At 62.5% G+C, this 57,671-nt stretch carries 43 protein-coding genes, 2 tRNA genes and 1 pseudogene (1 of these 46 running past the window's edge); 14 read left to right on the top strand and 32 right to left on the bottom strand.

Annotated features, from left to right (window positions below; all coding sequences use genetic code 11):
• Positions 1-320: 320 nt before the first annotated feature.
• Entirely contained in the window at positions 321-791 is a 471-nt protein-coding gene (locus BWR02_RS16430; protein WP_236102336.1) for a tyrosine-type recombinase/integrase, read from the top strand.
• Positions 792-1,215: 424 nt separating this feature from the next.
• On the opposite strand, the gene BWR02_RS16435 is transcribed toward BWR02_RS16430, so the two are convergent.
• The 4 genes from BWR02_RS16435 to BWR02_RS16450 form a co-directional block, all read right to left on the bottom strand.
• Positions 1,216-3,030: a hydrogenase maturation protein gene (locus tag BWR02_RS16435; RefSeq protein ID WP_139559009.1), complete on the bottom strand. Its 1,815-nt coding sequence runs from the start codon at positions 3,028-3,030 to the stop codon at positions 1,216-1,218.
• Positions 3,031-3,084: 54 nt separating this feature from the next.
• Entirely contained in the window at positions 3,085-4,047 is a 963-nt protein-coding gene (locus BWR02_RS16440) for a bifunctional 5,10-methylenetetrahydrofolate dehydrogenase/5,10-methenyltetrahydrofolate cyclohydrolase (protein WP_139559010.1), read from the bottom strand.
• A 30-nt stretch (positions 4,048-4,077) separates the two neighbouring features.
• Positions 4,078-4,620: an SRPBCC family protein gene (locus tag BWR02_RS16445; protein ID WP_139559011.1), complete on the bottom strand. Its 543-nt coding sequence runs from the start codon at positions 4,618-4,620 to the stop codon at positions 4,078-4,080.
• Between the two features lie 176 nt (positions 4,621-4,796).
• Positions 4,797-5,885, bottom strand: coding sequence for a GlxA family transcriptional regulator (locus BWR02_RS16450; RefSeq protein ID WP_236102338.1), 1,089 nt, complete (start codon positions 5,883-5,885; stop codon positions 4,797-4,799).
• A 1,052-nt stretch (positions 5,886-6,937) separates the two neighbouring features.
• Between BWR02_RS16450 and dinB the strand changes: the two genes are divergently transcribed.
• The 7 genes from dinB (at position 6,938) to BWR02_RS16485 (ending at position 14,034) form a co-directional block, all read left to right on the top strand.
• Complete coding sequence (gene dinB, locus BWR02_RS16455) at positions 6,938-8,089, top strand: DNA polymerase IV (RefSeq protein ID WP_139559013.1); 1,152 nt, start codon at positions 6,938-6,940, stop codon at positions 8,087-8,089.
• Positions 8,090-8,629: 540 nt separating this feature from the next.
• Entirely contained in the window at positions 8,630-9,331 is a 702-nt protein-coding gene (gene creB / locus BWR02_RS16460) for a two-component system response regulator CreB (RefSeq protein WP_139559014.1), read from the top strand.
• Positions 9,316-10,647, top strand: a complete 1,332-nt coding sequence (locus BWR02_RS16465; protein ID WP_139559015.1) for an ATP-binding protein — start codon at positions 9,316-9,318, stop codon at positions 10,645-10,647. Before creB ends, BWR02_RS16465 begins: the two co-directional genes overlap by 16 nt.
• Positions 10,648-10,987: 340 nt before the next feature.
• Positions 10,988-11,302, top strand: a complete 315-nt coding sequence (locus BWR02_RS16470; protein ID WP_139559016.1) for a flagellar transcriptional regulator FlhD — start codon at positions 10,988-10,990, stop codon at positions 11,300-11,302.
• Positions 11,283-11,849 carry a FlhC family transcriptional regulator gene (locus tag BWR02_RS16475; RefSeq protein WP_162560198.1) on the top strand — a complete coding sequence of 189 codons (567 nt, stop codon included), beginning with the start codon at positions 11,283-11,285 and terminating at the stop codon, positions 11,847-11,849. Before BWR02_RS16470 ends, BWR02_RS16475 begins: the two co-directional genes overlap by 20 nt.
• A gap of 148 nt (positions 11,850-11,997) precedes the next feature.
• The gene (locus tag BWR02_RS20955) at positions 11,998-12,735 is read left to right on the top strand and encodes a phage antirepressor KilAC domain-containing protein (protein WP_162560199.1); all 738 of its coding nucleotides are present in this window, start codon (positions 11,998-12,000) and stop codon (positions 12,733-12,735) included.
• 225 nt (positions 12,736-12,960) lie between these two features.
• Positions 12,961-14,034: a tyrosine-type recombinase/integrase gene (locus BWR02_RS16485; protein WP_139559018.1), complete on the top strand. Its 1,074-nt coding sequence runs from the start codon at positions 12,961-12,963 to the stop codon at positions 14,032-14,034.
• Between the two features lie 32 nt (positions 14,035-14,066).
• Here BWR02_RS16485 and BWR02_RS16490 read toward each other — a convergent pair.
• Positions 14,067-14,141: transfer RNA gene (locus BWR02_RS16490), tRNA-Val, on the bottom strand.
• Positions 14,142-14,343: 202 nt separating this feature from the next.
• A complete protein-coding gene (locus BWR02_RS16495) occupies positions 14,344-14,589 on the bottom strand; it encodes a hypothetical protein (RefSeq protein WP_129883959.1) in 246 nt (81 codons plus the stop codon).
• A gap of 240 nt (positions 14,590-14,829) precedes the next feature.
• Between BWR02_RS16495 and BWR02_RS16500 the strand changes: the two genes are divergently transcribed.
• From BWR02_RS16500 to BWR02_RS16515, 4 genes are all read left to right on the top strand, one after another.
• A complete protein-coding gene (locus tag BWR02_RS16500) occupies positions 14,830-15,120 on the top strand; it encodes an OadG family protein (RefSeq protein WP_162560200.1) in 291 nt (96 codons plus the stop codon).
• Between the two features lie 5 nt (positions 15,121-15,125).
• Positions 15,126-16,907: a sodium-extruding oxaloacetate decarboxylase subunit alpha gene (gene oadA, locus BWR02_RS16505; RefSeq protein ID WP_139559020.1), complete on the top strand. Its 1,782-nt coding sequence runs from the start codon at positions 15,126-15,128 to the stop codon at positions 16,905-16,907.
• A 16-nt stretch (positions 16,908-16,923) separates the two neighbouring features.
• A complete protein-coding gene (locus BWR02_RS16510) occupies positions 16,924-18,051 on the top strand; it encodes a sodium ion-translocating decarboxylase subunit beta (RefSeq protein WP_139559021.1) in 1,128 nt (375 codons plus the stop codon).
• A gap of 66 nt (positions 18,052-18,117) precedes the next feature.
• Positions 18,118-18,208, top strand: a tRNA-Ser gene (locus BWR02_RS16515).
• Positions 18,209-18,488: 280 nt separating this feature from the next.
• Here the strand turns inward: BWR02_RS16515 and BWR02_RS16520 are convergent.
• From BWR02_RS16520 to BWR02_RS16610, 20 genes and pseudogenes are all read right to left on the bottom strand, one after another.
• A complete protein-coding gene (locus BWR02_RS16520) occupies positions 18,489-22,250 on the bottom strand; it encodes an SNF2-related protein (RefSeq protein ID WP_139559022.1) in 3,762 nt (1,253 codons plus the stop codon).
• 18 nt (positions 22,251-22,268) lie between these two features.
• The gene (locus tag BWR02_RS16525) at positions 22,269-24,026 is read right to left on the bottom strand and encodes an EH signature domain-containing protein (RefSeq protein WP_139559023.1); all 1,758 of its coding nucleotides are present in this window, start codon (positions 24,024-24,026) and stop codon (positions 22,269-22,271) included.
• The gene (locus BWR02_RS16530; RefSeq protein ID WP_139559024.1) at positions 24,023-24,733 is read right to left on the bottom strand and encodes an OmpA/MotB family protein; all 711 of its coding nucleotides are present in this window, start codon (positions 24,731-24,733) and stop codon (positions 24,023-24,025) included. The genes BWR02_RS16525 and BWR02_RS16530 overlap by 4 nt, the downstream gene beginning before the upstream one ends.
• 3 nt (positions 24,734-24,736) lie before the next feature.
• Positions 24,737-26,773, bottom strand: a complete 2,037-nt coding sequence (gene zorA, locus BWR02_RS16535; RefSeq protein ID WP_139559025.1) for an anti-phage ZorAB system protein ZorA — start codon at positions 26,771-26,773, stop codon at positions 24,737-24,739.
• 614 nt (positions 26,774-27,387) lie between these two features.
• Positions 27,388-28,602, bottom strand: a complete 1,215-nt coding sequence (locus tag BWR02_RS16540; protein ID WP_139559026.1) for a cation:proton antiporter — start codon at positions 28,600-28,602, stop codon at positions 27,388-27,390.
• A 163-nt stretch (positions 28,603-28,765) separates the two neighbouring features.
• On the bottom strand, positions 28,766-29,641 hold the full coding sequence (locus tag BWR02_RS16545) for a GGDEF domain-containing protein (RefSeq protein ID WP_139559027.1): 876 nt from the start codon (positions 29,639-29,641) through the stop codon (positions 28,766-28,768).
• 81 nt (positions 29,642-29,722) lie between these two features.
• Positions 29,723-30,706 carry a TIGR00341 family protein gene (locus tag BWR02_RS16550; RefSeq protein WP_139559028.1) on the bottom strand — a complete coding sequence of 328 codons (984 nt, stop codon included), beginning with the start codon at positions 30,704-30,706 and terminating at the stop codon, positions 29,723-29,725.
• A 121-nt stretch (positions 30,707-30,827) separates the two neighbouring features.
• On the bottom strand, positions 30,828-30,974 hold the full coding sequence (locus BWR02_RS21355) for a hypothetical protein (protein ID WP_236102354.1): 147 nt from the start codon (positions 30,972-30,974) through the stop codon (positions 30,828-30,830).
• 133 nt (positions 30,975-31,107) lie between these two features.
• Positions 31,108-31,323, bottom strand: a pseudogene (locus tag BWR02_RS21360) (cation:proton antiporter domain-containing protein); the annotation flags it as partial.
• 255 nt (positions 31,324-31,578) lie between these two features.
• Positions 31,579-32,757 carry an ABC transporter ATP-binding protein gene (locus BWR02_RS16560; RefSeq protein ID WP_139559029.1) on the bottom strand — a complete coding sequence of 393 codons (1,179 nt, stop codon included), beginning with the start codon at positions 32,755-32,757 and terminating at the stop codon, positions 31,579-31,581.
• A 6-nt stretch (positions 32,758-32,763) separates the two neighbouring features.
• Positions 32,764-33,606, bottom strand: a complete 843-nt coding sequence (locus BWR02_RS16565) for a carbohydrate ABC transporter permease (protein WP_328591530.1) — start codon at positions 33,604-33,606, stop codon at positions 32,764-32,766.
• Positions 33,603-34,472, bottom strand: coding sequence for a carbohydrate ABC transporter permease (locus BWR02_RS16570; protein ID WP_139559031.1), 870 nt, complete (start codon positions 34,470-34,472; stop codon positions 33,603-33,605). Before BWR02_RS16570 ends, BWR02_RS16565 begins: the two co-directional genes overlap by 4 nt.
• Positions 34,469-35,821: an ABC transporter substrate-binding protein gene (locus tag BWR02_RS16575; RefSeq protein ID WP_236102340.1), complete on the bottom strand. Its 1,353-nt coding sequence runs from the start codon at positions 35,819-35,821 to the stop codon at positions 34,469-34,471. Before BWR02_RS16575 ends, BWR02_RS16570 begins: the two co-directional genes overlap by 4 nt.
• Before the next feature lie 19 nt (positions 35,822-35,840).
• Positions 35,841-39,023: a cation-transporting P-type ATPase gene (locus tag BWR02_RS16580; protein WP_139559032.1), complete on the bottom strand. Its 3,183-nt coding sequence runs from the start codon at positions 39,021-39,023 to the stop codon at positions 35,841-35,843.
• Positions 39,024-39,174: 151 nt separating this feature from the next.
• On the bottom strand, positions 39,175-40,095 hold the full coding sequence (locus tag BWR02_RS16585) for a universal stress protein (RefSeq protein ID WP_139559033.1): 921 nt from the start codon (positions 40,093-40,095) through the stop codon (positions 39,175-39,177).
• Between the two features lie 151 nt (positions 40,096-40,246).
• A complete protein-coding gene (locus BWR02_RS16590; RefSeq protein WP_236102342.1) occupies positions 40,247-42,229 on the bottom strand; it encodes a monovalent cation:proton antiporter family protein in 1,983 nt (660 codons plus the stop codon).
• Positions 42,230-42,370: 141 nt separating this feature from the next.
• Positions 42,371-43,912, bottom strand: coding sequence for a SulP family inorganic anion transporter (locus BWR02_RS16595; RefSeq protein WP_139559034.1), 1,542 nt, complete (start codon positions 43,910-43,912; stop codon positions 42,371-42,373).
• Between the two features lie 712 nt (positions 43,913-44,624).
• Positions 44,625-46,004: an OpgC family protein gene (locus BWR02_RS16600; protein ID WP_139559035.1), complete on the bottom strand. Its 1,380-nt coding sequence runs from the start codon at positions 46,002-46,004 to the stop codon at positions 44,625-44,627.
• Between the two features lie 258 nt (positions 46,005-46,262).
• Positions 46,263-46,589, bottom strand: coding sequence for a P-II family nitrogen regulator (locus tag BWR02_RS16605; protein ID WP_139559036.1), 327 nt, complete (start codon positions 46,587-46,589; stop codon positions 46,263-46,265).
• 9 nt (positions 46,590-46,598) lie between these two features.
• Positions 46,599-49,700, bottom strand: coding sequence for an efflux RND transporter permease subunit (locus BWR02_RS16610; protein ID WP_139559037.1), 3,102 nt, complete (start codon positions 49,698-49,700; stop codon positions 46,599-46,601).
• A gap of 196 nt (positions 49,701-49,896) precedes the next feature.
• On the opposite strand from BWR02_RS16610, the gene BWR02_RS16615 reads away from it, so the two are divergent.
• Together BWR02_RS16615 and BWR02_RS16620 are read left to right on the top strand one after the other, a co-directional pair.
• Positions 49,897-50,571 (top strand): response regulator, encoded by a 675-nt coding sequence (locus tag BWR02_RS16615; RefSeq protein ID WP_139559038.1) that lies wholly within the window; start codon positions 49,897-49,899, stop codon positions 50,569-50,571.
• Positions 50,564-51,937 carry a sensor histidine kinase gene (locus tag BWR02_RS16620; protein WP_139559039.1) on the top strand — a complete coding sequence of 458 codons (1,374 nt, stop codon included), beginning with the start codon at positions 50,564-50,566 and terminating at the stop codon, positions 51,935-51,937. The genes BWR02_RS16615 and BWR02_RS16620 overlap by 8 nt, the downstream gene beginning before the upstream one ends.
• Positions 51,938-52,195: 258 nt before the next feature.
• Here the strand turns inward: BWR02_RS16620 and amoB are convergent, their stop codons facing one another.
• The 6 genes from amoB to BWR02_RS16650 form a co-directional block, all read right to left on the bottom strand.
• Complete coding sequence (amoB, locus tag BWR02_RS16625) at positions 52,196-53,440, bottom strand: bacterial ammonia monooxygenase, subunit AmoB (RefSeq protein WP_129884071.1); 1,245 nt, start codon at positions 53,438-53,440, stop codon at positions 52,196-52,198.
• Between the two features lie 104 nt (positions 53,441-53,544).
• Positions 53,545-54,288 (bottom strand): ammonia monooxygenase, bacterial type, subunit AmoA, encoded by a 744-nt coding sequence (gene amoA, locus BWR02_RS16630; RefSeq protein ID WP_139559040.1) that lies wholly within the window; start codon positions 54,286-54,288, stop codon positions 53,545-53,547.
• A 141-nt stretch (positions 54,289-54,429) separates the two neighbouring features.
• Positions 54,430-55,209 (bottom strand): bacterial ammonia monooxygenase, subunit AmoC, encoded by a 780-nt coding sequence (gene amoC / locus BWR02_RS16635; protein ID WP_139559041.1) that lies wholly within the window; start codon positions 55,207-55,209, stop codon positions 54,430-54,432.
• A gap of 370 nt (positions 55,210-55,579) precedes the next feature.
• Positions 55,580-56,389 (bottom strand): formylmethanofuran dehydrogenase subunit C, encoded by an 810-nt coding sequence (locus BWR02_RS16640; protein WP_139559042.1) that lies wholly within the window; start codon positions 56,387-56,389, stop codon positions 55,580-55,582.
• A 45-nt stretch (positions 56,390-56,434) separates the two neighbouring features.
• A complete protein-coding gene (fhcD, locus tag BWR02_RS16645) occupies positions 56,435-57,331 on the bottom strand; it encodes a formylmethanofuran--tetrahydromethanopterin N-formyltransferase (RefSeq protein ID WP_139559043.1) in 897 nt (298 codons plus the stop codon).
• On the bottom strand, positions 57,328-57,671 hold the end of the coding sequence (locus BWR02_RS16650; RefSeq protein WP_139559044.1) for a formylmethanofuran dehydrogenase subunit A. The gene runs 1,324 nt beyond the window's last position; the window shows 344 of its 1,668 coding nt (coding positions 1,325-1,668); the start codon falls outside the window, past its right edge; it ends in the stop codon at positions 57,328-57,330. Before BWR02_RS16650 ends, fhcD begins: the two co-directional genes overlap by 4 nt.

The raw sequence follows: 57,671 nt of genomic DNA on the forward strand, positions 1-57,671 counted from the left end.
AATCCGGGCGGAAATCGCCCTCTCAAACGCGGAATTTGCGTCACTAAAGTCCATTTTCGACGCCTGATTCTCCGCGGGATGCGTCCTTGCGCGTCAACTCGGAATTGTTCAGAGGTTCCCTAAAGGGATGGAAATGCTTGGCGACGGGAATATTTCGATCGACAGCTTTGTCGGGTGCTCCGGTCACTCGACGGGTTGAGGGGCGCAAAAGGCAGATGCCCGCTTATGGCCGACAGCACGCATACGGCATCGTGCCCGAAAGCTGCCTTCCCAGAATTCGCCGAACATCCTGACTCCGTTCAACAACCACTGAGTCTGTCATGGAAACCATTACCAAGCGCGAAGCATGGAACAAGGGCAAACTCGTCGGCCAAAAGCCGCCTCTTAAGCCGAAGGACATCTGGGCCATCCGCATCCACCTGCAGAACCGGCATGCGGTTCGGGACCTTGCGATGTTCAACTTAGCGATCGACAGCAAGTTGCGCGGCTGCGATCTGGTTAGCGTACGGGTGCGGGACATTTCCCACGGAAGCCAGATTCTTCCACGGGCGATGGTGATCCAGAAGAAGACGCAACGGCCGGTTCAGTTTGAACTAACGGAGCCGACCCGGTCGGCGGTGGCGGCCTGGTTGGAGAAGGCCCATCTACGGGGAGACCAGTACCTGTTTCCGAGCCGGGTTGGGACCTCGCCGCATGTCTCGACGCGCCAATATGCGCGCATCGTGCATCAGTGGGTTGAGGCTGCAGGTCTGGATTCATCGGCCTACGGCACCCATTCGATGCGGCGCTGATTTACAAGCGAACGAAGAACCTCAGAGCCGTTCAGTTGTTGCTCGGCCACAGCAAACTTTAAAGCACAGTGCGCTACCTCGGCATCGAAGTCGATGACGCATTGGAAATCTCCGAGCAGACCGAGATTTAGGCGTGTATTACGCGGCCACGAGGTCGATCCCCTGTGGCCGCTTTCCGGCATCACGGGCGATGCGTGCTGCCGGCCAGGTCCGGTCGTTCGGCCAAAGAGGACGCGGGTCATTCAAACGACCGCAGCACCCCATTAGTCGCCTCACACGTGCACGTTCTGAGCTAACGTTTCTCGGCCTCAGCGATCGACGCCGCACTTCACCCAAGGGTTTGAGAGCGTGTTACGGCGATTCGTCGCGAGTGGCTTGGCGCCGATGGCCGGAGGCAGATGGCAAACCCGCGCTTGTCGGGAGGTCAGGCCGCCGGCCGATGCTGAGCCCAACCGCGAGACGCAACCGCGCAGCGATTGGTGGCCCGCCGCTTGGCTTCGTCGCAATGGGGATTCCCGCAAACGGTTTCGAGGGCGACGGCGCATTTCAGGTGCCCAGGACGCGGCTGCTTGCGGACGAAGGCAGACCGCGCCAGATGGTAGCTCGGGTCCGGACCCCAGAAGTTGCGGTTCATTTCCGCCAGTTCCTCGAGCCGGTATTGTTCCAGCGGCTTGACCGACTCATCGGCCTCGCGCTCTGCTCGCTTCCGGCTGAGATGGGCCTCCACATCTGTGCTGCATGCCAGGTTTTCGGCAATGCGGACGATTTGATCCTGGAAACGGCCAAAACTGCCGTTCCCGAGATCGTCCTGAATGACAATGTCGTCGATCAGCCCGATCGACTTGGCCTCGTGCACGCTGATGGGCAGACACTGCTCCGTCAATTGTTCCGCAACGGCGACGCCGACCCGCTTCGGCAGCGAATAGGTCCAGTATTCCGAGCCATACAAACCGCCCATGCCCCGGTAATGTGGGTTCAAGACGATCCCTTCACGCGCCAAGACCCGGTCCGCGCCCAGGGCCATCATGACCCCACCGGCACCGGCACTGCCGTACATCGCCGCGATCGTAAGATGATCCGTTGTGGTCAGCAGACTCAGTACGAAGTCGTCCATCGCCTGGATGTTCGCCCATGACTCTTCTGCGGGGTCGTGCGCGGCTTCGATCAGGTTCAGATGAACCCCATTGGACCAGAAATCCTGACCGCCAAATAGCACGATGACTTTGGTGGGGCGTTGCCGCGCGTACCGCACGGCCTCGTCCAGACGCCGACAGTGGTCGGTCCCCATCGCACCATTGTAGAAACGGAAGTTGACGTAGCCGACCTCGTTGCGCTCTTCGTACCAGATGTCGCGGAAGGTCGCGCTGCGGGTTTCGGCGTGGATAGGCACCGGAATTTCAGGAACTTCCGTCAACTGTTTGGCCAAGACCATCGCAGCGGGTAACTTGAAATACTCGTCCGGACGTGCGCCCTTTTGCTTCAGGTGTGAGATCCAGACCGCTCCGTCGACCGCCGCCCGACAGACGGCGCCGTGGCGCTGTGCGATGATCTCACCCGGCTTTCCGACCAGCGTGCCTTCTTCGTGCGCGCCATACAGATAGACCGGAAGGCCGCCGATTTCATCCAGTACGCCCGGTGCACCGTCGCCGGAGCGGATCTTCCGCAGAATGGTTTCGACCGGATCGCTGGTCCAGTCGATCTGCCGTGCCCCGGCTTTCACTAACGGACGATAGCGGCCCCGCACATTCGGGCGGGAGTAGTCCAGCGGTGCCGGCACGAACAGTCCACTTTCGAAGCGCCGGACCGCGACCAGCATGGCCTTGACCGCCGCGCGCGTCACCTCGTCCCGGTACAGGCTACTCTTGCTGGCCGCCCGCATTTTGAATTCGTAGGTGGCCCAGATAGGGCCTGAATCGACGTGCTCGGCCGCCTGGACCGCGGTGACACCCCATTCCTGCTCTTCGTTCAGGATCGCCCAGTCGAGCGAGTTGGCGCCACGATCCCCGACGATCCCGGGATGCAGGATAATGCAGGTGTGCTGTTCCCAGATGTCACGGGGAATCACTTGGGCCAGCATCGGGCAGAGCACCAACTCGGGCTGAAACTGACGTACGGCGTCCCGCATGGCATCGCCGGTCGTGCCGACCGCCACCCCCAGTGTATGCCCCAGGGCCTTCAGTTCGATATGGGCATGTTGCGTCAGGCTGTTGTAGGCGCTCGAGAGTAATAGGATGCGCATGATCTGAACTCCTTGTGAATTTATTGTTGTGGTGTTGAGGCCGGGGGCGATGAACTAAGCCACGACGACGGCAGCAACCCCTGGAATGGGTAACGCGAGAGGCGGACTGGCTGGTCGCGTGGGCCATGGGCCGGCTTCAGTCCAGGAAGCAAGGGCTGGCTCCGAACCGCTGGATTGCCGATTCGCCCAGGCCAGGAAGGTGTTGTGTAGCAACATCGCGACGGTAACGGCCCCCACGCCGCCCGGTACCGGGGTAATGAACGAAGCGCGTTTGGCGGCTTCCTCAAACTCCACATCACCGACCAGTTTGCCGTCGATACGGTGGATGCCGACATCGATCACCACGGCCCCGTGTTTGATCCACGCCCCCTTAATGGCGCGTGGCACCCCGACAGCCGCTACGACCAGATCGGCTTGGCTGACGGCTGCGGGCACATCGCTCCGGCGATGGCAGATCGTCGCGGTCGCATGGGCAGCCAGCAGCAACATCGCCATGGGCTTGCCGACGATGTTGCTGCGGCCGACGATCACCGCTCGCTTGCCGGCCAGTTCGAAGCCAATGTCGTCAAGTAGCCGCATGACCCCCAGTGGCGTGCAGGGGCGCAGGCCGGCGAGGCCCTGGAACAGCCGTCCCGCATTCACCGGATGGCGGCCCTCGACGTCTTTGTCCGGATCGATCACTGCGGCCAATGCATCGGCATTCAAATGGGCCGCGAGCGGCAACTGCAACAAAATCCCGTGGATGGCCGGATCCCGGTTCAACTCAGTGATCCGTTCGCGCAATTCGCGTTCGGACACGCGGGACTCGAACAGATGTTCGCGATAGGCAAAGCCCACGCTGTGTGCTGCACGCTCCTTCTGGCGCGCGTAGGCGACGCAGGCCGGGTCATCGCCCACACGAATGACCGCCAGCCCCGGGACCCCTTGTTTCCATTCCTTCAGTCTGGCCACGTCGCGTTCGATCTGCTGCAGCATCTTGGCTCGAATGCGACTCCCGTCGATTAGTTGTGCGCTCATTACGATTCCCCCGTTGTGATGCCGAGTCCGCTATGCCTGCATGACCGGCCCGGCTTTCCCAATGGCAGTGGCGGCCGGCGCCCTCATCCGTTGAGGAGGATCGTCCTCCGCCTCGACCAAAAACTTCAACGTGCCCACAGTGCGCCCAACACCATCCAGGATCGCGCGGTGAATCAAACCGGCAAAGGGTCTCAGGTACAGCTCCAGCTGCTTTAGCTCGAAGGTGAAAGAGAGCAGGGTCGCCGACCCGTACGAGGCAGCCTCTTCGATCAGGTAGTCGCAGCGGTAGGGGCTCGACACACCCTCGAAACCGATGCGGCGACCGGGTTCGAACACCGTGACCGCAAAAACCGATTCGGAGCGGTGACCCAGATCGATGCGGACCTGCCGTGCGCGCGTCCCCACCCGCACGGGGCCCGGGCTGATCTGCTTTAGTTCCTGGACTTCCGACGACCAGCGCGGATAGTTTGCGAAGAACTGTTCTCCAATGAAGCGGAATACCGCTTGAGGGCGCCGATGGACCACGACACTTGCGTGCTCGACCACCCGTACGTCTTCGTTAAATGGAAACATGGCAAACCCCCTGCTGTGCTGTGAGCTAACGGTGGTCCGCGCCCGATGCGGACCCCCTGAACCGGCGCAGTGTCCTGTGGACTGTTGCGCCGGGGGCGTCGATTGCCCTCCTGTCGCTGACCGGTGTGAACGCTTCGCCGCATCTTCCTGGATGCTGCGGCGCACGGGCCAGGCCTTCAAAATGAATTGACAGAGGCCTTGAGCGTCGCGGCGTGCCTGCCTGTCACCGTCGGTGTCGCTTCCGCCTCATTCCGGCCGAATCGTGCGCGATAGTCCTGGGGACTGATGCCCAGGTTGCGGATGAATGACCTCCGCATCCGTTCGGCATCGCCGAAGCCTGCCATGACGGCAACGGTTTCGATTCGATCGTTGGTCATACCGAGAAAATGGCGTGCCGCGTCGATCCGGGCCTTTTCGACGAACTTGGCCGGCGTCAGACCAGTTTCGGTCTGGAAGATGCGCGCAAAGTTGCGGGGACTCATCGCCATCCGTTCGGCAAGCAGGTCGTTGCAGAGATCTTCGGCGGGATGCTCCATGATCCACATTTGCAGTGCCCGCACGTCGCCATGAGCCGTCGCATCGCTGACCAGGTAGCCGCTGAACTGCGACTGGCCACCCGGTCGTTGGAGGAAGACGACCATGTAACGCGCCAGCAGCAAAGCCTGCTCTCGGCCCCAATCTTCCTCGACCAGGGCCAACGTCAGATCAATGCCTGACGTGATGCCGCCCGAAGTGGAGATCGGACCGTCCCGCAAAAAAATGCGATCGGGTTCGACCGCGACCCTGGGATAATCGGCGGCCAAGCGCTCGCAATAAGCCCAATGGGTGGTCGCTCGCCGCCCGTCAAGGAGACCGGCTTCGGCCAACAGGAAGGCGCCGGTGCAAACTGAGACCAGTCGCCTCACGCGGCCGGACATGCTGCAAACCCATGCCCGCAACGACGGGTCGGACAGCACATATGCCACATCCGGGGCGCCTGGGATCAACAAGGTGTCGATCTCATCCGTGAACTCATCGTAGGCGCAGTCGGCATAAATTCGAAGGCCACACGACGCCGTGACCGGCCCCGTCCTTTTGGCGATGATTCTGATCGGATAGACGGCCTCATTGGCGATGCCGGAGCGTTGAAAACCGAAGTTGGTCAGGGCGAATCCTTCCATCGGTCCGGCCAGATCGAGGATTTCCACGCCGTCGAACGCGACGATGCCGATGGGTCTAATCGTTGGTTTCGACGCTTGATCTGGTGGGATGGCATGTTGGCTCACGGCGTAGTCCTCACACGGCATGGTCATTTTCGTCAGTACGCCGAGCGAGTCTGGCTTGGCTCCCGCAGACCCGGCGTATTGGGCTGGATCCCAGGTTGTGCCTTCCCGAGTCTTTCCACAATGACAGAGTGCCCTCGATTTCCGCCAACGGTTCCTTTGACTTCACCGCTGCGCGGCTAGACATCGCCAGGGAGCCCGCTCACGCTCTACGGGCCCTTAAAGCCATAAGCGGTAAGTGGCGGAGCCCTGTTGGAGGTCGCGGTTGGCCATCACGATCAGGGAAGCGAGGCCGGACTAAATGCGAACGTCAACCATGGCGTTGATTTATGATTTCAATGAAAGCAAAAGCTTCGGAAGGGACGTTACGTTACGTTAAAGGGGGGCGTTGACGGTTGTGACAGGTTTTTTCGGGGAAACCGAGTTAGCGCGGCTCAGCCTAGTCCCATGAGTTTGCGGTTGAGGACCGAGTCCGGTGCTACGATGGCATACTCCCTACGGACATTGGACCCGATCCATTAAGCGGCTGCACGGCCGCAGTTGACTAGCGAGCGTAAACGGCCCTTTTGGCCGCGGAATGGGCGGCTAGCTTGTGATTCCGTGTGGCCGGTTCAGTCTGAAACGGGTCATCCGATGTTAGTCTTGGCGACGGACCGCTTTGGGTCGCAAGCCACCGTCGCTAGATCAGAAAAGCTGCCGTTCTACCGTCCCGACGCCCGTACGGCAGCAAAGCGGCACATTGCCGACTCGCACGGACCGGAAGCCGAACGTCAGTACTGGCCGAGGACCTGCCGGCTAGCTTGCGAAACCGCATGACGGCTTCAAGCCGATTTGCTGCCCCGCAGGATCTGCCAGCCGGCCGTGGGCGACAGGCGATGAAGGGATGGGCAGAGAGGTGGTGCACGTCACGGCGCTGGTATCCCACTCCAGAAGCCGACCGCAGGCATCACATTCTCTTTCAGCTACCCCTCTATCAACCGATTCAGTGGCGTTACTTTCCTCCGAACCGGGGCTCGGCATAGGCCAATCCGAGCGAGGTTGCTACCCTACCCGTTATGTCACGCCGCATTGCCCACCTGGACATGGACGCGTTCTACGCCTCGGTGGAGCTGCTGCGCTATCCTCAGCTCAGAGGCTCACCGGTGGTGGTCGGGGGACGGCGACCCGCGCTACCGCCCGACACCGCATTGGCCGATTTCCCCCGGCTGCGCGCCTATGTCGGCCGTGGCGTGGCTACGACGGCCAACTACGAGGCACGGGCCTTGGGTGTCCGCTCCGCCATGGGGCTCATGAAGGCGGCAGTCCTGGCGCCCGATGCAATCCTCCTCCCGGCCGATTTTGAGGAGTACCGGCGTTACTCACACCTCTTCAAGGCTGCCGTCGCGGCCATCGCGCCGCACCTCGAAAACCGCAGTATCGACGAGATCTATATCGACTTGACCGCCGTGCCCGGCGAGACGGTATGGGTGGCACAGCGCCTCAAGGACCAGGTGCGTGCGGCCACTGGACTGTCCTGTTCCATTGGCGTGGCCCCGAACAAACTCTTGGCCAAGATCGCTTCGGAGTTGGATAAGCCCGATGGCTTGACCGTCCTGACACGGGAGGACCTGCCCATCCGCATCTGGCCCCTGCCCCCGCGGGCCATCCCCGGGATCGGTCCGAAGGCCAGCGACAAGCTCGAACAACTGGGCCTGCGAACCATTGGCGACCTGGCCCAAGCCGCCGTGCCGTGGCTGATGCAACAGTTCGGCCCGCGCTATGGCCTGTGGCTCAGCCAAGCAGCCCAGGGCGTGGATGAACGGCCGGTCGTGCAGGTCAGTGAACCCAAGTCGATCAGCCGTGAGACGACCTTTGCGCGGGATTTGGATCCGCGCGCCGATCGACCGGCACTGACGCAGATCCTGACGGCGCTCTGTGACGGGGTCAGTCGGGATCTGATCCGGAAAGGCTACCGGGGAAAGACGATCGGCATCAAGCTGCGTTACCAGGACTTCCGTACCATTACGCGCGCCCACACCCTGGCGGCGGCGACCGATGATCCCGGCGTGATTCTCAGCACCGCCCGGGCGTGCCTCAAACGCGTGCCGCTGGGTCATCCTTTGCGACTCCTCGGGATTCGGGCGTCGGCCCTAAACCGCATCGCGGCTGCGAGCGAATCGAACGCTGCCGCAGGCGGTTTATTTGCCGATGACCGGGACGATGGCTGAGCCCTGGGCTTCACGCAATGGGCCTCATCAGCAGCCCCTTTGGGCTGTTCGAAGGGTTTGCGGCGAGGGTGTGTACCAGGAAAGGCAGTCGCCCCTGTGGATAACTTTTTTCACACTTAAATGATTAGAAAAGGATTAAAGAAAGATTAGCAAGGCGAAAACGGCTGCCGGCAAACGGGCTGGAGGCCACGGCTGGCGCGGCTTTGCGCATGGTTGGCCAATCCTTCCCGCGTCGGTCGTATGCCGTGGTTGGCGTCGGTCGTATGCCGTGTCGGCGTCGGTCGTATGCCGTGCTCGGGCCGTTTCCGTCGGTCGTATGCCGTGCCCGCGTCGGTCGTATGCCGTGCCTGTCTGTGGATAACTTTTTACCCCAAGGGTCATGCCGCACCGGCGTGGCGGACGCGCCTCACTAGGCCGTTGTCGCTACTGCTCAGCCCGCCTCCGTCGCAACACCCCCCACTCGGGTTGCGCTGTGTGTTCTATGCTCCGAGTAACCACCTTGTTGTCCCTGATCACACCACGCGGCGAGGGAGCGCTCCGATGTCTACCCGGATACTGATCGTCGAAGACGAATTGGCGCTGGCCGAGGCCATTGCGTATCGCCTCGCCGAGGACGGCTTCCAACCCGAGATCCGCACCACCGGGGCCGAGGCGCTGGCGGCGCTCCGAGCATCCCCGTTCGATCTGCTCCTGTTGGATATCGGGTTGCCCGATACCAACGGCTTCGATCTGTTACACACACTGCGGGGCTTCTGCAACGTGCCGAACATCTTCCTGACCGCCCGCGCGCAGGAAGTCGATCGGATTGCCGGCCTGGAGCTCGGCGCCGACGATTACATCACCAAGCCCTTCAGCCTGCGGGAACTCATCGCGCGGGTGCGCTCGGTGCTGCGGCGTGCCCGCCGCGAACCGAGCGGGCTCCCCGACCCGCCCAGCGCGTTCAGCGTCGACGCCGAACGGCGGCGGATTCGTTATCACGGCCATACGCTGTCCCTGACCCGGTTCGAGTACGACCTCCTCGCCGCACTCCTGAAACGTCCCGGCCGCATCTTCAACCGGGAAGAGTTGCTGCAGCAGGTCTGGGACCATCCCGAAGCGCGCTGTGATCGCGCGGTGGATGCACACATCAAGGCCCTGCGGGCCAAGCTGCAGGCGGTATGGCCCGGGCCTGACGTGATCCGCACCCATCGCGGGCTGGGTTATGCCCTAGAAGAGGACTCCACGGTATGCGCCGCCGCGTGAGCCTGGGCCTGCTGCTGGCCTGTGAAGTCCTGCTGGCCGTCTTGATCAGCCACGAGGCCAGTGATCTGGAGCAGCGTTACCGCCGCTCGGCGGAAGCGCTCCTGACCGACACCGCGCGCTGGATCGCCGCGGTGTTGGCGCCGGATCTGCAGACCGGCACGGTCAGCGCCGAGCGCCTACAGCAACTGCTCGCGCCCGGGCAGCACGCGGGTGCCCCTCTGCCCGATCTGCGCATCCGGCTGACCGACCAGACCGGCCGCGCCCTGTTCGATTCGCTCAGTCGCGGCCGCCGGGCGGCTCCGGACCCAGCGGACGCGCCGACCGCCTTGCTGGTCGTGGCGACCCCGATTGTCTGGCACCAAGCCGTGATTGGCGAAGTCCGCGTCGGCACGCCCTTGGCCGGGCTTGCGTTGGCCCAGGACAGCGCGCGGCGCCATTTCTTCCTCGGCGGGCTGTACATCGGCTTGGCCCTGATCGCCATCGCCGTGGCGTTCACCCTCTGGTGGCTGCGCCCGTTGGATCTGATCCTTGAATACCTGGCCGCCGTGCGGCGGCACCAATTCCGCGCCTTGCCGAACCTCAGCCGCAGTACCCTGGGCTGGTGCGGGGCGGTGTTGGACGCGATGCGCGATGCGCTGGCGGGACGCGACTACGTCGAGGAGTATGTGCAGGCGTTGACCCATGAACTGCGAACCCCCTTGGCGACGATTCGGGCCCACGCCGAGCTGCTGGAAGGGCCGCTCCCTGCCCGGCAGCAGCGCCGTTGCCTGACCCATATCGACGCGGCGACGGGCCGGATCCAGTCTGTGGTCGATCGCTTGCTGGAGCTGACCGCGTTGGAGAAGCGGCGCCGGTTGTCGGACCGGCAACGGGTCAGTCTGGCCCAGGTGCTGGCCGAGGCGGCCGACACGTTGACGGTGGAATTACGGACCAAACACCTAACGCTGACCCGGGTCGTATCGGCCACGGCGAGCGTGCGCGGTCAGCAGGCCCTGTTGGTCTGTGCGGTGGTCAATCTGCTGCAGAACGCGATCGCGTTTTCACCGGAGTCGGGGGCGATCGAGGTGGCCCTGACCGACGCCGGCGACGCGGTCGAACTGACGCTGCACGATCACGGGCCGGGTATCCCGGACTATGCCCACGAGCGGCTGTTCGAGCATTTCTACTCGTTACCCCGACCCGACGGTCAGCCCCGCAGCACCGGCTTGGGGCTGACCCTGGTGCGGGAGATTGCCGAGTTGCATCACGGTCAGGTCGAGGTCACCAATCACCCCGACGGCGGCGCCATCGCGCGCCTGCGCTTGCCGAAGGTGTAACCGGCACGCGGGCAACCGCGCCGTTTCTTCACACGGTCTTCACACTTCCGCGCGGAATTTGCGCGGATTTCGCATCCGGCGTTCACACAGCGGGTGGATGCTGTCGGCCTCGTCAACCGAATCGAGGCCATTCCGATGTATCACGCTGTCTCCGTCTACCCGCCTTCCGACCAGGCGCCGGGCCTCTGGTCTGGGCTCGGCACCTGCTTCATTTCGCCTCCGAAAACAGAAATCCCGGGAAAGCGGTCGATTCTGGTGAGCTTTCGCCCGCACAAGGGCGCGACGCACCGGTACAGTCGGAACCCGCTAGCCAACCGACCTGACCGCTGAGGCCTGCTTGATGGATGCCGATATTTACGACCTCAACATGCTGTTTCTGCAGAAGGCCCGCGAATGGCTGGTCTCCGGTCAGGAGCACAAGGCGCGGTTGCTCCTGGGCGTGACCCCGGACGCGGCCGCGGCGCTAAGCCGCCTCCCGCTTTCGGCACTGCGGGATCTCGCGGCCTCGCATGTGCTGTGCTACACCCTGCGCTTACCGCCGCAGCTGTGGCGGGAACTGGCGCGGCAAGAATCGGCGCAGCGCTGTGCCGACCACTTGCGCTGGCAGGTATTGGCAGCAGCCACCCGGAGCAACGATGACCCCATCGCTCCATAGACACCGGCAGCGGACGCTCGCCTTGCAGTTGTTGCAGCGGCGATTGCGGTCGACGCCAGTGCAGCACCTCACAGGACTGCCGATCAACGAAGTCCGAGCGCTGCACCGAGCGGTGCATGGGGTCTCAGCGGCCTCCGGCCCACTGCATCACGCCGCCAGCCTGATGGTCAATCGGCGGGTTCAAGCGCAACTGTCGGTCTACGCGCTGCTGTATCGCCGCCTGGCTGACGCCAACGCGCTGCAGACCATCGATACCGACGCGTTGATCCGCAGCTACGACCTGTTTGTGGAACTAGGCGGTCAGCGGCCAGAGACGAGCGCCGGGCGGGAGTTCCATTTCACGGCGGCCTATGTGCTGGTTCGCGATCTCTGCGCCGGAGCGGTCCACCTCCTGCCGTGTGGTTCCTGCGGGATTAGCTATCTCGTCGCCGCGGAGGCACCGGTCCCGCCGACCTGCCCGTTCTGTCCGCGGCGGGCACCACGACCGCGCGCACGCGGTCTCGACACGAGCCACTACAGGCCGCAGGAACGGGGGGAAAACTCATGACCTCGTGCCTAATGAGTCCCAAGTGTGTGCGGTCTTCGTGGCCACCGTCTGAGATTGAACCCAGCGACCGGCCATTCTGCCCCCTGAGGGCCACACCAAATCCGCAAAGAAAGAGACGCCATCAGAACTCATCCCACCGACACTATCCATGACTGCCCTGAGCATTTCGAACATCGCCGTGCGGCAGGACGCCGCTGGCCGCTATTGTCTGAACGATCTCCACCGAGCCGCTGGCGCTGAGCGCCGGCACCAGCCAGCCAAATGGCTGATCACCCAGCAAGCGCTGGAGTTGATCGCTGAAATCGAGAAAACCGGAATTCTGGTTATCCACGCAAAACAAGGTGTTGGCACCTTCGTCGGGAAAGAGTTGGTGTATGCCTATGCGATGTGGATCAGCCCGATCTTTCACCTGAAGGTCATTCGCGCCTACGACGCGCTGGTGACGCAGCCGCCAAGCACGAGGGATCCGATCCAGTGGTTGAGCGATCCCGCGACGATGCGGCGCCTGCTCCTGAACTACTGCGACCAAGTGCTGGACCTGGAACAAAGAGTCCAGAGTCTCGCCCCGAGGGCGAACGCCCTCGGCCGTCTGGCGGAGGCCCAGGGTTCGTGCTGTCTCACCGACGCGGCGAAAGCCTTGCAGATACGACCCAAAGATTTGATCCAGTGGCTGTTGGCGCAGCGCTGGATCTATCGCCGGAGCGGCGGTGCCGCCTACCTCGCCCACCAACCCCGGATTCAAGCGGGCTTGGTCACGATGAAGATCGTCGCGGTGCCACGGAGTGACGGCACTGCTCGGATCGTGGAGCAGGTCCGCATTACCGCCAAAGGCCTGGCCCGGCTGGGTGAGTTGGTGCCGACCCAGCCGCAACGGGTCGCACAATGATGGCAGACACCCCATGAGCACCCCGCCCCGCATTCTCCGCATGCGCGACGCCCCGGGCTATCTCGGGATGTCGCCACGAACATTCAACACGGTCGTGCGGCCCTATCTCACGGAGTTGCCCGTCGGCGACGGCGGTATTGGTTGGGACCGGCTTGACCTCGACGCTTGGGTGGATGAGCATAAACGCCGCAACGGGCGTCCAGCCACCCACTTGGAGGACACCCCATGTCAAAGAAGAGAACGACGCGCGGACTCAGAAAGCGCGGTGAAACGTGGCATATCCAGAAAACCATCTGCGGACAGCTCGTTTGCGAAAGCACTGGAACGAGTGACCTCACGGAAGCGGAACGCTACCTCGCGTTGAGGATGGAGGAAATTCGGAGAACCACGCTCTATGGTGAACGGAAAGGGCACTCCCTGGAGGAGGCGGCCGCGCGCTACCTCATGGAGAATGCCGAGCAGCGCGGCATCGCCCGACAGGGTTATGCGCTGCGCCCGGTGGTCGATTGGTTTGGCGGAGAGGTACGCCTCTCGCAGCTCAACGGCGAGACCCTGCAGCCCTATGTGCAGGCGCGGTTGGCTCAGGTCAGTACCGGCACCGTCGTACGCGAACTGGGTGCCCTGAAGGCAGTCCTGCGTAAGGCGGCCAGCGTCTGGCGGGATACCAATGGCGTGACTTGGCTCGAGCGAGCGCCCGACATGCCCTCCGTCAAGGTGATTGCACGGAAACCTCGACCGATCACCTGGCAAGAGCAGGAGGTCCTGTTCAAGCAGTTGCCCGACTACCTGGCCTGCATGGCCTTGTTTGCCGTCAACACTGGCTGCCGAGATCAGGAGATCTGCGGGCTACGCTGGGAATGGGAACATGCCATGGACGACCGTTCGGTGTTCATCCTGCCGGAGACGATCACCAAGAACGGGGAGGAAAAAATGGTGCCGCTGAACCGCATCGCACAATCGGTGGTTGATGCCGAACGCGGAAAGTCCAACGAGTGGGTGTTCACCTATCGGGGACACCGGATCGATCGGATGAACAACCGGGCCTGGAAAATAGAACGCGCGGGCGTGGAGTTATCGGATGTTCGCGTCCACGATCTGCGCCACACCTTCGCGGTGCGGTTGCGGGATGCGGGCCTTCCCATGGAGGACATCCAAGACCTGCTTGGGCACAAACGGCGAACCGTGACGCACCATTATTCACGGGCCACGTTGGAACGCTTGTTTCACTGTGTGGACCTACTGACGAACGTGTCGAATCGTCCGTCTGCAGTCCTGCGCCGCGTGTACCAAGCCGCCTAAACGGGGCAAAATCGGGGCAAGGCTTTTGAAAATGGTGGGCGGTGTAGGGTTCGAACCTACGACCCCTGCCGTGTGAAGGCAGTGCTCTCCCGCTGAGCTAACCGCCCGCATGTGCGGCCGTAGAGGTTCGCAAATTCCAGCGGTCCATGTCAAGACATTACATCAACGAATGCTGCTGCCTGCATTTGGTCGCGGAAGCAGAAATCGGATCGAAACGGCCGACCGGAGATTCGCGTTCCTGCCGGGGCCTGGTCTCTTCCATGAGGCCCCTTCACACCACGCTGGTAGCCTAGGTGGCACAGCGCCACCTCACTGTCGGTCCAACTTCAACTGGTTGACGTCCTCGGAAGATCGGTGCTCGGCCACGCGCTCCTTGGGCTTCAAGGTCAGTTTGGCAATCCCGGTCCACGAAGCCATGAACAGCACCATGGCCAGCGAGGTGACGGTCAATCGATCGGGATATTTCATGAAAAACAAAACCCACTTCGGTTTGATCAACCCGACGATCAGGATGACGACCGACGCCACAGCGCATATTTTCAGAAATAACAACATATTCCGTAATCCTCATTGAATCTGAGATGCTTCCGCAGCGTGCTTGATGCCACCACGCGTCCAGTACGCACGTCGCACTGCACTTCTACCCTCGCACCGACCGCGATATGACCCCTGGCAACCACCAAAAATTCCCTTGGAGTTCCGTCACCAAACCGCGCATCGTCTAATCGCCCGTCCGGCGCGAGGCCGGGCCCGGTTCGACATTGCGCCGGCGGCGCCGTATTATTCCACGGTTTTTTGGCTGGCAAAAAGACGATCATCATGGAAGCACCGTTAGCGGAACTGCTGCTCTCAGGCGTGAACCTGATGCTGATTGGAATGGGGATCGTCTTCTCGTTCCTGCTGCTGCTGGTCTGGATCATTCAACGCACCCATGGCCTGCTTGTGCGCTGGGAAGCAAAGGCTGCGGCCCCTGCCGAGGAGCCGCAACTGCTCGCCAATAGCGGCGGCCCTGACAATCAGGCCGTGGTCGCCGCCATCATAGCTGCGGTCCATCAGCACGAACACCGCACCAACGGGGAGAACTGAACGCAATGCAGCCATTAGGTATCACCGATGTCGTCCTAAGGGATGCTCATCAGTCGTTGTTGGCGACTCGGTTGCGCACCGACGACATGCTGCCGATCTGCGAGAAACTGGATGCAGTGGGCTTCTGGTCGCTCGAGGCCTGGGGTGGCGCAACCTTTGACGCCTGCATCCGCTATCTCGGTGAGGATCCCTGGGAACGACTGCGCCGTCTGAAGGCGAGCCTGCCCAAGACGCGCCTGCAAATGTTGCTGCGCGGCCAGAACCTGCTTGGCTATCGCCATTACGCCGACGACGTCGTCGAGAAGTTCGTCGAGCGGGCCGCGGTCAACGGCGTGGATGTGTTCCGGATCTTCGACGCGCTCAACGACGAGCGGAATTTTCAACGCGCGATCCAGGCGACCGTTGCCGTCGAACGGCACGCACAAGCCGCGATCTCCTACACCGTGAGCCCGATCCATACCGTGGACATGTGGGTCGACCTTGCGCGCCGCCTGCAGGACATGGGCGCGCATTCCATCTGCATCAAGGACATGGCCGGCCTGCTGAAACCCTATGTGGCCGAAGAACTGGTCGGGAAACTCAAGGCCGTCCTGATGATTCCGGTGCACATGCAGTGCCACGCGACCACCGGCCTGAGCACCGCGACGATCCTCAAGGCCGTCGAAGCCGGTATCGACAATGTCGACACCGCCATCTCGTCGATGAGCATGACGTATGGCCACAGTCCCACCGAGGCCGTTGTCGCCACTTTTGAGGACCACCCCCGCGCAACGGGGCTCGACCTGAAGCTGCTCGAAGAGATCGCACTGTATTTTCGCGGCGTTCGCAGGAAGTACGCCGCCTTCGAGGGCTCGCTGAAAGGGGTGGATAGCCGCATCCTCGTCGCGCAGATTCCCGGCGGCATGCTCACCAACCTGGAAAGCCAGCTCAAGGAACAGGGCGCGCTGTCCCGCCTCGACGAGGTCATGGCGGAGATTCCCGTCGTCCGGCGCGAACTCGGCTATATCCCGCTGGTCACCCCCACCTCACAGATCGTCGGCACACAAGCCGTGATCAACGTGATGTCCGGCGAACGCTACAAGACGATCACCAAGGAGACCGTCGGCGTGCTGCGCGGCGAATATGGCACGACGCCCGCGCCCGTCGACCCCGAATTGCAGCAACGAGCGCTCGGAACGACCGACCCCATCACCGTCAGGCCAGCGGACCTGCTGGCGCCGGAGTTCGACAGGATGTCGGAAGAGTTGACGCAGCTGGCCCAGGAGCACGGTGTGCAACTGGCCAGTTCGCCGGTCGATGACGTCCTGACCTACGCCATGTTTCCGCAGGTGGGCTGGCGCTTCCTGCAACACCGCAACGATCCGAGCGCATTCGAACCCATGCCCGGCGCCGCGCCGGCAGCGACCGAAGCGCCGCAGCCCGCAGCATCAACCCCGGCCGCCGAAGGTATCCGCTCCTATGCGGTCCGGGTGAACGGCAATCCATATCATGTGGAAATCGGGCCGGGCGATGCGGTCCGGTCGGTTACCCCGCAAGCGCTCCCGGTCGCACCGGCCAGTGCCTCGACTGCGGGCGCCGAGACCGTGCGGGCGCCGATGGCGGGCCTCGTGCTCCGCCTCGCGGTACGCGAGGGCCAGACCGTGGCCGCGGGTGATGTGGTCGTGGTTATTGAAGCCATGAAAATGGAAACGGAGATCCGGGCGCGCACTGGCGGCCAGGTAACCCACATCAACGTCAAGGCGGGTGACAGCGTCGGTCCGAACGACGCCCTCGTAACCTTGGCCTGAAGCGGAACACACGCCGATGGAAGGACTATCGCAACTCTGGCTGAGCACGGGAATCTCGAATTTCCAGTGGGGCCAGGCCGTGATGATGAGCGTCGGCTTCCTGCTGATCTTCCTGGCCGTACGGAAGGGGTTCGAGCCTTTACTCCTGCTGCCGATCGGCTTCGGGGCCGTGCTGAGCAACATCCCTGTGGCGGGCATCGCCGAGGAGGGCGGGCTGCTTTCCTACCTGTATCTCGGGATCAAGTCCGGCGTATTCCCGCTGCTGATCTTCATGGGTGTTGGAGCGATGACCGATTTCGGTCCGATGCTCGCAAACCCGAAGACGCTGCTGTTGGGAGCGGCAGCGCAGTTCGGCATCTTCGGCACGCTGTTCGGTGCGCTGGCCCTCAACCTCATTCCCGGACTGCACTTCACGTTCAAGGACGCCGCTGCGATCGCGATCATCGGCGGAGCCGATGGCCCGACGGCAATCTACGTCGCATCGAAACTGGCGCCCGAACTGCTCGGCGCCATCGCCGTCGCCGCATACTCCTACATGGCGCTGGTACCCTTGATCCAGCCACCCATCATGCGCGCGCTGACCACCCGGGAAGAGCGGCTGATCGAGATGGCGCAGCTACGTCTGGTCAGCCGTCAGGAAAAGGTCATCTTCCCGATGGTCCTGCTCATCCTCAGCGCGATGCTGCTGCCCTCAGCGGCACCGCTGATCGGCATGTTCTGCCTTGGCAATCTGATGCGGGAATGCGGTGTGGTCGAGCGCCTCAGCAAGACCGCCCAGAATGAATTGATCAACACCGTCACGATCTTCCTTGGCTTGGCCGTTGGCTCGAAACTGAGCGCCGCGAGCTTCCTGCGCCCCGAAACCCTCGGCATCCTGGTGCTGGGAGCGATCGCGTTCTCATTCGGTACCGCATCGGGGGTCATGATGGGCAAGCTGATGAACCGCTTCAGCGAGAACAAAGTCAATCCGCTGATCGGCGCGGCCGGCGTTTCGGCGGTCCCGATGTCGGCCCGGGTCGCCAACAAGGTCGGTCAGGAAAGCAACCCCCACAACTTTCTGCTGATGCATGCCATGGGGCCGAACGTCGCCGGCGTGATCGGGTCCGCGGTCGCCGCAGGCGTGCTGCTCGCGCTGGTGCAGTAACGCCTTGCCCCTAGCGGCCGCGGGCGGCTGACAATGCCGTCAGGAAACGGTAGAATGCGCGGCTACGGAGAGATGGCCGAGTGGTTGAAGGCGCACGCCTGGAAAGTGTGTATACGCTAAACCCGTATCGAGGGTTCGAATCCCTCTCTCTCCGCCAGACATGCTCATTCCTAACTGGCGCAGAACGACTGAATCGCGAACAGGCTCCCTCACCCCGGGCAGCTTTTTTCAAACAGTCAGGCTTTTTCCACGTTCCACTATTTGCGCGGAAGGACCGTCTTGAGGCGGCTCCGCAAAACATCCGGTCGTGCCCGGTTTGGCTGCAGTAGCAACTACTGGTCACATCAGTAAACAGCATCACCAGATAGTCGGCAGCTCTGCTGCAAATGTCCGACGCGTGACGGATCCATCGTTTCTCTGGACTGGGTCGGCTTTTTTCATTCGCACGTTGTTTCAATATCCCAGTTCGAATACAGCAGCCGCTCTACTTCAATAATTGTCACCGGATACCGATTCAGCAAGTCACCGAGCATCGGTTGGTCGATGAGGATAACCTTATTTAGCTCAGCTTGGTCGTGAGCTTGCGCATTGAAGAATTGATTCGTCAATCCCACCTTTTGGAACACAACGTTTGGATGTCGTCGACGATAGAATGCCTCACCACCGACAACATCCTTAACCGTGTCCCAACCTAGTTTTGTCCCGTCAGTGCTGGATGTCTTGGTTTGAATCAGGACTCCCACACCGCCGGAAATGGCAACGACATCCACGCCTTGGTCGTTACCACTCGGCGTACAGTAGCAAACGTCAAAGCCCTGCTTGCTCCAGAGGGCGGCAGCCAATCCTTCGAAGTGTCTCCACTCCATGCGGAGCGCCAGGTCAAGGTCAATTCGCTCCTCGAACTCTGCAGCATCGCGTTCAGGAACGACGTCTGCGATATCGAAATCTGCCGGGGATAGATCGCCAGCGCCATTCAACATGTCTCTGGCCAACTCGCGCTTCCTGGTCAGCAGTTGATCAAGCTTGACGTCAAACGTCGAGAAGTCGTCAGCAGTCACGACGGGGTAATAGACGTAGACATCCTTCTTCTGGCCTATTCGATAGGCCCGGTCCGTCGCCTGGTCTTCCTTTGCTGGATTCCAAGTCCGGGTATAGTGGATGACATGGTTAGCGGCCTGGATATTCACGCCGAAACCAACCGCCAACGGTGAAAGAATGATAACCCCGAAGCCAGGCTTCTCCTGGAAAGCCTTGATACGCCTCTGTCGACTTGCGGTGTGGCTTGTCGATGCGCTTGTGTCACCGTTGATGATATCGGCCCGAACGTTGAAGGTCTGCTCGATGTAGTGCTGCAGCAAGCGCTGGACGTTTCGGAACTCACAGAAGACGATTGCCTTCTCATCCCTCACACGGATCCTCTCCAACTGCGCCAGGAGCCAGTCCAGCTTAGGGGCTTTCGCTCGATACTCTGCCAGGGGCTCAGGCTTGAAGGCTGACAGGCCGTAGCGCCGTGGATCCGTGCAGACCAGCCGAAGATACTGCAGCAACCCCAGATGGTTTTTGAAAGGAACGGTAGCCGCTGGGTCGTTGCGCCTCTTGAAGTCCTCAATCGCTTTTGCGTATAGGCTGCGCTGCGCGGTTGAAAGTGAAAGCCGTCTGCAGGCCTCGTCGATGACCTTCTGCGGCAGGTCCTTGGCTACCTCGACCTTCGTCCGTCGAAGAATCTGGGGAGAGATGTGCGTCCGCAGTTCCTCAACCCGCGCGCGTTCCTCGTCGTTCTTCGCCTCAATGGGCCTTCGATACCTTTGCCCAAAGTCGTTCAACGCGCCAAGCAAGCCAGGCTGGATGAAATCGAACAGGCACCACAAGTCCGCCAGAGTGTTCTCTACCGGTGTACCCGTGCAAGCGACCTTGAAGGCCACATTCTGCTTTTTCGCGGCACGGGTGACCATCGCTGCGGGATTCTTGATCCGCTGCGCTTCATCGCAGACCATGACCGACCATCGCTCTGCGGCGAAGGAGAACTCTAGGTCACGCAGCGTCTCGTACGTAGTCAATACCACCTTCGCGCTACCAACCCACCCGGGCTTGAGGAATCGCACGAGGCCGTCTTCGCTGCGCAGGCGGACGTCGATGGCCGCGCGAGGAACCCGAAGCGGCATTAGCGACTCGCCGTATGCGGTGAGAATTGGCAGCACGCCAGGGCGAACGAATTTGTCTGCCTCCTCCTTCCAGTTCTCCAGCAGGGAGACGGGTGCCACCACCAGCATTGGTGCGACGTCTGGGTCTTTCTCGACAAGCCACGCCATGAAAGCCAATAGCTGAAAGGTCTTCCCCAGCCCCATGTCGTCGGCGAGCACGGCTCCTCGAACATGGTGCCTTGCCTGCGACCCGTGCAAGTGCTGCAGCCACGCCAATCCCTGCAATTGATGGGGTAAAAGTGAGAAATTCGCGCTCAGGCCCTGAGGAATCTCAGGATTCTCAGGCAACGCTAGTAGCGCTTCTCGGCGCTGTTCGGCGTAGTCGACAGCTTGAATGTTCGCCCTCAAGATAAGGGTCTTTCGAGCACCAAGGCTATCCCCGTCCACGGCCGCTTTGGCCTCTGGGTCGAAGGTCTTATGCTTAACCTCTTCGAGAGCCTTGTCGATCGCCGCAATAATCTCCTTGGCTTCCTTGACCGGCATTGGCTCGTCTAGCCCGGGGACCTCAATGGTATCCCGGCCGGCGGCTTCTGCGTGGCGCAACGCTTCGCGAAGCTTGTGCAGAGCGTCTTTGGTTACCGCCACGGCCACAGGCTCGTTATACCCCTCCGGCGTATACCCAATCACAGGCAGAACGTTCTCAGGGAACCAGCCTTCGTCGTCCTTCTTCTTGGCGATGTAGGGTGAGTAGTATGGTTTGTCGATTCCGATACCCTCGATGCGCGTCGAGTACATGCTCAGGTCGTGAACCTGGGCATACGAGACCATGGCGGATGGAATGCGCCGCCGCTCCAGTGCCTCTTTCAGCTCAGCGAGGTGCGCGGGTGTGTCGCCCTGTAGCTCAAGGTCGTAGCCGTTCCACGCCTGTAGCGGGAAGCCCCTGTCGAGGGCTATCTCAAGCCGCGAGATAAACTTGGCCAAATCTTGGTCCGTGAGCCACTCCGTTTCGGAGCTTGCCGGGCCGGCAGCTGATGCCGACTCGATGAGAAGGCCCACGCGCAACGGGTAGTCGGTCGCGTCCCGTTCGATGACAGGTGCGAAGCGCTCATACTGCAGACCTGCCGCTTCGCGAGCCGCCTCGAACTGCGCCTCGTCAATAACGTCTTGCGCATCTGGCCCCAGGGCAGCATAAGGGTTGAGAATAAAGGCTTGTGCGCGCGATCCAGCGACGCGACGCAGCGGCAACCGTTTGACCTCCTGCAGAACGGTCTTGACCTGGGGGGTGATGAGCACCTGGACGATGCCGTCCGGCGTGACAACGTCGTACCGGTCCAGAACTTCTCGTGCGTTGTCGAATCGCTCCAACCAGTCGGGTGGAGCCCCCGCGAAAGTGGGCTCAATCTCGATGACGCTGTCGTCGGCAATGGGGTGGGTCTTGCGCAGACCGATCTCGAGCCGCTCGGGGGTGAGCACCACCGACCGATGGAGGAAGTCATCCAGCAGCGCACCAGCCTTCAATGCCAGGCTGCGAATTCGTCCCCACGACTGCCGGTGAAAATTCTCGTTTCGCTGATCTGGCGTTCGGCGGGAGAAGCTGCGGACCTCGGAGAACAGCTCCCACTGCTCGGGACGCATGAGTTCCATACGCTCATCGCGAACCAGCATCGCACCGACAACCTCCGGCTGGTCGCCGGCCCGCTCAGAACGCCAACCAGCGATGACAATGGAAAAGTCATCATCGGTTAGCGAATTTCGGCTCTGCAGCGCGACCGCACTGGATGTGAACAGCGGCAGTTCCAGCACCGCAGCCAGTTCGTCGTAGCCAGGACTCCCAAGGGCCTCGTAGAGGCCGTGCCATGCAATGAGTACCGCTTCGTCAGCGGTCTGTTCGGCCAGACCATCGTCCACAAGCTGTGCGAGGTAGCCCGGCAGCAACTCACTGGAAACATGGATGCCGCCACCTGTTCGGCCGACATGCACCCCTTGGTCTGAGAGACGGCGATGCCACGCTAGGTCAGGAAATGAGGCCGCTGCTTTCTTGGAAGTTAAGAAAACCATGTTGACCTGCCTATTGTCCTATCGCCACCAGCCCTTGCCCGGTTTGTAGCGGAAGCCCCAGTCCCGAAGCACCATGTTGACATTCAGGTCATCCGTGCCTGTCCTTACCCAGAGGTTGCCGTTTCGCTGGCTCATGTCCTCTATCCTGAGCTTGTGAGCCCGGGCAAAAGAGTGGAGGGCGATCGCGCTGAACGCCTCATTACCATGTTGGTGCTTAGCGCCAGGCCCGACGCCTCGAGGAGGAGAATTCTGGTCTGTTGGCGCCAGTGGCGGTTCGAGTTCGTGCGGGTCCGGACCAGAGACAGGAAGAGAATCTGCTGAAGGCACCGCACCGGGCGCAGCGATTCGCGCTGTCACTCGTTTCGCCGCTGCGTCCGGGCGGATATCGAAACTTTCCTTCAACGTTGCTTCGAACATGTCTTCCCACTTGCTCCAACCCTTGATGCCGTCCTGATGTTGCATCCACAACATACGCTGACTGTGCTTGAGCGAGTTCGGTGCATTCACCGTTGTCACAACCTCGCGCGAGAGATCAAACGGAAGCGACTTGCGCGCGTCATAGCCATAAAGGGCGTTGCCCATGCCACCGAACTCCACGGCGACCAAGTCCCCGAGGGTCATGATGAAGGCGTTATTTGAGCTGTCATTCGTCTTGAGCTCCGTTAACAACCCCTTCATTTTCGTGCGTAGCACCTCGTAATCACGGTCGCGCGAATTCAGCGCGCGTGCGCCGAGGGCGAATTGGATGTTGCTTACTGATTTAACGTAACGCAGCCAGAAATTGGCGCGCCTGCGGTCGCCGACCCCGTCTTCGGCGAGTTTGGTAAAGAAGGCTTCGATGAACTCGCGCTTGAGCCACTCGGAGACCATCTCCCGTGCGGCAGGCACCACTCCACCCCAACGCATCTCGTTCGAGGGCAACCACGGGTTGCCCCACCACTCCACTGATGCGTTGCGCAGTGGCTCATTGATGCCTGGGTGGCTCGCCGATGCGTATTTGTCCAGGACCAGGATAAGGCCTCGGTCGCGGAGGACCTGGTTGTTCGCCAAAAGCTCAAGCAACCGAGGAATAAGCCCTTTGAAGCGCTCATGATCGAACTCGGTTGCTTGCCGCACCGGGGAAAGCACCAGTTCGCGCAGAAGCCAGGACGACTTGACCACGCCGAGTTGCTCACACACGCGGTCAATCTTGGTCGAGTCTCCGGTAAGCACGTCCGAGGCATAAGGCGCGCAAGGGTCTTTACCGAACAACTGTCGATTGTCCACGGCAGTGGTGACCCACTCGGGATTACTCTTACTGTCGACGATGTTCGGTGTGCGCTCGTAGAGGTAGTCCCGAAGCTCGGCCCAGTTTTGCTTTCCTACGGCCGGCGCATGGTCTACATCGTAGGCGAAGTAGCTCCGCACGAGGCCTTGGTAGCAGCGCCGGTACCAGCGGGGTTCATTGATCCACTGGTCTACACCCGTCTTGGCATCCAGAACCGCCACGAATCTCTGCCGGTCCTCCATGACACAGGGACCGGAAGGTCGGCTCGGCACGCACAGACCAAATGACACCGACTGCGCGTCCTTAAAGCTTTCGAATTGCAGCGCATCCCAAAACTTGCGAACGGCTGCCTGCTGGAGGTCCCGGGGGACGTTGATGCTGGCCCCAGCCTTATTGTGCCGTTGAAGCGCGGCAATGACGGTCTCCAACTCATCAGTGGCGGAGAATGGCCGCTCTTCAATCCTGGCGCTGTTTTGAAGCAGGACGGAGAGACGGTCGAGTGCTCTCATCGCAGTGCACACTCGCCAAAGTTACGGGCACTTGCTGGTGGTGCTGTTCGGTTCTCATCGACGCCAAGGAATTCGAGGCGCATTTCAACCCTTCGGCTCTCCTCATCCGTATCCTTTGCCGCATTGAATGAGTAGCCACCTACGAAAAACAAGGCCCGAACCTGCTCCTTCTGGTCGTCACTCAGCAGGCTCTGGCCAGTGGTGGCGAACATGGTGCAAAGCACCTTTTGGCTGCGCTGCAGGCTGAGGTTAAGGTTGGCGAGATACGTCCCGGTCTTGTCTGTGTAGCCCTCAACCACGATGCGCTTGAGGATACTTTTCCCCAGTTCGTCGTTGGCCAGCATCAAGATTTCCGGCACGAACCTGCGCAGCACATCCTCTTGCTGGGGGGTCAGGCGCCAATCACCGAAGGCAAATCGAGCCCGCTGCCCGAAGTCAATGACCTGGCGCTGCTTGTCGACCTTGATGCCCTCATGACGCTTCGCGGCTTCCTCGAAGCGCCTCATGATTTCCTCAATGTTCTTCCGGTGCTGCTCCTGCTTCCTTTCCCGCTCAGTGACATTCTTTGTGACGGCCAACAGGGCGACACCCATGACGACCAGGAACAGAACCATCAAGGCTGTCATCAGATCAGCAAAGGAAATCCAGAAGGGCTTCTCGGCTTCGTCACGATTGACCCTGCGCCCTATCACACGTTTACCCAGCACCGCTTAGCGCCTCGGAGTAAAACTGCCGAGCGTGACCTCAAGTTCTTGAACCGCAGCGGACAGCAGGCCAACCGCGCTGTTCAGCTTGGTGTGGAACTCATGATTAACCTTGGCTAGGGTCGAGACGACGGACTCGCGGAACGCCTCGCTGGAGTCGGCCAACACCTGGCTTACGCCGTCCATGTATTCGTCGGCGGCCTTCTGCGCATCGCTCAACTTGCTGGTCGAAGTCTCGATTCGGTTGAGCACATCCTCAGTGAGGCTGGCTTCCCTCCTTGCCAGTTCGACAGTCGAGCGCACGTCGGCAAGGAGCGTGCTGACGGAGTCGCGCTGGGCCTTGTAGTCCCGAAGGGCGTCATAAAGCGCACCCGAACTTGTCGTTAGCGCCCCGGAAAGTTCCGTGAGCTTGCCGCTGACCGTGGCGATCTGACCCATGATCGCGGTGATCCGGTCGCCGGCCACTGCGAAATTTGCGGCGGCTGTATCCATGCGGTTGGCGCCTGCACTCATCTTGTCTACCGTTGCGGCCGTGACAGTGGTTAGAGTCGAGACGCTCTGCGCCATCGTTTGGGAAGCTGCTGACATCTTCTCAACGGCGGCCTCAACGCTGCCGGTCATCGTCGCGACGGCCGTGGAGGCCCGCTCCGCCATCGATTGTTCTCGCGCCCAATTATCCTCGAACGCCTTCGCCTGTGAATCGCTGAGCTTGCTCAGAATGGTGATCATCTGCTGACCGATAGAGTCCAGCGTGGACTGCAGCTTCTGCTGGGTCTCCGTCTGAGAGGACTGGACCAGTTGCCGAATCTGGTCGACAAACGCCTCGGTCTGCGAGTTTATGCTGGCTTGACGTTCCTCCATGGCCTTGATGGAGGCTGCCATCTGAGCAGCCATGTCGTCCGTCGTCTTCCTCCCGCTATCCTCAAGCCTACCGACCAGTGCGTTAATCGAGGCGACCGCGTCCTGCATACCCTGAGCGGTTTGCCGATTCATCTCGTTGATGCCGTTGATTTGGCCACTAAACAGGTCATTCAGCCGCTGGCTGAAACTGACCATGATGTCGTTGAGCATCTTGACCGCGGTGGCACTCTGATCCCCAGAGGCTTTCGCAACTGAACCGGCAATCTTGTCCAGGGGCTCCTTGAGAGTCCGTTCAATGCTGCTGGCGATGACGTCGCCCAACTGTTGGTTGTCTTCGCGCGCCGCCGCAACCTGTCGATTGGACGTGTCGTCGATGCGCTGCGCCAACTGCGTATTGAGCTGTTGGCCGCTCGCCAATTGGGCCGCGGTGAGCTCTCGCAGGATGTCACCCAATTCCTTGACCAGCGCGTCCTTGAGAATCTTTGACTGACTGGCAGACGCTTCTGAGGCGTTGACCAAGCGACAAAGGTACTCTTCGCCAGCACCGGCCTCGAAGTGGGCGTCGATGCCGTGGGCAATTGACTCCGCCTTGCGGTAGAGCGCGGCCAAAAGCAGCTTCTCTAAAAACGTGACCGCCATAGCAGCCCCGATTGCTGCGGCAGAGATGAGAAAGGCGTCGCCGACGGCGTGCATCAGCGATTCGAGGCTGATGCGAACCGTCGCCGCGTTCTCGCTCACCTGAAAACGACGCAGTCCTTCAATCAGTCCCGAGAACGTCCCGATGATGCCCAAGCCAGTGAAGATGCCGGGGAGATGCTTGAAGAACTCCGTGTGCAGACGGGTATCAACGACGAACTGACCATTGAAGTAGGCATCAGCCGTGACGGTGGAGCGCACCGCCGATACCTGCAGCTGGCCGTCGCGCTCTTCACGCTGAAGGTGCAAGGACTCCTGGTACTCCGCCCAAAGGTGAGCGAGCTGCCTATCACCAGCGAACAACTTCTTGAACTCGCCGGGGGGTGTAGCGGATTCAAACGCCTCGATCCCCGAGAGAATCCTCCTTAGCCGCAACCAGTGGATTGTCCCGGGCAGAAGAAATATGGCCAGGAAGGCGATCAGCAAGGCAATCAGTGAACCACCCGTCACCAAGAGGCTGGTCGGAATCGTTGAGATGTTAAACACTTAATCTTCCCTGTCTATCGCACCGTACTCCCTGGGAGTCGGCTCCTATTCCGTTAGCGTTGCGGTCAAGCATCACGGTGCATAGGTATATCAACCCAACTATGCCATCTCTCGGACTGAACAAGCTAACGAACCTGCGCCGAACTTTAGCGCAAGGATTGCTATCAGTTCGACATAACCGCCAAAGTTGAACGCCGGTATCGTGCGCTCCGTAGCCAATCGGAAAACGCTCTGGTCGTGCCTCAACGGGTGCCTTAGATAGTACCGCTTTTGTTGTAGATGACGGGATAGCGCAAAGCTCTCAATCCTGAAATTAACGATTGACAGACTGTCGACAGCCCCCGGCTCTAGGGGGTGAAGGAAACCCGTGAGGAAAGGCATTGGCGAGAGGGAGCAGAGTGCACCCCCGCACGAGTCGTGGAGCGGGCGAACTACGATAGTGGGGTGTGAGCCGTCTAATTCGGAAGAATTGGTGCTCCAGGCGGATCAAGTCCAGCGGGAACGGTGACATCAGGTGCTTCCCGGTGCGGTGAAAGGGTAACTGTCCTTCCGCCCAGCCCGCGCGGTCGCGTCTCCTGTCCTGCGGCAAGCACGCCGACCATTCCTGCCCTGATCTAACCGCCGCGGCTCAAGCGATGTCCGAACCGCGCGTAGAACGCCTTCATCAGAAACGGCGGCAATAGCGTGGTCAGCGCGATCACGATGACCAGCGCCGCATGGATCTCGTTGCTCAGGATGCCGGAACTGCGGCCCAGCTGAGCGAAGATCAGTCCCACCTCGCCACGCGGAACCATCGCCAGTCCGATGGCCAGAGTAGTCAGGGGCCGCTCACCGGCAAAGGCTGCTCCGGCCATCTTGCCCGCAAGCGCCACGGCAAAGACGAGGGCAGAGAACATCCAGATGAACGGCGAGTCCCAGTCGACCGTGGTCAGGTCCAACGACAATCCCACCATGACGAAGAAGATCGGCGTGAACAACTGAACGATGGGCTGCATGTCCTGCTCGACGCGCTCGGCAAAGTCGCTGTCGGTATGGAATGCGACGCCGAGCGGCAGGAAGAAGCGCCGCGACAGCGCCAGGCCCGCGGCAAATCCGCCGAGCATCTCCGGGGCCCCGACCTCGTGCGCCAGCCAGGCGAAGAACAATACCAGCGAAACGATCACTGTCGGGATCAGGCCTTTCGTCCTCGAGGCCGCGTGCAAATGGCGCACCAGCAAGGCGAGCAGCTTTGCCATGACCGGGGCCAGGACGAAAAAAATGCCGACGAACACCAGGACCCTGCCGGCGTTGGACCATTGCACCGCGCCGGCGATGGAAAACTCGTACAGGACGGCAAGCAGCACGACCCCCAGAATGTCGTCGATGACCGCGGCACCCAGCACGATCTGGGCTTCCCGCTGGTGCCTGCGCTTGAGGTCGGTCAGCACGCGGATGGTGATACCGATGCTGGTGGCCGTCAGCGTGCCGCCCACGAACAGCGAAACCAGTCGCGGCAGACCGAACACCAGTTCGCACAGCCCCCAGCCAAGAGCGAACGGCAGCGCAAACCCGGCGCCGGCGACCAGAGCCGATTTCACACCGGCGCGCGCCAACTGACGGATGTCGGTATCGAGACCGGCTTCGAAGAGCAGCAGGATGATCCCGATCTCCGCCAGCAACCTGAGCACCGGTTCCGGCTGCAGCCAAGCCAGGACGCTGGGCCCGAGCACGATGCCTGCGCAGAGCTCACCCACTACGGGCGGGGTTTGCAACCACGCGGCGAGTTCCGCGCAACACCGTGCCGCGATAAGTATCACCATCAGATGCAGAAAGAAGGTGTGAACCTCCATAGCGCCTCCTGCGTTGCCACGTGAGCACCAAGCGCTGAGCGGCACCGGTATCGATGCGCCGCGGTTGCCGCGGCCGGATCGGCTGCAGTCAGTACGATGCCCACCGCCCCAACGCCACTCCGGAGACTCCGCCCGCCCCTCGTTGTAGCGACTGCCGGAGCACTCAAGAAACAACCTGGTAGCGGATGCCGTCCTTTCCCCCGCTCTTGACTTCGTAAATCAGCCGGTCACCTTGTTCGATCATGGTATCGACCGAATCCGCCATCGAGTGGGCGGTGTACGTCACCACACCCACGCTCACGGCGACCGCGGCGCGCTGACTGGCGCATACCTTCCACACGGCATTCCTGACCTTGACCGAGGCGGCACGTGCCTCGTCCGGGCCACACTCCGAAGACACGATCCCGAATTCGTCACCGCCGAGCCGGCCGACGAGATCGCTGCGCTGCACGCTTTCGGCCAGGACCGCCCCGATCCGGCGCAAGAGTTCGTCTCCGCAACGATGCCCGAAGCTGTCATTGACCGCCTTGAAGTTGTCCAGATCCAGAAAGGCGAATGTCAAGGGCCGCTGGTACCGCCCGCTACGAATGATTTCCTGCCCGGCAGCGCGGCGGAACGCCCGCCCGTTGAGCAGGCCGGCCAGCGGGTCGGTCCGTGCCAGCGCCGCCTGCTGGGCGAGCGAACTCTTTAGGGCAGCCGTCAGCATGGCCAGCAAGGCCAGTAACACCCAGCGTGAGAAAAAACTCCAGACGTAGGCGCCTGACGCAAGAGCGTGGCGACCTGCCGTGTAGTCCACGTAAAACCAGGCGCCACCAACCGCCAGCGCCACCAGGATGCCCACCGCGATCCCTTGCGACGATGCCAACAGCAGTACCGGAAACGCGTAGAACAAGGCAAACGTGAACTCAGCGCCCGACACGAGATCGAGCAAAACAGTAACCGCGAGCATCGCAATGGCCAACAGGGACCACACCCAACGACGCGTCACATCGAGATTCAGCGCGAGATTCATGAACGATTGAAGGCATCGGGCCAGCATGGCGTCCTCGATTCACCCCTGCGCGCCAGTCCTCACGCTTGACAGAGCCTGCGTCAACCCCGCAAACAGTCGCGCGCACCCCTACATTCGGAACGATGACCGAGCATGGATGATCAAGACCAGGATAACGAGTGTGACAATCCAGCCAATCACATAAACCCGCATCGCCCTGCGAGCGCTTTCCTTAGCAACCCAGGTGCGCGGATGAATACCCTTCAGGTAGAAGACCAGCTTGCTCGCCAAGTTGACGCAGACAATGTTGATCAACAAGAGTAACCCTGCACCCATCGCGGCCGCGAGGTTGCCATCGCCCAACATGATACCGAGTGTCGCCGCCGGGGGCAGCAACGCAACCGCCACCATGACGCCCATCAGCACGCTTGACAAGCCAGTCGTCAATGACAGCGCGGCCGCAGTGCCCGATGCCAGTGCGAGGACTACCGCGTCGACACCGGACTCGGTTCTGGACAACAACTCGCGGCTCGCCGTGGGGTCGGGCCATAGCATCCCCACTCCGGCTGCCAGAGCCACAGCCACGGCGATCCCCACGATGAGAGTTCTTACCGCCTTGTGCATCAGGACCGTGTCACCCAAGGCGGTGGCAAGACTCAATGCCAGGTTCGGACCAAGCAACGGGGCAATCACCATGGCCCCAATGACGACTGCCACGTTGTCCTCGATGAGGCCGATGGCTGCAACGACGGTCGACAGGATGACCAGCATCAGAAAATTCAGGTCGAGTTGCGCGCTTCGCTCAACGGATTCGTACAGGGCCTCACGCGCCGCGATAGCCGCATCCTCCTTCCTGCGTTTTGCCTCATCCGGTTGGGGGAGAATGGTTTCCACCGCCAGCACCACGATCCGTGCACCCGGTTGGGCCCCCAGTGCACTCTGCAAGGCGTCGAGCACGAACTGCAGTTCATCGTCGCCGACCAACAGACGCGTCGTGCGCAGCCCATCCGGCCCGACCGGCCCGACGCGGAGATCGACCGCCCTCGCCTTCCCGGCGATCGTGGCAACGGTTCGCGTGCTCGAGTCATCCAGCACCACTTCCACGTATTTCATGGGTGTGTGACCCTGCTACCCGCCCCGACTGTCACACACGGGGTCGGCAGGCGCCGACGTCCGGCGGTTCCGTGCCGTGCCCCATGCGGGTGTCTTGCGACCCGCCACGATGCCGGAATGATCACGCCCCGGAACCACCCGATGTCGTGCGTTCCCATCGTGCCACCAGGGCGGGAAATAACAGCACCGAGATCATCGCGGCACCGACCAACACCGCGGCCCGATCCGCGCTCATCACTCCGGACGAGACACCAGTCTCGGAGATCACAACGATCAGTGGTAACCCCGTCGCTGAATACAGGACAAACGGCAGTCTCTCCCCAGCCTGCAACACCCCCCGGGTACGCCACCAGCGGCACGCCACGCACCAAAATGAACAGGCTCAGCAGAATCGTCACTTGAATGGGCGCCGAGGGCCCGGACCACAGTGCCGTAAGGTCGAACGGCATGCCGACCGAGATGAAAAAAATCGGGACTAGGAACCCGAAGCCGATCGCTTCCAGTTTCTGTCCTAGCACCTCGCCCGCCTCGTCGCGGATGGCAAGCGCCACCACCATTCCCGCCGCGGTGGAAATTCCTGTGACATTCGTCACCATCGCCAAAATAGGCAGCCGCATCTTCCGGCCACTGGTTCGCTTTCGCCAACAGGATGTGGTGATCAAAGCGGGCAATCTTTTGAAAAGGCATGGATTTCCGCAAGGTTCTCGCACGATGTCTCCTCGCGCTCGTACAAATAGGGGATGGCGTCCAGACGAAGGCCATCGACACCGAGTCCCATCCCAAGATCCAGAACCTCCAAATTGCGTCGTGAACGGCCGGATTGCCGTAATTCAGCTTGGGCTCGTGTGATTAGCAACGGTGGCAGAAATAGGCTACGTTCTTTGGCTCGGTGACGGCGACAGGGTTATCCCGGAGTTCGCATCGAACAAGTATATGTCCTCCGCATCGACCCAGAGCCGCACCGGACTGCCGACAGCGACTTGCTCTGTGCCATCGAACCGAGCGACGATGGGCGCTGCCGACGTTACCGTCGATGACTGCCCCGCCGCCAGTTCTCCGACACCGCCTGGCCCGGCCGGTAGATCGAAGACCTGTGGCCCGAGTTGCACGAAGGTTTCCGCTCCGAGCCACTCGACCCATTCCGCCCGGGCCTCCACCCTGAGCGCATGCGGAGGTGACTCGTCCGTTCGGGCGCGATGAAAATGCTCCGGGCGAATACCCACCAACACGGCTTGCTTTCGGCCTGCGAATCCCGGCGGCAGGCTCTTCCAGTCAATCGTGCCGATCGGCAGTACCAGGCCTGCGCCATCGATCCGTGCCGGAATCAGGTTCATGCCCGGACTGCCCAGGAACCCGGCGACGAACAGATTCGATGGATTCCGGTAGAGTTCTCGCGGTGCCCCGACCTGCTGGATGCGCCCGCCGTTCAGTATGGCCACGCGATGCCCCAAAGTCATTGCTTCGGTCTGATCGTGGGTGACGTAAATCATCGTCGCACCCAGCCGCTGCTGCAGACGCGCCAGTTCGCTGCGCGTCTGCACGCGCAGCCGCGCGTCGAGGTTGGAGAGAGGCTCATCGAGCAAGAAGGCCTTGGGCTTTCGGACCAGCGCCCGCCCCATCGCCACCCGTTGCCGCTGTCCGCCCGAGAGCCGGGCCGGCTTTTGGTCCAGTATCGCCGCAAGTTCGAGCATCTCGGCCGCCGCGGCTACGCGGCTCGCAATCTCGGCCTTCGGCAGGCCGGCCAGCCGCAGCGGAAACGCGATGTTCTCCCGGACGGTCATGTGGGGATAGAGCGCGTAGCTCTGGAAAACCATCGCCATGTCCCGGTCCTTCGGATCGAGGTGATCGACGCGCTGCCCATCCACCCGGATCTCGCCGGCGCTCAGTTGCTCCAGGCCGACGATGGCATTGAGCAGCGTCGACTTGCCGCACCCGGAGGGTCCGACCAGGATGAAGAACTCGCCTTCCTCGATCGTGAGGGTGATGTCATCGAGGACTGGCGTACCCCCGCGGAAACCTTTGCTGACGTTTTCCAATTCGATCGTGGCCAAGGCCGTTCACCCTTTCACTGCGCCCGCCGTGAGGCCCGAGACGATATGGCGCTGGCACAGTACGACCAGCCCGATTACCGGCAGGGTCACGACGACCGAGGCCGCGGCGATGGCTCCCGTCGGCAGCTCGAACTGGGAACTCCCGGTGAAGAACGCGATGGCGACGGGCACCGTGCGCGCCGCTCGCGTGGACGTCAGCGCGGTCGCGAACAGGAAGTCGTTCCAGGCGAAGATGAAGACCAGAATCGCCGCCGTGAACAGCCCCGGCGCGGCTAGCGGCGCGATCACGTACCGCAGGGTCTGGAAGGGTGTCGCCCCATCCACCCGCGCCGCCTGGTCGAGATCCCTGGGAATCGTCCGGAAATAAGCCGACAAGGTCCAGATGGCCAGCGGCAGGGTCAAGCTCACGTAGGGCAGGACCAGGCCGAGCCACGTGTCGAACAAACCGAGCGCGCGCCACAGGTTGAACAGCGGACCGACAATCGCCGCCGGTGGAAACATGGCGATAGCCAGCGCGCCGGCCAACAACAGCCGACGACCGGGGAACGACAGGCGCACGATGGCGTAGGCGGCAAACGCCGCCGGCACGACCGACACCACTGTTGCCATCGATGCAATACCCATCGAGTTCCATAAAGCCGCCGGGAACTGGACATCGTTGAAGACCGCCCGGTAATTCTCGAGGGTTACGGCTTGGGGAAGGAAGCGTCCGTCGTTCAGATCGCCGGGGCGCTTCAGCGACAGCGAAACGATCCACGCAAGCGGCGCCAGTGCGTAGGCGACCACGGCCAGCATCGCCGCGAACTCCCCCAGCATTCCGAGACGTCGGGCCGACGTCCTTCCGGTCATCGCGATTCCTCGAGGGACACGCCGAAACTGCGGAGGAACCCCCAGGCGATCAGGGCCACGACCACAAAGATCAATGCCGCAACGGCCGAACCCAGCCCCAGGTTCAGCCGGACGATCAGGGTGTCGTATGCGACCAAAGAAAGGGTCTCGGTATTCTGCCCGCCCCGGGTCTGTACATAAACCGTGTCAAAAATGCGCACTGCATCGAGCGTCCGGAACAGCATCGCCACACCTATCGTCGGCTTCATCAATGGCAGCGTGACATGCCTCAAGCGCTGCCAGGCCGACGCACCATCGACCCGCGCAGCGCGGATCAGGTCCTCCGAAATCAGCGCCAGCCCTGCTAGCAGCAATAGCGCCATGAACGGCGTGGTCTTCCAGATCTCGGTGGCGATGATCACGAGGAACGCCGACCAACGCTCGGTCAGCCATGACTGCTGCAAGCCCAGCAGGGCATTGACAAAGCCGGTGGTCGGATCGAAGGCGAACTTCCAGGCCAGCGCCGCGACCACGGTAATGATCGCGTAAGGCACCAGTATCGACGCGCGCACGGTCTGCCGGCCTACCGTTGCACGGTGCATCAGCAGGGCCATCGCGAATCCGAGTACCAGTTCGACCGCGACCGAGGCGGCCGTGATCAGCAAGGTGTTGGTCAGCGCCTGCCACCACACCGGCGAACTCAACACGCTGGCATAGTTCGCCCAACCCACGAAGCCACGCTGCTCCGGGAATCGCAGATCGTGACGAAAAAGCGATAACCAGAACGCGTAGGCGATGGGATACACCGTGACCAGCGCCATCGCGACCAGTGCCGGTGCCGACAGCCACCAGCCCAGGCGACGCTCGGCGCGCCCTCTCTCGGTCATAGCAGGCCCTCCGAGCGCAACGCCCGCGTCACGGCGCGGCGCAACCGCTGCACGTCGCGTTGCGGGTCGATCGCTCGCATCGGATGCAAGGTCCGGCTAATGGCCAGCGACACATCGTGATACAGCGGTGTCGGCGGCCGCAAGACAGCGCGGTGAAGCGCATCGCGCAGCACGTCGGCGAACGGCAGGCGTCGCCGCACCTCGGCCAGATCATAGAGATCTTCCAGGGTTGGCGGCAATCCGCCTTGAACCGCCGCCAGCAGTTGGTGCGGGGCGGAGGTCAGACACTCTGCGGCCTCGAAGGCGACGGCGGGATGGCGCGTGTACGCTCCGATCGCGAGATTGAGCCCGCCCAGCGCGACCCGCCCGGGCCTAGTACGGTCGAACCCCGGCCACGGAGCGAACGCCATCTGCCTGGCTACGGCGGGCGCATGGCTCAGGGCGCTCGGCCAGACGAACGGATAGTTGAGCATGAACCACGGCCGGCCGGTTTCAAATGCGAGACGCGTCTGATCTTCCATCATGACGTCGAGGGAAGGATCGGCCGCCGGCGAGGTGGCGATACGCCTCATCAGCGCGAGCGTCTCGCGGGTCGGGCCCTCCGGCAGGGCCACGCCCTGTACTGCCTCGTCCAGCACCGCCCCCCCGGCGGAGGCCAGCAAGGCGATGAAGAAGACCGTCAGCCCCTCGTAGCGCTGGCCTTGTAGCTGCACGCTGCCCGCCCCCCCAGCCGCTTCCGCCGTCCCGAGCAGTTCGTCCCAGGTGGTCGGGGGTGAGCGGACCCGATCCGTGCGGTACCAGAGCAGCTGCGCATTGGAGGTAAACGGTGCACCCCAAGCCCGGCCACCATAACGGATGCTTTCGACGGTAATGGGCAAGTGTCCCACGGCGAGTCGCGTCGCGGCCGCGGCATCCCAGGGCAACAGCCAGCCGGCGGCGGCAAACTCCGCGGTCCAGATGACATCCATACCGATGAGGTCGATGGATGTATCGCGCGCGGCCAGTCGTCGGACCAGTTGCTCGCGTTGCTGATCGGCATCGGCGGGCAGAGGCTCGACCCGAAGGGTGTAGCGGCCAGCGGCACGCTCCGAGCAGTTGGCGGCGGCGGCGCGGAACGCGCCGGAGGGCTCGTCGAAAACCCACCAGGTGAGTTCGGGGCGATCACCTGCATTGTCGTGGCAGGCCACCAGCATCGCCAGCAGCGCGACCACCATGGCGCGACACAGCGGGGCCGGTGCCCAGCGATCCGGAGCCGATACACCCTGGATCCGCACGCCTGCCCCGGCAGCGAGACAGGGGCCGGACCACTGGCCGAGACCCGTCTCTGGCTCTGGAGTCACCGCGAACATGAACGGGCACCCATACCCATCAGTCCCGGTTACCCTCGGAGCCCCGCCCCGAGGCGCTGCCCCCCCGCTCCGCGCGAATCCTCTCCAGAGCGAGAAACACGATCCCCAGTGCCAACACCGCGGTCGCTGCTGCGAGCAGCCAGGGCAGTTGAACGGCCGTGAACGGGTATTCGGGGGCATGCTCGGCGACCGCCAGCAGCAATGCCGGCGCCACCATCTTCATGGCCGCCCGCGATGCGTCCCGGGCGAACAGACTGCGGACCGCATCAGCCAGCAGGCCGACGGCCAACAGCGCCATAAGGCCAGCGAGTACTACGCCCGTCCCGAACCAGCCGCTGCGCAACGGCTCCAGCAGCGCTCCCGCCACCGCGACGAACTGGTACAGCAGGACCAGCCCGATCACCGCAGCCAGCACCGCCGAAATGCCCCAGGGTGCCGATGGACGCGCCGCAACCGGCGGCGCCGGCAGCCGCGTGCCGGAGCGCCATCGCACGACCGCCTTCTCGGCCTCGACGATCAGAAACACGAGGGCCGCCGCGGCGAGAATGCGCAACCACGCGCCCCCGCTGAGCGCGCGCGAGGCGAATGCGGTCTGCATGAACGGCGCATACGTGAACACGAGTTGCACACCGACGAGAATACTCATCGCGATCACCGCGTAGCGGTTCCCAACCCAGGCCACGGCCGAGAGGCTGCTGGCGATGAAGTAGCGGCTGTTGATCAGGTACACCAATTCGCCCGCCACCAGGGCGTTAACGGCTGCGGTTCGCGCGACCTCCACCGTCTCGCCACGGCTCAGTTCCCATTCATAGAGGCCCAGGGTCGCGGCGATCAGCAACAGCGACACGTAAAAGATGCGCCACAACATGTAACGGGTCACCAGCGGTTCGCCCGGCGCGCGTGGCGGGCGCTCCATCAAATCGCCCTCCGGTGCCTCGAAGGCCAGGGTCAGGGCCAGGGTCACCGCCGTGACCAGATTGATCCACAGGATTTGGAGAGGCGTGACCGGAAGCTCGGCGCCCATCAGGATTGCGGCGATGATGACACCGCCCTCCCCGCCATTGGTCGGCATCGTGAACAGGATGGTCTTGCGCAGGTTATCGTAGACCGTGCGGCCTTCCTCGACGGCCGTGGCGATGGTCGCGAAATTGTCGTCCGCGAGGACCATTTCGGCCGCTTCCTTGGCCGCCTCGGTGCCGCGATGGCCCATGGCCACGCCGATGTCGGCAGCCTTCAGCGCCGGCGCGTCGTTGACGCCATCGCCGGTCATCGAGACCACGTGCCCATCCGCCTGCAATGCCCGCACCAGGCGCAGTTTGTGTTCCGGATTGGCACGCGCAAAGACATCGACGGCTGCAGCCCGCTGCTTCAGTTCGGTATCGGACAGCGTCTCGATGTCGGCGCCGGTCAGCGCGCTCATGCCATCACCGATCCCCAGTTGACTGCCGATCGCGCAGGCGGTCGCCGCGTGGTCGCCGGTGATCATCTTGACCCTGATGCCGGCGCGCCGACACTGGGCGACCGCCTCGACGGCCTCCGGGCGCGGCGGGTCGATCATGCCCACCACGCCGAGCAGGCTGAAATCGCCCTCGGTGTGGGTAAAGTTCAGCACGCCGGACACCGCCGGCAGCGGCTTGACGGCCAGGGCCAGCAGACGCTGCCCGCGGGCCGCGATATCCTCGATCTGCCGATGCCACAGTGCCGGCTCGATCGGCTGATCCTGGCCCTCGAACCGCTGCCGGTTGCAGCGCTCCAGCACCACTTCCGGCGCACCCTTCAGGAAGATCAGGCCATGGCCGGAGTGGTCGCGGTGCAGCGTGGCCATGAAGCGGTGCTCGGACTCGAACGGAATGGCGTCGTCACGCGGCAGGGCCTGGTGTTCGAAGTCGGCAGCCAATCCGGCCTTGAGCGCCAGCACCACGAGCCCCCCTTCCGTGGGGTCGCCTTCGAGACGCCATTCGCCGCCATCCTGATGCAAAGCCGCGTCGTTGCACAGCAGCGCGGCCCGCGCGAGTTCGATCAGGTCTGGATTGTCGGCGACCGCGACATCGACGCCGTCCCGGCTGAAACCACCGTGCGGGGAATACCCGGCTCCGCTGACGAGCCACTCCTCCGCGGCGGTCGCAACGGTCTGGACGGTCATCTCATTGCAGGTCAGCGTACCGGTCTTGTCCGAGCAGATCACCGTGACCGAACCGAGCGTCTCGACGGCCGGCAGCTTGCGTAGAATCGCCTGGCGTTGGGCCATGCGCCGGACGCCGACCGCCAGTGTGATGGTCACGATGGCGGGCAGACCTTCGGGGATGGCCGCCACGGCCAGACTCACCGCGGCCATGAACAGTTCCTCGAGTCCGAGCCGGTGAGTGAGCCAGCCGAAAACGAAGGTGGCGCCGGCCGCCCCGAGGATGATCGCCGTCAGCCAGCGTGCAAACTGCTCGATCTTACGCAGCAGAGGGGTCGCCAGGTCACCCACTTCGGCCAGCATCGAACTGATCCGGCCGATCTCGGTACCGGACCCGGTCGCCGCGACGATCCCCGCACCCTGCCCGTAGGTCACCAGCGTGCCGGAGTGCGCCATGCCGGCACGGTCGCCTACCGGCGCGCCCGCCTCGACCGGCCCCGGCGCCTTCTCCACCGGAACCGACTCGCCGGTCAGCACCGACTCGTCGATACGGAGCGAGCGGACCTCGATCAGCCGCAGGTCTGCTGGAACCTTGTCGCCGGATTGCAGCAACACCCGGTCACCCGGCACCAGGGTCTCGGCGGGCACCGTTCGCCGTCGCCCGCCGCGCACCACGGTCGCAGTCGGGGACAGCAGATTTCGCACGGCTTCCAGCGCCGCCTCGGCCTTGCCTTCCTGGATGAATCCGATCAGCGCGTTGAGCACCACCACGGCCACGATGACCGCCGTATCGACATAGTCACCCAGCATAGCCGTCGTGATGCCGGCCGCGAGCAGTACATAAATCAGAAGGTTATGGAACTGCAGCAGGAAGCGGACCAAAGCACCGCGCTTCCGCACCTGCGGCAGGCGATTGGGGCCGTAGCGACGCAGACGTTCCTCGGCCTCCGCTTCGCCCAGGCCTTGTTCGCCGTCTGCCTGCAGGCGCTGGATCGCCGCATCCACCGGGAGTGCATGCCAGGCAACCGGATCGACGGACTGCGTCAGCGACGCGTCCCCGGGTTTCAATGAAGTGTTCATGATCGCCTCTACTTCAAATCAGCCGCGTTGACTGTCGGGGTCGCAGCGGGCCGTGCCCTGGAGCGGACGATGCGTCAAGCTGCCATGGCGCGGCACGGCCGTGCCCGGAAACCGAACCGACAGACTTCATCCCGACGTACGCGCTCGAAACCTACCGCGGTGCGACCGGCTCCGAATTCACTCGATCGAGATCCGTCACAAGCAGATCGCAGTTCGCAAGTGACGCCACACGTTTGGTCGTACTGCCCAACAGCCAGTCGGCCAATAGACCGGAACCGCCTCGGCCGATCACGATCAGGTCGCAATCCTGTTCCTGCTCCTGCTCGAGGATTCGCGTCGTCGGCCGGCCGTAGACGATCGCCGATGGCGAAACCGCACCGGACAGTGCCGCGTACCGCGTCAATGCCTCCATTTTCAGCGTCGCCTCGGCTCGGGTGGCCGCTTGCAGCTCGATCATCTCGACATCGGTCAGCCCCGCATAGTGCAGCTTCCGTTCGAAAGGCAGCTCGAACGCATGCATCAGGGACAGTTCCGCGTCAATCGAAACTGCGCGGGCCAGATCGACAGCGGTTTCGGGATGACCTGAAAAATCGACGGGCACCAGAATCCTGCGGTACGGCTCATGCGGCGTCTGCTTGACGATCAGCACCGGGCGACGCGTCATGCGCAAGGTACGCTCGGTCGTCGTACCCATCATAAGCTCCGGCACGAAGCCTGCGCCGCGAGCCCCCATCACCAGCAGGTCGGCGCCGATGTCTTCGGCAGAGGCGACGATTTCCGGCAGCACCGAGCCGGTGACGAGCCGCGCCTCGACGTCGATCGCATGGGATCGTCCGAGACCATCGGCCAGCCCGGACAACACGCGTGCCGCCTCATCCAGCAGGCGCCGCTCACGCAGTTCGCCCGAGTCCCCGAGGACATGGCGCAGTCCTTCGATCAATCGCATGTCCACGACATGCAGCAGCACGACCCGGGCGCCACAGCCAGCGGCCAGCAAGCCGGCCCGGTGGACGGCATGCCGCGCCGGAGCGGACAGATCGGTTGCGACCAGCAACGTGCGAAACGGCTTCATCTACTCACCCTGCCAGTGGAGCGACGGCTTACGACGCTGCGTACCCTCTGTTACCAGTTCATCCGGTGGGCCGGTTCGGCATCCTGCCGATGGGCCGGCAAGTCCATGCTCCGGCCTGTGTCGGCAGGTCGCGCGCGTCTTGCAACGCCCCTTAGCCCACCAACCGGGCTTCGGCATTTTGCAGGTCACCGGGCGGGCCGAACAGGACGATGACGTCACCTGCTTCAAGCCGGGTGTCCGGCGGCGGGGCCAGCACACGAGCCCCCTGCCGGACCAACGCCGCCGACACCACGCCATCCAGCCCAAGGTCGGACAGCGTACGTCCCACGGCACCGCCATCCGGCGGCACCAACACGGGTCGCAAACGGTCGCTGCCGGCCGCGTCCGGCTCGTCGGCAAAAACGCTGTCACCACGAAAAAACTCGCGCAGCAACAGGTAACGTTCCTGCCGCTGTTCCCGGACGCGCCGCATCACCCGGGCTAGTGGCACATCCAGCAGGAGCAACGCCTGGGATGCGATCATCAGCCCCGCCTCCAGCGTCTCCGGAACGACCTCGGTCGCACCGGCTTGCCTCAAGTCTTCGACATGAGCCTCATCGCGCGTGCGCACCATGACCGGCAGTTCCGGGCGCAGGGTCCGGACATTCGCCAATACCTTGCGAGCCGCGGCAAGGTCGTCGTAACTCACAACCACCAGACGCGCCGTACGGACGCCGACTGCCTCCAGCATGTCGCGCAGAGCGGAATCGCCGTAGTAGACGGGTTCGCCGGCGATACGCGCCTCCCGGACCCGGGAGGGATCCAGATCCAGCGCGACATAAGCGATCCGCTCCTTTTCCAGCAGATGCCCGACGCTCTGGCCAATGCGGCCATAACCACAGATGATGGCATGGTCGCGCAGCGTTTCACCCACCTCATCAAACGACACCGCACTGTTGAGTTCGGGTGGGACTGAGCGACCCTCTCCCACCAGAGCGCCGGCGATGGCCCTGTTGAAGCGAATCAGCAAGGGCGCGACGATCATCGAGAACAACACGGCGGTCAACACGATCTGCGCGGGCTCCTCCTCGATGATGCCCGCACCCAGTGCCAGTGCGAGCAGCGCGAAGCCGAACTCCCCGCCGACCGCGACCAGCAACCCGACGCGCCATGCCGTCAGCGCGTCGATTCCGGCCCAGCGTCCCAGCCCGGCAACCAGCAGGGTCTTGACGCCGAGCAATGCAAGGGCGCCGACCACGGCCCAGTGCCAGATCGCGGGGATCGCCGAAGGATCGACGAGCATACCGATGCCCACGAAGAACAGCCCCAGCAAGACATCCCGGAACGGCCTGATCGTGGCTTCCATCTGATGACGGAACTCGGTCTCGCTGAGCATCATTCCGGCGAGAAACGCGCCAAAGGGCATCGACAAGCCGAGCAGATGGGTCAGTGACGCGGCCCCCAGACAGGTCAATAGCACCGTCAGAGTGAACAGCTCCGCCGAGCGGCGCTCGGCGACCGCATGAAACAGCGGACGCAGCAGCCACCGTCCCGCGGCGAACATCAGCGCGAACGCCAACACGGCCTTGCCCAGCGCTCCGGTCAGAGAGTCCATCAGCCCCAGTTCGAGGGCTTGGCCCAACACCGGAATGGCCACGACCAGCGGGACGGTCGTGACATCCTGAAACACCGAGAGCGCGACACCGAGGCGCCCATGGCGGCTATGCTCTTCACCCTGCTCGGACAGCTGTTGGCTGATCACGGTGGTGGAGGATTGCGCGAAAACGGCACCGACCACGAAGGCAGCGGCGGGCGAAAGTCCAGCCAACCACGCCGAGATCCCGATGACAACCGTAGTCAGCGCCACTTGCGCCGTACCGAGCCCGAGCACCAGATGCCGCAGCGCGTGCAGTTGTGAGAGCGAGAAGCTCAGGCCGATGGTGAACAGCAGAAATACGATGCCGAATTCCGCCGCGCTCTTGATGTGCTGCTGCTCGATCACCGGCCCGGCCGTGTGTGGACCGAGCAGCACTCCCACCATCAGGTAGGCAAGGCTCGACGGAATGTGCAGGCGCTGAAACAGGAACACCACGCCGACCGTGCACCCAAGCAACAGCAGCATGTCGAGAAACCAGGAATCGAACATCAGTGTCATGGCTTTACAATCCGCGGTATCCCGGGACAACTCTTGACGCGGCCCCCTCCTCTAATAGAGTGGTGGTTCCATCGCGTCGTTCAAGCCAGCCCCTGACCGGCAGAGACCATTGCACTGTTTACCAGACCGCTACTGGCTGGTTCAGGCACCGCCAGCAAGGTTCCTGACTTCCACGCTGATACCGTTGTCGCGGGAAGCCGCAACGAAATCGTTGATGGCCTCCAGGATGTCCTGATCGACGAAGCGGGCACGGCTGCCGTCGATGATCAGATTGCCTCCCTCGTCGATGCTGTCGAAATGTCTGCGCAACAAGGCTTTGTTGAGAAAGGAGACGTCCTTCTGCAGCCGCAGCAGATAGTTCTTCCCATCCCGGGTCAGTGTGATGGCGGCGTGGAAATTCGCCCGGATCACGAAAAACAAGCCGACGACCATGCCGATCGCGATGCCCTTCAACAAATCGCTGATCAGGATCGCCGCAATCGTGATCACGAACGGCAGCAGCTGATTCAAACCCTTCCGGTACATCTCGACGAACAGCGCGGGCTTCGCCAGCTTGTAGCCCGTCAGCAGCAGTACGGCCGCAAGCGTAGCGAGCGGGATCAGGTTCAGCCCCCAGGTCAGGAAACTGACGCTGAGCAGCAGCAGAACCCCGTGGACGAAGGCCGCGACCTTGGTGCGTCCCCCGGCGTTCACGTTTGCCGCACTGCGGACGATCACCGCGGTCATCGGCAGTCCGCCCATCAGTCCGCACAGGAAGTTGCCAAAACCCTGGGCGCACAACTCGCGATTGGTAGGGGCCACCCGTTTCAGCGGATCGAGCTTGTCGACTGCCTCGAGACTCAGGAGGGTTTCCAGACTCGCGACGATAGCCAGCGTCACCGCGATCACATAGACATCCGGATTCCAGATGGCCGAAAAGTCCGGCGGGGTGAAATGATTGATGAAGTCCGCCAGCCCCGCGACTTCCGACAACTGCACCAGGTGCTCGTGTACGATCTGCAGGCCGGGAAAGTACCTGGCCGTGATCAGGTTATAGGCGATCCCCCAAACCACCGCGACCAGAGGACCTGGCACCAACGACAGCAGGCGGTTGCGCTTGAATGGGGCCGTTTCCCACGCCAGCATGATCGCTATAGCCACCACACTGACGATCACGGCGCCGACGGAGATCTGGCCGAATGAGCGGAAAAGATCCAGCACCGTGCCCTCGGCATCGAGGGGCATGTACGTCTCGTCGCCCTCGAGTTCGGCGTCATAGCCTATGGCATGCGGCAACTGCTTCATGATCAGGATGATTCCGATCGCTGACAGCATGCCTTTGATGACCGACGTGGGAAAGTACGCGCCGATCAGACCGGCGCGCAACACGCCGAGCGCGAACTGGATCAGCCCCGCCAGCGTGACGGCCAGCAGGAACTTGTCGAAGCTGCCGAGCGTCTCGATGGCGGTCAACACGATGACCGTCAAACCGGCGGCAGGACCGCTGACGCTCAGCTGCGAGCCGCTGGCCCACGAAACGATAACCCCGCCGACGATGCCGGTGATGAGCCCGGAGAACAGCGGAGCGCCCGACGCGAGCGCAATGCCCAGACACAGCGGCAAGGCCACCAGGAAAACGACGATTCCCGCAGGGATGTCATTCTTCAGATGTCCGACGTAATAGTCGACGTGTTTTCGGATCATGGGATGCCAGTTCGAAGTTGGGATGATCTTTGGGGTACGGGGAATTGATTTGGCCGGCCTTGACAGCCATCGCACTCGCTCGCGGTAACTCGGCGGTGGCGCCAATCAGGTGTACGCTGCGCCTGCGCTTCTCCTTCTGGGTGACGGCTGACACCTTTCGGGCTCCATTTGCTCAAGCGCCCTTCGCGACGCCCAGCAGAGACGAGCCTGACACGAGAGCGGTGCACCCCCAACCGTGTACGCAGTCTGCGGCCACGTTGACCACCAGGCGCCCGTACGCGATCAGCTACCTGTTTGGCTAGTCCTGCCCGCGCCGAACCGGAGAAAAACCGATCACCCGCCGGAGATGAGCGGCCCGGAACGCCAGGCCGTCGCGGAGGCTGGCAGGGGTTGGTCACGCAGCACAGGCCACGACAAGTTTCGACTCTTACCCGAGTTTACGCGCACTATTGTCGACTTGACCAGCGGACACCCGATCCATTCAATGCCGCGTATCCGGACTGACTGGAGTCGCCGGAGGCCATGGCGCGAGCGAGGATCTAACGATGACAGAGCCCGGTATTGCGGCGCGCTTGGCCAGTATCGCGCGCCGAGATGACAAGACAAACAGGCAGGCGATCTCTCGACTTCGACCTTCTTCGGCGCGATCGGGCAAGCGTGCCGATTCGATACCCTGCCGGATCGCCCCCACCGAAATGGCACCCGGTGCGCCCTACGGGGGCTCGCCTACGCCTGGCGCTATGGACCCCTCAAACGATACCCGGGCCGCTGTCCATTCATCGCCGGCAAGGATCACATCCGAGGGCGCGGGTGGGGCAGACCGCCGATCACCGAGCAGAATGGGGCTGGCGCTGACAGCCAACACCACCGCCACGGCAGCCCCGCGCTCCACCCAACGCCACCACGAGATATCATCGGCTGGCCAGAGCCCACCCTCTCCGGTTGCCGAAGAGCCGGCCGCATTCCCCATCGGATCGAGTCGCTTCCAGGGGCTCGACTTCAACCAGGCCAGCAGTGCACCACACAGAATCAGGGTGGCGATACCGCCAAGATTGATCGCGACGATGCTCAACGGGTGATGCCCGACCAGATCGAAAACCATCCCGCCGACATAAGACAGCACCATGGAAATCGTGAAGATGGGGAGGGATTGCTGTCCCATCTGCACGATCAGCCGTCCAGCCGGGCGGGTCAGCCAGACCTGCGGGCCACGGAAGACGACACTCGCCAGATAGGCCAGCGCCAGAAAATGGACTAACCGCAACGGCCCGAAACGCGTCTTTTCCAACCAGGGCAAGAGAGTAGCGTGCAAATCCTGGAGCCACACGGTCGGGCGCAGCGCCGGTTCGGGGCTGAGTGGCAGGGACAGCGCAATGATCGCAAGACTCAACAACACCGGCGTCCACATCGGCGGCGGTGGACGCAACCAACCTGCCCCGAAACCGAAGCCGATGAAGAAGATCAGTTGCCAGCCGAACGGGTTGAAAAACCAGGGGCGGTCGCCAACCGGGTCTGCCAGGAACTCGAGATCCCACACCCACATTGCCAGATAGACCCCAACCGGCAAGGTCATCGCAAGTCCGCGGCTTATCTGGGCCACCGCGAGGACACCCGGTATCCACAACATGATGACCAGATACATCGGCAGAATGTCGAAGTAATGCGGCACGTAGCGCAAAGCCAGCAGGGATCGGAGTGCCTCCTCCGTTTCGTCGAAAAAGTAGCGGATATTGAGCTGTGTGATGTAGTCCCGCGTATCCAGCAGGCTGTTGCCGAGCACGCAGGTCACTGCCATGAGCCCGAACAGCGCCAGATGGGCGGTATAGATCTGGCCGCAGCGGTGAAACACGCGCAGACTGCCGAGGGCGATTCCGGCGGAACGGAAGGTCTTGCCATAGGCAAGCGCAGCGGCGAAGCCGGAGGCGAAGACGAAAATCTCGGCCGCATCGCTCAGGCCGAATCGCGACGGCGTGAACAGCAACGCCTCGTTCGCTGGTACGTGATTGATGAATATGATCAGCAACGCAACGCCGCGAAAGAAATCGAGCGTCAGATTTCGGGACATTGCTGCTGGGTTGGTCAGGACGGACATGGTGCCTGTGGGTGAAATCGGAGCGGGAAAGGTCTGGTTGCGCTGTTTCGGGCAGTCCGCGCCAGCCTTGGGGGCCCTCGCCCGACAGAGCGGCACACAGTTTACGCCCCGAACCTTTCACGAACCTTTCAGCCGGCCCTTCACGCGGGCGGTGCGCAGCGTATGGGTTCACGCCGGTGCGGCGTCACGCCCCCGATACCCGAGCGGCTTCGGCGGCGGGCTCCACACATAGCGCCCGAGCGCGGGGAGCCCCGGCATCTAGATCGGCTCGTACCGCAACTGCCGGAACGCGCCAACATCGGTGACCCAGGCGATACCGTCGCCCTTTTGTCCGGTATGGCAGGTTTCATGAATGATCCCCAGGATCTCGACGACCTTTTCCTCCGGCGCGATGATCTCGATGCGGACTTTCGGTGAGAACTCGGTCAGTTCCGACCAGACGTCATCGTGCGACTCGGGACCGTCGTGGTAGCTGCAGCCCTCGGCGTGCACGACTGTCATGCCGGGGAAACCGTTCATCCTGCGGAAAGCGGAGCGAAGTCGGCTGAGGCGCTGCGGCTGTATGACGGCTTTTATTTCTCTCATGGCGGGCTCCTAGGCTTCGATAGGACGGTCTTCGAACCAACGGTACAGGGTCGGCAACACGACGAGCGTCAGCAAGGTCGAGGTGATCAAACCACCGATCACGACGATCGCGAGCGGTCGCTGAACCTCTGACCCAGGCCCCGTCGCGAACAGGAAGGGCATCAAGCCCAGCATCGCGACCGTGGCCGTCATCATCACCGGACGGAAACGCTGCTGGCAACCCTCGATTAGCGCAGGGCGTTGCTGCATGCCCCCGTCTCGCAAGCTGCGGATATACGAGATCAGCACGACACCGTTCAGGACCGCGATACCCCACAAGGTAATGAACCCGACCGAGGCGGGCACCGAGAGATACTCCCCGGTGACGAACAGCGAAAAAATGCCGCCGATAGACGCGAACGGCAAGACCAGAATGATCAGGCTCGCGAAGCGCAGCGAATTGAACAGCAGGAAGAGCAGAAAAAAAATGGCGGCGATCGTCAGCGGAATGATCACCATCAGGCGCTTCATCGCTCGTTCCAGATTCTCGAACTGGCCACCCCATTTCAGGAAATACCCTTCGGGCAAGTCGACGCGGTCCGCGATCGCCTGCTGCAATTCGGCCACGAAGCCCCCCAGATCGCGCCCGCGAACATTGGCCCCGATGACAATTCGTCGCCTTGCCATTTCCCGGCTGATCTGCGCCGGTCCGTCGACCAGCCGGATGCTTGCCAGGTCACGCAGGGGCACGCGGGCCCCTTTCGGCGAATCGAGCAGAATGGCACCGATCGCCTTCGGATCGGCCCGAAAGGCGGGCGGGAAGCGCACGACGGCATTGAAACGTCGCTCGCCCTCATAGATCTCCGTGCTGACCCGCCCCGCGACGGCCGTCTCCAAGACATCGTTGATGTCGGCCACGTTGATCCCGTAGCGCGCGATCGTGCGCCGGTCGATATCCACCACCAGATACTGCTGACCGCTAAGCCGCTCGACGCGGATGTCGGCCGAACCCGGAACCGAATTGACCACTTTGACGATCTCATCTGCGGTTGCCTTGAGATCCTCCAGTTCGTCGCCGAACAGCTTGATGGCAATGTCCGAGCGCACCCCGGTCAACATTTCGTCGACCCGATCGGAAATCGGCTGCGCCATGACGATCTGCACGCCGGGAATGACGCGAAGCTTCTCGCGCAACGCGTCCATGATGCGGTCCTGGTCCCAGCCCGGCGGCAGCCTGTCGCGGTCCGCAATCGTGACGATGGGGGTGGACTCGTTCTCCGGCTGGGAGTCCGTGGGGTTTTCGCTGCGCCCCAGCTGCGACACGGCCATCTCGACGCCCGGCACTTCCATGACCAGGCGCATGGCTTCGGTCTCCATGGCGACCGATTCGTCCAGCGAGATGCTCGGTACGCGATTGATGCCGGTCACGATCGAGCCTTCCTTCATCTCCGGAATGAACGAGGTCCCGAGGAACGGAAACAGCGACACGCTGCCGACGAGCAGCAGCACAGCGAAAGCAACCACGGTCCGGGGCCGCTCCAGCGCAAAGTGAAGCAACCTCAGGTAGGGCCGCTTCATCAGGGCGATGATCCAGGTATCGTGCTCGGCCCCTCCGCGCAGCAGATAGGAACACAACACGGGCGACAGCGTCAGCGAAATGATCAGTGACGCGAACAAGGCAATCGCGATGGTGTACGCCAGGGGCGCAAACATCTTGCCTTCGAGTCCGCTCAAGGTCATCAGCGGCAGAAACACCAGGCAGATAATACCGATGCCGAACAGCACCGGGCTGCCGACTTCCGCCGCCGCGCGCAGCACAATGACGCTGCGCGCCTCGCCACTACCCTTCGCCTCACCGAGATGGCGAAAGGCGTTCTCGACGACGACCACCGATCCATCCACCATGATGCCGATGGCAATCGCCAGCCCCCCCAGCGACATCAGATTCGCCGAGAGCCCGTAGCGGTTCATTACCATGAAGGTCACCAGCGGCGCGACGATCAGGGTGGCGACGACGATCAGGCTCGAGCGGATATCGCCCAGGTAGAGAAAGAGCACAATCACTACCAGCACGATCCCTTCGGTCAGGACTTTCGTGACCGTGTGGATGGCCGCATCCACCAGGACCGTGCGATCGTAGTACGGAACGATCTGCAAGCCGCCGGGGAGCATGCCTTGCTCATTGATCTCGCGGACCCGCTGCTTGACCTCGGTGACGATCCGCTTGGCATTGCCGCCGCGGATCATCATGACGATGCCGCCGACGGATTCGGTTCGACCGTTCTTGATCACCGCGCCGTAGCGGACCGCCGACCCGATGCTGACCCTTGCCACGTTGTGCACGAAGACCGGCGTTCCACCGGCCTCCTTGAGCACGATGTCCTCGATGTCCTGGACGCCCTCGATCAGCCCGAGGCCGCGAATCAGATATTGCTGGGCGAAGTAGGGTAATTTCCCGCCTCCCGCATTCGCGTTGTTCAGCGTCAGCGCGCTGTAGACGTCCTTGACCGTGAGTCCGTAGTGGTGGAGCCGGTCGGGGTTCACCTCGACCTGGTACTGCCGCTCGTAGCCGCCGATGGAGTTGATTTCGGCCACTCCGGGAATCCCTCGCAACAGGGGCCGGACGACCCAGTCCTGGATCGTCCGGCGCTCCATCAAGACCTCCTCGGTCAGTGCGCGGTCCCCGTCATGCGGACTGTCCAGCGTGTATTGATACACCTCGCCGAGACCCGTCGAGACCGGACCGAGCACCGGCGCCACACCCGGCGGCAGCCGCTCCGCCACCTCGATCAACCGTTCCAGGACCAACTGGCGCGCGAAATACACGTCGGTGTCATCCGTGAACACCAGCGTAATCTGCGACAGTGCATTCCGGTTCGCCGAGCGCATATCGGTCAGACCCGGCAGGCCAGTCATCGCAATTTCGAGCGGAACCGTGACGAACCGTTCGACCTCTTCCGGTGAACGCCCGGGCGCCTTTGCAGCAATCATGACCTGCACATTGGTGACATCCGGGAAGGCATCGACCGACAGATCATCGATCGCGGCGATACCGAAGCCGACCAGACACAGCGCCAGAACCACCACCACCAAGCGCTGTTGCAACGCAGAACGAATGAGCTTTTCGAGCATTCCGGGGGTAGCCTCCTTGGCGGCAGGTGATAGCGAGCGCGGCACGGGCGGGCGAGAAGCTGGGTTGCGGTGACACTTTCTGGTCACGCAGAATGGAGCGAAGCCAAAACGGTCTGTCGCCCCCGTCCAAGGCGCCGAGCCTGGTTTGGATTCTAAACCCCGAAACTTACACAGAGCTTTCAAGTGCCAGCGCGGAATGAACGTCCTGCTCGTAGAGGATGATGTTGCCCTTGCCGACGGCCTGAGCCACGCGCTGGCCCAGGCGGGCCTGCGCGTTACCACGGCAGGTAGTGCCAGCGCCGCAGACAGGCTGCTGTTGAACCACCAATACGATCTGGTACTTCTCGACCTCGGACTGCCGGACCGAGACGGATCCTGCGTGCTGGAACGCTTGCGCGCCCGCCGCGACTCAACCCCGGTGCTGATCCTGACGGCGCGCGATGCGATCGAAGACCGTGTGCGGGGATTGCAGCGGGGCGCAGACGACTACATCGTCAAGCCCTTCGACCTGCGCGAGTTGGAAGCGCGGATCCACGCGCTGATCCGCAGGCGGCGCGGCGCGTTCGGCACGCTGTTGCAGGCCGGACGCCTAAGCGTCGACACCGCCGCGAGTCAGGCCATGGTCGACGGCGAACCGTTGCTGCTATCGGCGCGGGAATACGGGGTACTCGAGGCCTTGATGGTGCAGACTGGGCGTGTCGTCAGCAAGGACCGGATCGCGCAGCGGCTCTCCGTCAGCGGGGAGGAACTCGCCGATAACGCGATCGAAGTCTATGTCCACCGCCTGCGCAAGCGCATCGAGTCGGCCGGCGTGCGGATCCGCACCGTTCGCGGGTTGGGGTATCTGCTGGAACGCGAGAGCGATGCGTAGCCCGACCAGTCTGCGTACCCAACTGCTGACTCGCCTGGCGCTCCCAATGGCGGTATTCGTGGTACTCGACGCCGGTGTGTCCTACTTCGTGGCACTGCACTACGCCAATGTCGCTTATGACCGCTGGCTATTGGACTCCGCGCGCTCGCTGGCACAGGAAGTCAAGGCACAAAAGGGCCGTGTCGTCTTCGAACTGCCACCGACCGCGCTGGAGGTCTTCCAATGGGACGAGGTGGACAAGACGTTCTTCAAGATTGAATCCTCACATCTTGGCTTCATGGCCGGCGACCGCGATATCCCCGCGCCGCCCGACATGGCGGCGGTTCGTGTGCAGCCCATGTATTTCGACAGCGCGATGCGCGGCCTCAAGGTCCGCGTCGTATCAATGGCGATAGCGCCGAAGAACAGTCCGGAAGAAGTCATAGTCCAGGTCGCAGAGACGGTGAACAAGCGCCGGGGCATGACGGCAGAGATCCTCGCCGCCGTTCTCGTGCCGCAACTCCTGCTCGTGCTGATCGGCGGGCTTCACGTGTCCGCGGGGATCAATCGAGGCCTGCGTCCCCTGCACGCTCTTACGCGAGAGATCGCCCAGCGGTCTCCGCGAGACCTCGCCCCGATTCCGGATACCCGTGTTCCGCTTGAAGTGCGGTCACTGACGCATACGATCAATGGCCTGCTGAACCGGCTGTCAACGGCGATGGCAACCCAACAGCGCTTCATCGCAAATGCCGCTCATCAATTCCGCACCCCCGTCGCAGCACTGAAGGTACAGGTCGAACGAACGCTCAGGGAAGCCGATCTCGACCTGCAGCGCACTGCCATGGAGCAGATCAAATCGAGCGCCGAACGGATCTCCCGCCTCACAAGCCAACTGCTGGCACTGGCCCGCTCCGAGGCGATCCTGGACGCCCCGTCCTCCTTTCAGCCCGTCGACCTGACCGAGTTGGCAACGGAGGTCTGTCTGGACTGGGCTCCGAAGGCCCTGCGATCTGGTGTCGAACTGGGATTCGATGCGGGAGCAGTGCCGCTTTGCGTTACGGGCGATGCGCACCTGCTGCGGGAACTGCTGCATAACCTGTTGGAGAACGCGCTGCTTTATGGCGCGGAGGGCGGGCAGATCGAGGTCCGACTTGCTGCGCGGCCGAACCCGGAACTGACGGTCGAGAACGACGGACGTCCCGTGCCCAGAAGCGAGCGCGAACGCGTATTTGAACGCTTTTATCGGGTACCCGGCACACCGGGCGAAGGTTGCGGCCTGGGGCTTGCCATCGTGAAGGAGATCGCGGATTTACACCAGGCGCACGTCGGAATCGTGCGGCGAAACCGAGCTGGCGGCACACGGGTCCGGGTGCGTTTCAAGACCTGAGTAACAGTCGACCCTGCTGCAGTCTGGACGGGCTTCACCCTGCCCGCGATTCCGCCCCAAGCATCCGGGGACGCAAAACGCATCCCCCTTTCGAGCCATGCGCGTGTCGCGGATGTGTCGGCGAGGACCTGGGTACAGCGCGTTCGGTCCCCCATGGCCCCCGCGCAATAATCTGAAGAGCATAAAAAACCCCCGGGGGGCTTGCGCCCACCGGGGGTTCAGGTCACCCCGCCCGTCGCCGGGCAGTGTGCGCCGTTCTTACATGAACGACGGGATCAACGGTGCGTCGATCTGCACCATCTCACGGTTGCCAGCTGCGTCAAAGAAGAACAGCAGACCCGCGAAACGGCTGTCCGGATCGTAGATGATGTCGGACAGACGATACACTTCCCACGCCGCGTCGGAAGCTTGCACTTCCACCGTGCGCGTCTCACCCGGTGCGATCGCGCTGTTGTCGCTCACGCTCAGGCCGTCTTCCGCCAACAAGTCTTCCGGATACCCGGTCTTGTCGGTCAGCACGTCGCTGTCCAGGAACCGCACCGAAGCGGTGTAGAACTCACCCAGACGCACAGCGGAGCTGCCGTTGTTGGTGATCGTCAGCTTCATGCGCATCGCACGACCCGGCACGCGGTAGGAAGCGTCTTCCACCTTCACCGCCACCGTCGCCTTGTGGTCTTCGATCGGCTTGATGCCACGCATCGTACCAGCCTGCAGCGGGATGGTGATCGGGTACTTGCTGTTGGCGCTCGACATCGCGAAGATGACGATCAGGATCGTCGCCGCCGTGAAGCCCATCGCCACCTTGCGGTCACCCGACGAGATCAGCTCGTCCGCACGACCCGCATCCGTCATCAACAAACGCGGCATGAAGATCGGACGACGGCACCAGTACAACATCCACGCTGCACCAATGGCATACCAGAAGAAATGCCAGAAGTAGATGTTGCTCAGGTTGTAGTCTTCCAGATCGATCGTCTGGCCGGTCAACGTGGTGATCGGGTTCTTGAAATCACCCATCGAACCTTCGATCGTGATCCACTTACCCGGTCCGATGATCGGACCACCGCCCTGTACGTTCATCATCGTGTGAACGTGCCAGTCGCCAGGACGACGGGCCTTCAACACCACTTTGAACTCGTACGTCTTGCCGATTTCCAAACGCACGGAACGCGGCACCAGCTGTCCACCGATGTACGATTCCTTACGAATGAAGACCGGGCCCGGAATACCAATGTTCAGGAACGATACGTCCGGCTCGGCGACCGATTCCGGCCAACCTTCGAACACGTGGAACTTGCCTTTGATTTCCACGAAATCGTTGACGTTCACTTTCTCTTTCGACCAGGTCAGGTCGAACCAGTGAATCGTCCGCATACGCATGAAGGCCGCCTGCGACTTCTCACCATGAGCCGACGCCGTCGGCGCGTACAGGCTCGTCGCCGCAACACCGGCCAACAGGCCGAGTACCGACCACTTGGCAATCCGGTCTTTTATTTTTTTCATGAGTCCTCCTCTTTCGAGTCTTTGCATGATGGGTGTGTCCCGGGCTTCCGTTTTCTCAGAACCCGTGGACTAGCGCTCTGTCTCAGCTACTCTCAACAAACCGATTAGGTCTGCTTCAGGAACCGCTCGGTCGCGAACCAGCGACCCACAAAGTGCCACATGAAGTAGATCAGGATCGACATGAACGCAGAGAAGAAAGCCGACACCGGCGCCACGTCCTTACCGAACGTACGCAGCGTGCCCTTCTCCACCATACGGATGTATTCCGGCGTACCGGTACGGACGTAGTTGTAACCCTGAATGTCCGCAATCGACATCAGCATGCCGCTGTATTCCACCGGCACGTGAATCGGTGCAATGATCGGCCAGTTGCACGGATAGAAAATCAGGCCCGAGCCCATCGCGCCCACGATCGCCGTGAACAGGTAGCAGACGCTCATCATCAGCATCGTGTCGAGCAGGATCGCGCCCGGGGTCAGAATCGCCGGGAAGACGAAGTTGACCGGGAAGTAGGTCCAGCCCCAGAAGTTGAAGTAGCGGTTGATCCACTCACCCAGCAACAGGCCCAGCACGCACACCGTCGCGCCCCACGGTTGACGATACCGCTCCCACAGGTACGACTGTACCGCCGCCGGGAACGTGATCAACACGATCGGGGTCACCGTGACCCACAGTCGACGATCTTTCCAATCCGACCAGAAGTCCCAGTCGCCCATCGTCAACATCGCGTGAATGTGGTAGGAACCCACGATCACGAAAAAGACGACAAACAACGCCATCAAGTCGACCGTACGCGAAACCTTGACGGCCTCGGCGTGAGAATGAACTGCACCACTCGCAGCGCTCATACGTTACCTCCAAAGAGTGAACATTTTCTTTTCGTTCCCCCGGTGGCTCGACCTCCCAGGCCAGCCCACCGCTCCCGCTTCCCTGCGCTAGCCGGCGGCAGGTGGTCCGCTCGCGCGCACCACCCGCCCCGACCGCTCCACTTATTTGGCGATCAAGCCCTGATCAACCGCTTCGCCGATATCACGACCATTCAGCTTGGTGAAGCTGTAGAAGGTCTGGGTCAACGTACCCATCACCGCCAGCGCCAACCAGCCGAAGATCACGAAGCCGTAGTGCAACGGCGCGACGAACAGCTCTTCCATGAACCAGAAGGTGTGACCCCACTCGTTCAGACCGACGTTCGGCAGAATCATGAACGGACCGACGACCAGAATCAGGTACGGCAGCGAAACACCTTCGCTGAAGTACGGCAGACGGGTCTTCGCGTACAGGAACGCCGCAAAACCGGTGATGATGTAGATCGGGTAGCTCAGGTAGAACTCGATGATGTGCGACGGCGTGAAGTCGGTGTCGCGCACGATCGTCTGATGCCACGTGCCGTCCTGCTCGGTGAAGTAGGAAGCACCCCAGTAGATCGCCCATGCGTAAGCAACCAGCCACACCAGGTGGGTGAAGTTGCGACGCAGCTCTTCGCGCGGCGCCAGTGCCGCCAAATTGCGGTCACGCGTCTTCCACAGGTAACCCCACAGGATCGACGCCGTGGTGATCTCCAACACGATCTCGGTGTACAGGAAGTTCATCCAGTACGTCTCGAACTCCGGTGCAAAAGAGTCCAGACCGGCCGACCAGCCGTAGACGCCTTCGTACCAGCGAACCCACATGTAAAACACCGTGTAAATAGCCAACGCAAACGTCAGCCACTTCATGTCCAACAACGGACGATCGCGCTCTGCGACGCCGCCAAGAGTTGTTGCTGCCATTGATTTACCTCCAAATGGATGTTTCAAAGTCGCCCGGCTCGCACCAGGCCACCCTTACCTCAGCCTCCTGCTTCTTGTGTGCTCAGGTCCGGCTCGCGCCATTCCCAAGGCCCCCCGATCCTTCGGGTGGAGCGCAGTCTAGTCAGCACCCCCGTGGGTGTCAAGAAAAAAGTGCGACAGAATGCCGCAGGTAGTAGCTGGGTGCGGAAAGGGACGAAAGCCCGTTGCAGGAACACCAAAGAATCGCGAATGAGGACACACGGACGCGCGGCGTCACGGTCCCTTGGCCCTGCGGGAAGCGACGGCGCGAAGCCGCCGAAAGTGGGTTCGGAGCGGAGGACAGACCGCGATGGCGAATGCAGTCGTGAGGCTATTGGACGATGAGGATCTCGCCCTTGCCGTTGGCGGCGAGGTCTCCGGCATACCGCTGGACACGCTGGCAGATTCCAAACGCGCTGGAGCCGAGCCCGACAAAGCTGCGCAGCAGCAGCGGCAGGAATCCGAGCGTGTGAAGACCGCAGTCGTTGAACGTGGGTGGCACGCTGCCCGGAGCACTGAAGAGGAGCAGGGTGCCTCGTTTCATCGCGTAGCCGGGGTGAGCGCCGACGCGCCCCTTGACGGCGATCGTGCCCGCCACCATGCGCGAGCCCAGATATTCGCCGGCATCGCCCTCGATCAGGATCACGCCACGGCGCATGTGATCGCCGACCCGCGCGCCGGCACACCCCCTGACGACGACTGAACCGCCCGCCATACCCTTGCGATTGCCCGGCAATGCGCCGCCGAGCCAATCCCCGGCATCGCCCTCGACCAGGATCGCGCCGCGTCGCATCTCGGCCGCGCAGAAGAGGCCCACACTGCCCGTCACACTGAGCCTACCGCCCTTCATCTGCAGACCGACATAGGCGCCGGCGGGACCTTCGACACGGATCTCGCCCTGGGTCATACCTCTTCCGACATAATCCAGCTTCTCGGAACCGCCGCGGAAGATCACGCCGGGATCGCCCTGACCCACCTCGAAATCGAACAACTCGTCCACGGCAAGCGTTCGGTTCCCGTATTGCAGCGGGATCGCACCGATCTGGTCCGGACCCAGCGGAGCGAGCGCCTCGGGAATCAGCGGCGACACGTCGAGGCGCTGCCGGAGAGCGGCCTTCAAGGCAAAAGTGACGGCACTCATCTGCTGCATCCTGAAAGATAAGGTTTGCGACCGGCGGACGTCGGGCTAGGCCATGATTTCCCGCAGGGGAAACAGGAACGGACCGAGCTTGCCGCCGTAGTTGCCCGCACTGATGCGCCGCACGCCGTTCGCGGCACCCAGCGCGCAGACCGCCTCGATACCGAGGCGCATCGCGCGCCGGATATCCTGGTCGGACAAGCCGTCGATGACGATCTCCATCACCGACTCGATCTCCGGCGACAGGGCCGTTACCGTCTGGCCCTTCAAGGTGGGACAGAACGCATCGTTGGTGGACGCATTGAGCGCCTTGTAGCGGGAACCGACCTTGGAGCCGGACCGGACGACACCGCCCGGAAAGGGCATGATCACGTTGGGGACGGTCTTCATCGCGGCGATGGCCGCCTCGCAGGCTGCCAAGGCCTGGGCCTGCGATTCGGCCAGGATGAGGAAATTACCCCCTCCGACGGCAGGCACGACACCGGTCGTCTCGTCGCACAGAAACTCGCCGTCCATGACGGGGATACGCCAGTAGCGGCGCCCTGCGATCTGCTTCGATATCTGGAAGCCATCGCCGAAGAAGCGGAGGTTCTTGCCCAGAGGGATCTTGTCGCCGTCGTGGATGCCTGCAAACAAGGCCGATGTCGGAGAGGTCAGGACACACTGCCCGGCTCGCGTTTCGACCTGTTTCGCGAGACCCTTGCCGCCCATCGCGAAGATCAGGGCCGACACCCCCGGCCGGCCGTCCGGCGTGTCCGCGGGGTCCAGTTCGCGCTCGATGCCGGCCTCGCAGCCGCAGGCAATGACGGAGGTGGCAAAGCCGGTCATCGCGTTGGCCGCGTGGTAGGCCCAGCGTTGATTGAGCGCGGTGATGATGACGCGCGTGGCCTTCATCGGAAAGGCTTCCGCGAAGGTGTCGTCGATGGCGACGCCATTGATGATCATGAGCGCCCCCCCGTCCGGCAGGGGTGGATAAGGATCTTACTGCGACCGTCGCCCTCGAGTTCCCAGTCGCTGATCGGGAAATTGTCGACATGCATCGTGAGGTACCGGTCGAAGTAGTCCTTCAGCCGCCCTTCGATGCTTCGATCGTATTCCGGCCGGATGGTATGGACGTTGCCCCAGACGACGTTGACGATCGTGCCGTGATCGACCACCAGTTCGCCATCCTTGAACACATAGTCCGGCGCTTCGAACATCTTTTCGACATCATCCTGCGGACTGTACACGGTGATGTCCGCACCGGCCCCGGCACCGAGGTGGCCGCGGTCCGACAACCCCAGGA

Source organism: Methylotetracoccus oryzae (genome assembly GCF_006175985.1).
GTDB classification, from domain to species: Bacteria; Pseudomonadota; Gammaproteobacteria; order Methylococcales; family Methylococcaceae; genus Methylotetracoccus; species Methylotetracoccus oryzae.

What these genes read in the sequence shown, in the direction of transcription:
- BWR02_RS16430 (WP_236102336.1), top strand. Translation starts at nt 321, where the DNA reads ATGGAAACCATTACCAAGCGCGAAGCATGGAACAAGGGCAAACTCGTC.
- BWR02_RS16435 (WP_139559009.1), bottom strand. Translation starts at nt 3,030, where the DNA reads ATGCGCATCCTATTACTCTCGAGCGCCTACAACAGCCTGACGCAACAT.
- BWR02_RS16440 (WP_139559010.1), bottom strand. Translation starts at nt 4,047, where the DNA reads ATGAGCGCACAACTAATCGACGGGAGTCGCATTCGAGCCAAGATGCTG.
- BWR02_RS16445 (WP_139559011.1), bottom strand. Translation starts at nt 4,620, where the DNA reads ATGTTTCCATTTAACGAAGACGTACGGGTGGTCGAGCACGCAAGTGTC.
- dinB (WP_139559013.1), top strand. Translation starts at nt 6,938, where the DNA reads ATGTCACGCCGCATTGCCCACCTGGACATGGACGCGTTCTACGCCTCG.
- creB (WP_139559014.1), top strand. Translation starts at nt 8,630, where the DNA reads ATGTCTACCCGGATACTGATCGTCGAAGACGAATTGGCGCTGGCCGAG.
- BWR02_RS16465 (WP_139559015.1), top strand. Translation starts at nt 9,316, where the DNA reads ATGCGCCGCCGCGTGAGCCTGGGCCTGCTGCTGGCCTGTGAAGTCCTG.
- BWR02_RS16470 (WP_139559016.1), top strand. Translation starts at nt 10,988, where the DNA reads ATGGATGCCGATATTTACGACCTCAACATGCTGTTTCTGCAGAAGGCC.
- BWR02_RS16475 (WP_162560198.1), top strand. Translation starts at nt 11,283, where the DNA reads ATGACCCCATCGCTCCATAGACACCGGCAGCGGACGCTCGCCTTGCAG.
- BWR02_RS20955 (WP_162560199.1), top strand. Translation starts at nt 11,998, where the DNA reads ATGACTGCCCTGAGCATTTCGAACATCGCCGTGCGGCAGGACGCCGCT.
- BWR02_RS16485 (WP_139559018.1), top strand. Translation starts at nt 12,961, where the DNA reads ATGTCAAAGAAGAGAACGACGCGCGGACTCAGAAAGCGCGGTGAAACG.
- BWR02_RS16495 (WP_129883959.1), bottom strand. Translation starts at nt 14,589, where the DNA reads ATGTTGTTATTTCTGAAAATATGCGCTGTGGCGTCGGTCGTCATCCTG.
- oadA (WP_139559020.1), top strand. Translation starts at nt 15,126, where the DNA reads ATGCAGCCATTAGGTATCACCGATGTCGTCCTAAGGGATGCTCATCAG.
- BWR02_RS16510 (WP_139559021.1), top strand. Translation starts at nt 16,924, where the DNA reads ATGGAAGGACTATCGCAACTCTGGCTGAGCACGGGAATCTCGAATTTC.
- BWR02_RS16520 (WP_139559022.1), bottom strand. Translation starts at nt 22,250, where the DNA reads ATGGTTTTCTTAACTTCCAAGAAAGCAGCGGCCTCATTTCCTGACCTA.
- BWR02_RS16525 (WP_139559023.1), bottom strand. Translation starts at nt 24,026, where the DNA reads ATGAGAGCACTCGACCGTCTCTCCGTCCTGCTTCAAAACAGCGCCAGG.
- BWR02_RS16540 (WP_139559026.1), bottom strand. Translation starts at nt 28,602, where the DNA reads ATGGAGGTTCACACCTTCTTTCTGCATCTGATGGTGATACTTATCGCG.
- BWR02_RS16545 (WP_139559027.1), bottom strand. Translation starts at nt 29,641, where the DNA reads ATGCTGGCCCGATGCCTTCAATCGTTCATGAATCTCGCGCTGAATCTC.
- BWR02_RS16550 (WP_139559028.1), bottom strand. Translation starts at nt 30,706, where the DNA reads ATGAAATACGTGGAAGTGGTGCTGGATGACTCGAGCACGCGAACCGTT.
- BWR02_RS16565 (WP_328591530.1), bottom strand. Translation starts at nt 33,606, where the DNA reads ATGACCGGAAGGACGTCGGCCCGACGTCTCGGAATGCTGGGGGAGTTC.
- BWR02_RS16570 (WP_139559031.1), bottom strand. Translation starts at nt 34,472, where the DNA reads ATGACCGAGAGAGGGCGCGCCGAGCGTCGCCTGGGCTGGTGGCTGTCG.
- BWR02_RS16575 (WP_236102340.1), bottom strand. Translation starts at nt 35,821, where the DNA reads ATGTTCGCGGTGACTCCAGAGCCAGAGACGGGTCTCGGCCAGTGGTCC.
- BWR02_RS16580 (WP_139559032.1), bottom strand. Translation starts at nt 39,023, where the DNA reads ATGAACACTTCATTGAAACCCGGGGACGCGTCGCTGACGCAGTCCGTC.
- BWR02_RS16585 (WP_139559033.1), bottom strand. Translation starts at nt 40,095, where the DNA reads ATGAAGCCGTTTCGCACGTTGCTGGTCGCAACCGATCTGTCCGCTCCG.
- BWR02_RS16590 (WP_236102342.1), bottom strand. Translation starts at nt 42,229, where the DNA reads ATGACACTGATGTTCGATTCCTGGTTTCTCGACATGCTGCTGTTGCTT.
- BWR02_RS16595 (WP_139559034.1), bottom strand. Translation starts at nt 43,912, where the DNA reads ATGATCCGAAAACACGTCGACTATTACGTCGGACATCTGAAGAATGAC.
- BWR02_RS16600 (WP_139559035.1), bottom strand. Translation starts at nt 46,004, where the DNA reads ATGTCCGTCCTGACCAACCCAGCAGCAATGTCCCGAAATCTGACGCTC.
- BWR02_RS16605 (WP_139559036.1), bottom strand. Translation starts at nt 46,589, where the DNA reads ATGAGAGAAATAAAAGCCGTCATACAGCCGCAGCGCCTCAGCCGACTT.
- BWR02_RS16610 (WP_139559037.1), bottom strand. Translation starts at nt 49,700, where the DNA reads ATGCTCGAAAAGCTCATTCGTTCTGCGTTGCAACAGCGCTTGGTGGTG.
- BWR02_RS16615 (WP_139559038.1), top strand. Translation starts at nt 49,897, where the DNA reads ATGAACGTCCTGCTCGTAGAGGATGATGTTGCCCTTGCCGACGGCCTG.
- BWR02_RS16620 (WP_139559039.1), top strand. Translation starts at nt 50,564, where the DNA reads ATGCGTAGCCCGACCAGTCTGCGTACCCAACTGCTGACTCGCCTGGCG.
- amoB (WP_129884071.1), bottom strand. Translation starts at nt 53,440, where the DNA reads ATGAAAAAAATAAAAGACCGGATTGCCAAGTGGTCGGTACTCGGCCTG.
- amoA (WP_139559040.1), bottom strand. Translation starts at nt 54,288, where the DNA reads ATGAGCGCTGCGAGTGGTGCAGTTCATTCTCACGCCGAGGCCGTCAAG.
- amoC (WP_139559041.1), bottom strand. Translation starts at nt 55,209, where the DNA reads ATGGCAGCAACAACTCTTGGCGGCGTCGCAGAGCGCGATCGTCCGTTG.
- BWR02_RS16640 (WP_139559042.1), bottom strand. Translation starts at nt 56,389, where the DNA reads ATGAGTGCCGTCACTTTTGCCTTGAAGGCCGCTCTCCGGCAGCGCCTC.
- fhcD (WP_139559043.1), bottom strand. Translation starts at nt 57,331, where the DNA reads ATGATCATCAATGGCGTCGCCATCGACGACACCTTCGCGGAAGCCTTT.